49 protein-coding genes (1 of these 49 running past the window's edge) are annotated in these 48,609 nt (G+C 69.7%); 28 read left to right on the plus strand and 21 right to left on the minus strand.

Annotation, left to right across the window (positions count from 1 at the left end; genetic code table 11):
* Nucleotides 1–109: the 5' portion of a DUF4082 domain-containing protein gene (locus KIP79_RS04965; protein WP_214103442.1), read on the minus strand. 1,604 nt of this gene lie to the left of the window's left edge; the window shows 109 of its 1,713 coding nt (coding positions 1–109); it begins with the start codon at nt 107–109; its stop codon lies beyond the left edge, outside the window.
* A 290-nt stretch (nt 110–399) separates the two neighbouring features.
* On the opposite strand from KIP79_RS04965, the gene rfbB reads away from it, so the two are divergent.
* The 3 genes from rfbB to rfbD are packed head-to-tail and all read left to right on the plus strand — an operon-like array spanning nt 400 to nt 3,223.
* A complete protein-coding gene (rfbB, locus tag KIP79_RS04970; protein ID WP_214103443.1) occupies nt 400–1,371 on the plus strand; it encodes a dTDP-glucose 4,6-dehydratase in 972 nt (323 codons plus the stop codon).
* Nucleotides 1,341–2,381: an endonuclease/exonuclease/phosphatase family protein gene (locus tag KIP79_RS04975; RefSeq protein ID WP_214103444.1), complete on the plus strand. Its 1,041-nt coding sequence runs from the start codon at nt 1,341–1,343 to the stop codon at nt 2,379–2,381. Before rfbB ends, KIP79_RS04975 begins: the two co-directional genes overlap by 31 nt.
* Complete coding sequence (rfbD, locus tag KIP79_RS04980) at nt 2,378–3,223, plus strand: dTDP-4-dehydrorhamnose reductase (protein ID WP_214103445.1); 846 nt, start codon at nt 2,378–2,380, stop codon at nt 3,221–3,223. Before KIP79_RS04975 ends, rfbD begins: the two co-directional genes overlap by 4 nt.
* On the opposite strand, the gene rfbC is transcribed toward rfbD, so the two are convergent.
* A complete protein-coding gene (gene rfbC, locus KIP79_RS04985) occupies nt 3,210–3,806 on the minus strand; it encodes a dTDP-4-dehydrorhamnose 3,5-epimerase (RefSeq protein ID WP_214103446.1) in 597 nt (198 codons plus the stop codon). The genes rfbD and rfbC overlap by 14 nt on opposite strands.
* Before the next feature lie 189 nt (nt 3,807–3,995).
* Here rfbC and KIP79_RS04990 point away from each other — a divergent pair, with 189 nt between their 5' ends.
* From KIP79_RS04990 to KIP79_RS05035, 10 genes are all read left to right on the plus strand, one after another.
* Entirely contained in the window at nt 3,996–5,261 is a 1,266-nt protein-coding gene (locus KIP79_RS04990) for a class I SAM-dependent methyltransferase (protein WP_214103447.1), read from the plus strand.
* Nucleotides 5,258–6,043 (plus strand): sugar phosphate nucleotidyltransferase, encoded by a 786-nt coding sequence (locus KIP79_RS04995; RefSeq protein ID WP_214103448.1) that lies wholly within the window; start codon nt 5,258–5,260, stop codon nt 6,041–6,043. Before KIP79_RS04990 ends, KIP79_RS04995 begins: the two co-directional genes overlap by 4 nt.
* Nucleotides 6,040–7,389, plus strand: a complete 1,350-nt coding sequence (locus KIP79_RS05000; RefSeq protein ID WP_308169570.1) for a DUF4910 domain-containing protein — start codon at nt 6,040–6,042, stop codon at nt 7,387–7,389. The genes KIP79_RS04995 and KIP79_RS05000 overlap by 4 nt, the downstream gene beginning before the upstream one ends.
* The gene (locus KIP79_RS05005) at nt 7,386–8,375 is read left to right on the plus strand and encodes a hypothetical protein (RefSeq protein ID WP_214103449.1); all 990 of its coding nucleotides are present in this window, start codon (nt 7,386–7,388) and stop codon (nt 8,373–8,375) included. The genes KIP79_RS05000 and KIP79_RS05005 overlap by 4 nt, the downstream gene beginning before the upstream one ends.
* Before the next feature lie 39 nt (nt 8,376–8,414).
* On the plus strand, nt 8,415–9,311 hold the full coding sequence (locus KIP79_RS05010) for a glycosyltransferase family 2 protein (protein WP_214103450.1): 897 nt from the start codon (nt 8,415–8,417) through the stop codon (nt 9,309–9,311).
* A 94-nt stretch (nt 9,312–9,405) separates the two neighbouring features.
* Nucleotides 9,406–10,641: a class I SAM-dependent methyltransferase gene (locus KIP79_RS05015; protein WP_214103451.1), complete on the plus strand. Its 1,236-nt coding sequence runs from the start codon at nt 9,406–9,408 to the stop codon at nt 10,639–10,641.
* The gene (locus KIP79_RS05020; protein WP_214103452.1) at nt 10,638–11,414 is read left to right on the plus strand and encodes a glycosyltransferase family protein; all 777 of its coding nucleotides are present in this window, start codon (nt 10,638–10,640) and stop codon (nt 11,412–11,414) included. Before KIP79_RS05015 ends, KIP79_RS05020 begins: the two co-directional genes overlap by 4 nt.
* On the plus strand, nt 11,411–12,061 hold the full coding sequence (locus tag KIP79_RS05025; protein ID WP_214103453.1) for a PIG-L deacetylase family protein: 651 nt from the start codon (nt 11,411–11,413) through the stop codon (nt 12,059–12,061). The genes KIP79_RS05020 and KIP79_RS05025 overlap by 4 nt, the downstream gene beginning before the upstream one ends.
* Nucleotides 12,062–13,078 (plus strand): NAD-dependent epimerase/dehydratase family protein, encoded by a 1,017-nt coding sequence (locus tag KIP79_RS05030; protein ID WP_214103454.1) that lies wholly within the window; start codon nt 12,062–12,064, stop codon nt 13,076–13,078.
* A 34-nt stretch (nt 13,079–13,112) separates the two neighbouring features.
* On the plus strand, nt 13,113–14,645 hold the full coding sequence (locus tag KIP79_RS05035) for an oligosaccharide flippase family protein (protein WP_214103455.1): 1,533 nt from the start codon (nt 13,113–13,115) through the stop codon (nt 14,643–14,645).
* Here KIP79_RS05035 and KIP79_RS05040 read toward each other — a convergent pair.
* Complete coding sequence (locus KIP79_RS05040) at nt 14,605–15,804, minus strand: acyltransferase family protein (protein WP_214103456.1); 1,200 nt, start codon at nt 15,802–15,804, stop codon at nt 14,605–14,607. The two genes, KIP79_RS05035 and KIP79_RS05040, sit on opposite strands and share 41 nt — an antisense overlap.
* 396 nt (nt 15,805–16,200) lie before the next feature.
* Between KIP79_RS05040 and KIP79_RS05045 the strand changes: the two genes are divergently transcribed.
* Entirely contained in the window at nt 16,201–17,079 is an 879-nt protein-coding gene (locus KIP79_RS05045; RefSeq protein ID WP_214103457.1) for a hypothetical protein, read from the plus strand.
* Nucleotides 17,080–17,100: 21 nt separating this feature from the next.
* Here KIP79_RS05045 and KIP79_RS05050 read toward each other — a convergent pair whose 3' ends face one another.
* A complete protein-coding gene (locus KIP79_RS05050) occupies nt 17,101–17,967 on the minus strand; it encodes a DUF6492 family protein (protein WP_214103458.1) in 867 nt (288 codons plus the stop codon).
* Nucleotides 17,968–18,157: 190 nt separating this feature from the next.
* Between KIP79_RS05050 and KIP79_RS05055 the strand changes: the two genes are divergently transcribed.
* Both KIP79_RS05055 and KIP79_RS05060 read left to right on the plus strand, forming a co-directional pair.
* The gene (locus tag KIP79_RS05055) at nt 18,158–18,880 is read left to right on the plus strand and encodes a hypothetical protein (RefSeq protein ID WP_214103459.1); all 723 of its coding nucleotides are present in this window, start codon (nt 18,158–18,160) and stop codon (nt 18,878–18,880) included.
* Nucleotides 18,877–20,253, plus strand: a complete 1,377-nt coding sequence (locus KIP79_RS05060; protein ID WP_214103460.1) for an O-antigen ligase family protein — start codon at nt 18,877–18,879, stop codon at nt 20,251–20,253. Before KIP79_RS05055 ends, KIP79_RS05060 begins: the two co-directional genes overlap by 4 nt.
* On the opposite strand, the gene KIP79_RS05065 is transcribed toward KIP79_RS05060, so the two are convergent.
* The 13 genes from KIP79_RS05065 to KIP79_RS05125 form a co-directional block, all read right to left on the minus strand.
* Nucleotides 20,225–21,157: a hypothetical protein gene (locus KIP79_RS05065; protein ID WP_214103461.1), complete on the minus strand. Its 933-nt coding sequence runs from the start codon at nt 21,155–21,157 to the stop codon at nt 20,225–20,227. The genes KIP79_RS05060 and KIP79_RS05065 overlap by 29 nt on opposite strands.
* Nucleotides 21,145–22,038 (minus strand): right-handed parallel beta-helix repeat-containing protein, encoded by an 894-nt coding sequence (locus KIP79_RS05070; RefSeq protein ID WP_214103462.1) that lies wholly within the window; start codon nt 22,036–22,038, stop codon nt 21,145–21,147. The genes KIP79_RS05065 and KIP79_RS05070 overlap by 13 nt, the downstream gene beginning before the upstream one ends.
* 14 nt (nt 22,039–22,052) lie before the next feature.
* Nucleotides 22,053–22,877: a glycosyltransferase family 2 protein gene (locus KIP79_RS05075; protein ID WP_214103463.1), complete on the minus strand. Its 825-nt coding sequence runs from the start codon at nt 22,875–22,877 to the stop codon at nt 22,053–22,055.
* A complete protein-coding gene (locus tag KIP79_RS05080) occupies nt 22,874–24,070 on the minus strand; it encodes a glycosyltransferase family 4 protein (RefSeq protein WP_214103464.1) in 1,197 nt (398 codons plus the stop codon). Before KIP79_RS05080 ends, KIP79_RS05075 begins: the two co-directional genes overlap by 4 nt.
* Complete coding sequence (locus tag KIP79_RS05085) at nt 24,060–25,376, minus strand: nucleotide sugar dehydrogenase (RefSeq protein WP_214103465.1); 1,317 nt, start codon at nt 25,374–25,376, stop codon at nt 24,060–24,062. The genes KIP79_RS05080 and KIP79_RS05085 overlap by 11 nt, the downstream gene beginning before the upstream one ends.
* Nucleotides 25,373–26,296 carry a glycosyltransferase family 2 protein gene (locus tag KIP79_RS05090; RefSeq protein WP_308169571.1) on the minus strand — a complete coding sequence of 308 codons (924 nt, stop codon included), beginning with the start codon at nt 26,294–26,296 and terminating at the stop codon, nt 25,373–25,375. The genes KIP79_RS05085 and KIP79_RS05090 overlap by 4 nt, the downstream gene beginning before the upstream one ends.
* 219 nt (nt 26,297–26,515) lie before the next feature.
* Nucleotides 26,516–27,565 (minus strand): GNAT family N-acetyltransferase, encoded by a 1,050-nt coding sequence (locus tag KIP79_RS05095; RefSeq protein ID WP_250212653.1) that lies wholly within the window; start codon nt 27,563–27,565, stop codon nt 26,516–26,518.
* 5 nt (nt 27,566–27,570) lie between these two features.
* Nucleotides 27,571–28,482 carry a glycosyltransferase family 2 protein gene (locus KIP79_RS05100; RefSeq protein WP_214103466.1) on the minus strand — a complete coding sequence of 304 codons (912 nt, stop codon included), beginning with the start codon at nt 28,480–28,482 and terminating at the stop codon, nt 27,571–27,573.
* 1 nt (nt 28,483) lies between these two features.
* Entirely contained in the window at nt 28,484–29,155 is a 672-nt protein-coding gene (locus KIP79_RS05105) for a polysaccharide deacetylase family protein (RefSeq protein WP_250212654.1), read from the minus strand.
* A 68-nt stretch (nt 29,156–29,223) separates the two neighbouring features.
* Nucleotides 29,224–29,940 (minus strand): methyltransferase domain-containing protein, encoded by a 717-nt coding sequence (locus KIP79_RS05110; protein WP_308169572.1) that lies wholly within the window; start codon nt 29,938–29,940, stop codon nt 29,224–29,226.
* 88 nt (nt 29,941–30,028) lie between these two features.
* Nucleotides 30,029–31,075, minus strand: coding sequence for a 2-oxoacid:ferredoxin oxidoreductase subunit beta (locus tag KIP79_RS05115; RefSeq protein ID WP_214103467.1), 1,047 nt, complete (start codon nt 31,073–31,075; stop codon nt 30,029–30,031).
* The gene (locus tag KIP79_RS05120; protein ID WP_214103468.1) at nt 31,068–32,915 is read right to left on the minus strand and encodes a 2-oxoacid:acceptor oxidoreductase subunit alpha; all 1,848 of its coding nucleotides are present in this window, start codon (nt 32,913–32,915) and stop codon (nt 31,068–31,070) included. The genes KIP79_RS05115 and KIP79_RS05120 overlap by 8 nt, the downstream gene beginning before the upstream one ends.
* 282 nt (nt 32,916–33,197) lie before the next feature.
* Nucleotides 33,198–34,697, minus strand: coding sequence for a polysaccharide deacetylase family protein (locus KIP79_RS05125; protein ID WP_214103469.1), 1,500 nt, complete (start codon nt 34,695–34,697; stop codon nt 33,198–33,200).
* 119 nt (nt 34,698–34,816) lie between these two features.
* Between KIP79_RS05125 and ndhC the strand changes: the two genes are divergently transcribed.
* The 4 genes from ndhC to nuoH are packed head-to-tail and all read left to right on the plus strand — an operon-like array spanning nt 34,817 to nt 37,222.
* Nucleotides 34,817–35,188 (plus strand): NADH-quinone oxidoreductase subunit A, encoded by a 372-nt coding sequence (gene ndhC / locus KIP79_RS05130; RefSeq protein ID WP_214103470.1) that lies wholly within the window; start codon nt 34,817–34,819, stop codon nt 35,186–35,188.
* Nucleotides 35,189–35,236: 48 nt separating this feature from the next.
* The gene (locus KIP79_RS05135; protein ID WP_308169573.1) at nt 35,237–35,770 is read left to right on the plus strand and encodes an NADH-quinone oxidoreductase subunit B; all 534 of its coding nucleotides are present in this window, start codon (nt 35,237–35,239) and stop codon (nt 35,768–35,770) included.
* Nucleotides 35,767–36,279 (plus strand): NADH-quinone oxidoreductase subunit C, encoded by a 513-nt coding sequence (locus tag KIP79_RS05140; protein WP_214103471.1) that lies wholly within the window; start codon nt 35,767–35,769, stop codon nt 36,277–36,279. The genes KIP79_RS05135 and KIP79_RS05140 overlap by 4 nt, the downstream gene beginning before the upstream one ends.
* Nucleotides 36,272–37,222: an NADH-quinone oxidoreductase subunit NuoH gene (nuoH, locus tag KIP79_RS05145; protein WP_214103472.1), complete on the plus strand. Its 951-nt coding sequence runs from the start codon at nt 36,272–36,274 to the stop codon at nt 37,220–37,222. Before KIP79_RS05140 ends, nuoH begins: the two co-directional genes overlap by 8 nt.
* Here the strand turns inward: nuoH and KIP79_RS49200 are convergent.
* The 3 genes from KIP79_RS49200 to KIP79_RS05160 are packed head-to-tail and all read right to left on the minus strand — an operon-like array spanning nt 37,219 to nt 39,984.
* Nucleotides 37,219–38,568 carry a serine/threonine-protein kinase gene (locus KIP79_RS49200; RefSeq protein WP_214103473.1) on the minus strand — a complete coding sequence of 450 codons (1,350 nt, stop codon included), beginning with the start codon at nt 38,566–38,568 and terminating at the stop codon, nt 37,219–37,221. The two genes, nuoH and KIP79_RS49200, sit on opposite strands and share 4 nt — an antisense overlap.
* Nucleotides 38,569–38,595: 27 nt before the next feature.
* Complete coding sequence (locus tag KIP79_RS05155) at nt 38,596–39,273, minus strand: ComEA family DNA-binding protein (protein WP_214103474.1); 678 nt, start codon at nt 39,271–39,273, stop codon at nt 38,596–38,598.
* A gap of 60 nt (nt 39,274–39,333) precedes the next feature.
* Nucleotides 39,334–39,984: a ComEA family DNA-binding protein gene (locus tag KIP79_RS05160; RefSeq protein ID WP_214103475.1), complete on the minus strand. Its 651-nt coding sequence runs from the start codon at nt 39,982–39,984 to the stop codon at nt 39,334–39,336.
* A 154-nt stretch (nt 39,985–40,138) separates the two neighbouring features.
* On the opposite strand from KIP79_RS05160, the gene KIP79_RS05165 reads away from it, so the two are divergent.
* The 8 genes from KIP79_RS05165 (at nt 40,139) to KIP79_RS05200 (ending at nt 47,704) form a co-directional block, all read left to right on the plus strand.
* On the plus strand, nt 40,139–40,702 hold the full coding sequence (locus tag KIP79_RS05165) for a NuoI/complex I 23 kDa subunit family protein (RefSeq protein ID WP_308169574.1): 564 nt from the start codon (nt 40,139–40,141) through the stop codon (nt 40,700–40,702).
* Nucleotides 40,699–41,229 (plus strand): NADH-quinone oxidoreductase subunit J family protein, encoded by a 531-nt coding sequence (locus KIP79_RS05170; protein WP_214103476.1) that lies wholly within the window; start codon nt 40,699–40,701, stop codon nt 41,227–41,229. The genes KIP79_RS05165 and KIP79_RS05170 overlap by 4 nt, the downstream gene beginning before the upstream one ends.
* Nucleotide 41,230: 1 nt before the next feature.
* Nucleotides 41,231–41,566 (plus strand): NADH-quinone oxidoreductase subunit NuoK, encoded by a 336-nt coding sequence (gene nuoK, locus KIP79_RS05175; RefSeq protein ID WP_214103477.1) that lies wholly within the window; start codon nt 41,231–41,233, stop codon nt 41,564–41,566.
* A gap of 23 nt (nt 41,567–41,589) precedes the next feature.
* A complete protein-coding gene (locus tag KIP79_RS05180) occupies nt 41,590–43,422 on the plus strand; it encodes an NADH-quinone oxidoreductase subunit 5 family protein (protein WP_308169575.1) in 1,833 nt (610 codons plus the stop codon).
* Nucleotides 43,419–44,936 (plus strand): complex I subunit 4 family protein, encoded by a 1,518-nt coding sequence (locus KIP79_RS05185; RefSeq protein ID WP_308169576.1) that lies wholly within the window; start codon nt 43,419–43,421, stop codon nt 44,934–44,936. The genes KIP79_RS05180 and KIP79_RS05185 overlap by 4 nt, the downstream gene beginning before the upstream one ends.
* Nucleotides 44,933–46,543 carry an NADH-quinone oxidoreductase subunit N gene (locus tag KIP79_RS05190; RefSeq protein ID WP_214103479.1) on the plus strand — a complete coding sequence of 537 codons (1,611 nt, stop codon included), beginning with the start codon at nt 44,933–44,935 and terminating at the stop codon, nt 46,541–46,543. The genes KIP79_RS05185 and KIP79_RS05190 overlap by 4 nt, the downstream gene beginning before the upstream one ends.
* 74 nt (nt 46,544–46,617) lie before the next feature.
* Nucleotides 46,618–47,463: a M48 family metalloprotease gene (locus KIP79_RS05195; protein ID WP_214103480.1), complete on the plus strand. Its 846-nt coding sequence runs from the start codon at nt 46,618–46,620 to the stop codon at nt 47,461–47,463.
* Nucleotides 47,464–47,536: 73 nt separating this feature from the next.
* Nucleotides 47,537–47,704, plus strand: coding sequence for a hypothetical protein (locus KIP79_RS05200; RefSeq protein ID WP_214103481.1), 168 nt, complete (start codon nt 47,537–47,539; stop codon nt 47,702–47,704).
* A 251-nt stretch (nt 47,705–47,955) separates the two neighbouring features.
* On the opposite strand, the gene KIP79_RS05205 is transcribed toward KIP79_RS05200, so the two are convergent.
* Nucleotides 47,956–48,306, minus strand: coding sequence for a hypothetical protein (locus KIP79_RS05205; RefSeq protein WP_214103482.1), 351 nt, complete (start codon nt 48,304–48,306; stop codon nt 47,956–47,958).
* Between the last annotated feature and the right edge of the window lie 303 nt (nt 48,307–48,609).

A 48,609-nucleotide genomic window follows, 5' to 3' on the forward strand; every position in this document is an offset into this window, starting at 1 on the left:
GCACGGCCACCGCCACCAGCGCGCCGGACAACCCGTACGCGAGATAGGCTTTGGATGATCGAGGGCGACGCCGCCGGGACTCACGGCGGTGGGAATGCGAATGGGTCATCTATCTGACCTCCGCGCCTGGGCGCTCGGCTCGTCCGTACGTACCTTGATGTACCGGTGGCCATTGTGGCGGGTGAGGTAACGGACCCGCATCAATTTTAGCGAAATTTCCTCTCATGTTCCCCCGCTCTTGGACGAGTGACGACAACCGGAACACCCGTTGAGGAGTCGGTATATCCGCCGGGGAGGGCAGAATGGGCACGGTCCAATGAGATGGCTCGACTCCCCGCCGATTCGTACAAACATCAACGAAATCGACGAATCTCCTCAAACAACAAGGTGAATCCCCTCGTGAAGCTGCTCATCACCGGCGGGGCCGGTTTCATCGGCTCCCACTACGTGCGCACGGTCCTGTCCGGCGGCTACCCGGCCTTCGCGGGCGCCACCGTGACCGTCCTGGACCGGCTGACGTACGCCGGCAACCTCGCCAACCTTGCCCCTGTGGCGGGCCGCTACACCTTCGTGCATGGCGACATCTGCGACGCCCGGCTGCTCGCCAAGGTCGTCCCCGGGCACGACGTGGTGCTGCACTTCGCGGCCGAGTCGCACGTGGACCGCTCGATCGACGGGGCCGCCGCCTTCGTCCGCACCAACGTGCTGGGCACCCAGACGCTGATGGAGGCGTGCCTGGCCGCCCGGGTCGGCCGGGTCGTCCAGGTTTCCACCGACGAGGTCTACGGGTCCATCGAGACCGGCAGCTGGACCGAGGACGCGCCGCTGGCCCCGCGTTCGCCGTACTCGGCGGCCAAGGCGGGCGGGGACATGATCGCCATGGCCTATGCGATCACCCACGGCCTGCCGGTGTCGATCACCCGGTGCGGCAACAACTACGGGCCCTACCAGTACCCCGAGAAGGTCATCCCGCTGTTCGTCACCAACCTGATCGAGGGCCGCACGGTCCCGCTGTACGGCGACGGCGGCAACATCAGGGACTGGATCCACGTGGACGACCACTGCCGGGGCATCCAGCTGGTGGCCGAGCGCGGCGAGCCGGGGCAGGTCTACCACATCGCCGGCACGGCCGAGCTCACCAACCTGGAGCTCACCGAGCGGTTGCTGCGCGCCCTGGACGCCGGGTTCGACAGGGTCGAGCGGGTGGCCGACCGGAAGGGCCACGACCGCCGCTACTCCCTCGACGACAGCCGGTTGCGCGCGCTGGGCTACGCTCCCCAGGTGGGTTTCGAGGAGGGTCTGGCCGCCACCGTGCAGTGGTATGTCGACAATCCGTCCTGGTGGAAGCCGTTGCGTTCGGCGTCCCGTTAGCCGTCGTGGGTACCGCGCTGGAGGATCCGCCGATCACCGCCACCGCCGCGCCGCGCAGCCGGCTCGTGCCCGCGCTCTGGGTGCTGCTGGTCCCGTTCGCGGGCTGGGCGGTGCTCCGGCTGACCGGGGCCGAGCCCAAGTTCCGGTGGTCCCAGGCGGTGTCGTTCACCCCGTACGTGGCCGGGGCCGCGCTGCTGCCGCTCCTGCTGGCCACCGCGATGCGGCGGTGGCAGCTGGCGGTGGCCTGGCTGGTGGTGGCCGGCCTGTTCGCGGTGATCGTGCTGCCCCGCGCGCTGCCGGACGGCAATCCCGAGGTCTCCGGACCGCGGATCCGGGTGATGGCCCTGAACGCCTTCAACGGCACGGTGGACGCCGACGCGCTGATGTCCGCGATCCGGTCGATCCGCCCGGACGTGCTCGCGCTGCTGGAGTACGCGCCCTGGCTGGCCGACTCGCTGGAGGAGCGGGGCATCCGGGAGGTGCTGCCGTACCGGGTCGGGGAGCCGATGGAGGACGCCTGGGGGTCGGCGGTCTTCTCCCGGCATCCGCTGCGGCCGGGCGAGCGCCCGATCCCCGGTGACGGACCGGCTCAGATCCCGGCCGTGGTCACCCTGCCCGGCGGCCTGGAGCTCGACGTGGTGGCGGTCCACGCCTGCGCGCCCTCCAGCGGCTGGCGGGTGGAGTGCTGGGCGCCGAGCATCCGGGCGCTGCCCCCAGCCGGAGGGCGGTTGCGGATCCTGGCCGGAGACTTCAACTCCTCGCTCGACCACGCCGTGCTGCGCGAGCTGATCGCCACCGGCTACCGCGACGCCGCCGACGTCGCGGGCAAGGGCCTGACCATGACCTGGCCCTACTACGAGCAGCCGCGGGTGTTCCCGAAGGTCGCCATCGACCACGTCCTGGCCGACGAGCGCATCGCCGTGCTGGGCTTCGAGGCGTTCGCGCTGCCGCACTGTGACCACCGCGCGACGCTCACCGAGCTCGCCCTCCCCGAGATGGGAAGATCATGACCTCCACCTGGCTGGTGACCGGCGCGACCGGCATGCTCGGCGTCGATCTCGTGGCCGCGCTCGGCGCCGCCGGCGAGGACGTCGTCGCCTGCGGCCGCGCCGAGCTGGACCTGACCGATCCCGACGCGGTGGCCGCCGTCGTGCGCAAGGTGGCGCCCCGGGTGGTGGTCAACTGCGCGGCCTGGACCGCGGTGGACGACGCCGAGGCACGCGAGCCGGAGGCGCTGGCCGTCAACGGGCACGCGGTGCGGACGCTGGCCGAGGAGTGCGGCCCCCGGCTGCTGCACGTGTCCACCGACTACGTGTTCGACGGGAACGGGACGGGACCGTACCGGGAGGACGAGGCCACCGATCCGGTCAACGCGTACGGGCGGACCAAGCTGGCTGGGGAGCGTGCCGTGCTGGCCCACGGCGGCACGGTGGTGCGTACCGCCTGGTTGTACGGCGCGCACGGGCCCAACTTCGTCCGCACCATGATCCGGCTGGCCGGTTCCGCGAACCCGGTCTCGGTGGTGGACGACCAGTTCGGGCAGCCGACCTGGACCGGCGATCTGGCGGCGCAGCTGGTCCTGCTGGGGCGGGCGCAGGCGCCGGGGGGGATCTACCACGGCACCAGCGCCGGCCGTACCAGCTGGCACGGGTTCGCCCAGGAGATCTTCACGCTGCTCGGCGAGGACCCCGGCCGGGTGCTCCCGATCCCCGCCGCGCAGTACCCGCGGCCCGCCCGGCGGCCGGCCAACAGCGTGCTCGGCCACGACCGGTGGGCCGCCGCGGGCCTGCCGCCCATGCGGGACTGGCGGGCGGCGCTGCACGCGGCCTGGCCGCTGCTCAGCCCGTCCTGAGCGACTGGTAGTAGTCCAGGCAGACGGCGTAGTCCGGGAGCAGCCCGGCCGCCATCGCCTCCTTGAGGGTGGGCGCCGCGGCGTCCTTGTCGGAGAGCAGGGGGGTCAGGTCGGTGGGCCAGTCGATGGCCAGGTCCGGGTCGAAGGGGTGCACGCCGTGCTCCCGGCCGGGCGCGTACGGCTGGGAGCAGATGTAGCTGACGGTGGCCTGTTCGCTCAGCGCCACGAACGCGTGCCCGAGCCCTTCGGCCAGGTAGATCCCCTTGCGGGTGGCGTCGTCGAGGATGAGGCTCTCCCAGCGCAGGAAGGTGGGCGAGCCCACCCGCAGGTCCACCGCCACGTCCAGCACCGCGCCCGACACGCAGGTGACGTACTTGGCCTGGCCCGGCGGCACCGTCGCGAAGTGCACCCCGCGCAGCACCCCGCGCCGGGAGGTGGAGCTGTTCATCTGGGCGAGCTCCAGCGGGTGCCCGGTGGCGGCCCGCAGGTCTGCGGCGCGGAAGGCCTCGTGGAACGTGCCACGGGGATCGGAGTGCACGGTGGGCGTGTGAACCCAGGCTCCGTCGATGCTGAGGCGGTCCATGCACGAGAGCATCCCACAGTCGTTCGCCTGTGATCACCTGGATGTAACGCTTGCGGGAGAGGGTCCGAATAACGCGCGTGCAGCCGTTGGCGGGGAGGGAAATGTCGTCCTATTGCGTGCCAACCTCTCTCGTCCCAGCCGCGTCTTCGATTGGCTGGAAGAACATCCGTACCTCAAGATCGGAACCTCATGACCGTCCGTGGGAACGTGCCATCCGCTGAGCTCGCTGCGAACTTTGCTGCTGTCACTTGCCGTTTGTGCGGTTCGAGCAGTTTGTCCAGTGTGGTGGATCTCGGCGCGACCCCGCCGTGCGAGCTGTTCCTGACGGCCGGTCAGCTGGATGAGCCCGAGACGACGTATCCGCTGCATCTGCGGGTGTGTACGGAGTGCTGGCTGGCGCAGATTCCGCCGCTGATCACGCCGGAGGAGACGTTCACCGAGTATGCGTATTTTTCGTCGTATTCCACGTCGTGGGTGGAGCACGCGAAAGGGTACGTGGAGGACGTGATCGATCGTCTTCGTCCCGGGTTCGTGGTGGAGGTGGCGTCCAATGACGGCTATCTGCTGCGGCATGTGGTGGATCGGGAGGTGCGCTGTCTGGGGATCGAGCCGTCGGCGAATGTGGGGGCGGCGGCGCGGGAGCGGGGCGTTCCGACGCTGACAGAGTTCCTGTCTCCGGAGGTGGGCCAGCGGGTGCGGGCCGAGCACGGGCCTGCCGATGTGGTGGTGGCCAACAATGTTTATGCCCATATTCCCGACGTCGTGGGGTTCACTCAGGGGTTGCGGGCGCTGGTCGCTGATGACGGGTGGGTGTCCATTGAGCTTCAGCATTTGCTGACGTTGGTGGAGTTGAATCAGTACGACACGATTTATCACGAGCATTTCCAGTATTACTCGGTGGCGTCGGCTCGGCGGGCGCTGGCGAGCGGCGGCCTGGCGCTGGTGGATGTGGAGTTGCTGCCCACGCACGGCGGCTCGATCCGGCTGTGGGCTCGCCCGGTTGAGGTGGGCGCTCCCGAGAGTGCCGCCGTGGGTGAGGTGATCGCGCGGGAGGAAGCCGCGGGGTTGCTGGATATTTCGGGTTATGGGGAGTTCGCGGCGCGGGTGGCGAAGGTCCGGCGGGATCTGCTGGGGTTCCTGGTGCAGGCTGCGGCCGAGGGTCGTTCGGTGGTGGGGTATGGCGCTCCGGGTAAGGGGAACACGCTGCTGAATCACTGCGGTATCCGCCCGGATCTTCTTGCTTACACGGTGGATCGTAATCCGTATAAGCATGGTCGGTTTACGCCGGGTGTGCGGATTCCGATTTTGCCGCCGGAGCGGATCGCGGAGGATCGTCCGGATTTTGTGTTGGTGCTTCCCTGGAATTTGAAGGGGGAGTTGGTGGAGCAGTTGTCTTATGTCCGTGACTGGGGAGGCAGGCTTGTCTTCCCGATTCCGTCTCTGGAGGTCATGTGAAGGTAGTCCTGTTCTGCGGTGACCGAGGGTCGCGGATACGCGACGAGGTCGCGGAGGCGCCGAAGCCGATACACATGGTCGGTCCGCGTCCGCTCATCTGGCATGTGATGCGGTACTACGCGCACTTCGGCCACACCGACTTCGTCCTGTGCCTCGGCTACGGCGGGCACCACATCAAGGACTTCTTCCTCCACTACGAGGAGACGGCCTCCAACGACTTCGTGTTACGCGACGGCCAGGTCGAGACGTTGTCCACCGACATCTCGGACTGGTCGATCACCTTCGTGGACACCGGCGTCGACTCCCCGATCGGAGAGCGGTTACGCCGGGTCCGCGACCACGTCGCGGGCGAGGAGATGTTCCTGGCCAACTACGCCGACGTCCTCACCGACGCCCCGCTGAAGGAGATGGTGGCCCGCTTCGCGGCATCGGACGCGGGGGCGTCGATGACGGTGGTGCCACCTTCTGACACGTTCCACTGCATCGAGATGGGCGATGACGGCAAAGTGAGTGGTATCACTCCCGTGAGTGACATGTCGTTGTGGGCCAACGGGGGATATTTCGTACTTCGACAGGAGATCTTCGAGCACATCCCGGAGAATGGGGACCTGGTCATCGATGGCTGTGCCGAACTGGCCAAGCGCGGCAGGCTGCTGGCCTACCCTCATCGAGGGTTCTGGCGGCCGACCGACACCGTCAAGGAGCGCATCGCGTTGAACGAGGCCTACGCCCGCGGCGACCGACCCTGGGCGCTGTGGGAAAACGGGGGAGTACAGGCGTGAGCGATCCCGGCGAGCAGATGCACGCGCTGGTCAGGCGCCTGCACCCGATCTGCCGCAGCATGACGGGTGACGGCGTCCGCCGCACCCTGGAGATCATCGCGGAGAGCATCCCGCTCCAGGTGCACGAGGTGCCCACCGGCACTCCGGTGCTGGATTGGACCGTGCCGCAGGAGTGGAACATCCGGGAGGCGTACCTCGCCGACCGCACCGGCCGCCGGGTGGTGGACTTCGCCGACACCCCGCTGCACGTGGTCGGCTACAGCGTCCCCGTCGACGCCACCCTCCCCATGGCCGAGCTCCGCGAGCACCTGCACACGCTGCCGGACCAGCCGGACCTGATCCCGTACCGGACCGCCTACTACTCCGGCACCTGGGGATTCTGCCTGAGCGAGAACACGCTGAAGGAGCTCCAGGACGAGGAGTACCAGGTCCGCATCGACTCCACCCTGGCCGACGGCCACCTCACCTACGCCGAGCACGTGGTGCCAGGCGAACGGGCGGAGGAGGTGCTGATCGTCTGCCACACCTGCCACCCGGCGCTGGCCAACGAGACGCTGGCCGGCATCGCCGTGGCCGTCCGGCTGGCGCGCTCGCTCGCCGAGATCCCCGGCGGGCCGCGTTACACCTACCGGTTCCTGTTCGCCCCCGGCACCATCGGCTCGATCACCTGGCTGGCCCGCAACCGGGACCGCGTCGGCCTGATCAGGCACGGCCTGGTGCTGGCCTGCGCCGGCGACCCCGGCCCGCTGCGGTACAAGCGCAGCCGTAAGGGCACGGCCGCCGTCGACCGGGCCGCCGGGTACGCGCTGCGCGACCGGGAGCACCGCGGAAAAGAGCACACGGTGGTGGACTTCACCCCGTACGGATACGACGAGCGGCAGTTCTGCTCACCCGGCTTCAACCTGCCGGTGGGCCTGCTGACCAGGTCACCGAACGAGGGCTACCCCGAGTACCACACCTCGGCCGACGACCCGGACCTGGTCACCCCCGACGCCCTGGCCGACACCCTGGCCGCGGTGCGGGAGATCGTGGAGGTGCTGGAGGGCGACCGTACCTACCTGAACCTCCAGCCGTACGGCGAACCGCAGCTCGGGAAACGGGGACTCTACCGGTCACCCAGCCTGGGCGGCGACACCAAGCAGCACCAAATGGCGATCCTGTGGATACTTAACTACTCCGATGGCGACCACAGCCTTCTGGACATCGCGGAGCGTTCGGCGATCCCCTTCGCCGCGCTCGTGGAGGCGGCCCGGGCGCTGACCGACGCCGGCCTCCTGGCCGAAGCGCCCGAAGCGACAGGCCAGGCGACGGACCAGCCATCGGCACCGGGCGGGGAGCACCCATGAGCACACCTACGAAAGCACCGGAATCCCTCAAGGTGGGCGATCTGGTGGAGGTTCTCAGCGCCGAGGAGATCCTCGCGACGCTGGACGAGAAGGGCGAGCTGGACGGGCTCCCCTTCATGCCGGAGATGCTGGAGTACTGCGGCAAGCGGCTCACCGTCTACAAGTCCGCGCACAAGCTCTGCGACACCATCGAGCGCACCGGCCAGCGGCACATGACCGACGCGGTGCACCTGACCGGGTCCCGGTGCGACGGCGGCGCGCACGGCGGTTGCCAGACCGCCTGCCTCTTCTACTGGAAGACCGCCTGGCTGAAGAAGGCGGAGGGCCCCGCCGAGCCGCCCCGCCCGTTCAGCCCGGTGGACGTGCAGATCCTGCACCGCAACACGCTCAAGGAGCCGTTCCCCGACGGCGCCCCCCGCTACTCCTGCCAGGCGACCGAGATCCTGCGCGCCGCGCCGGGGCGCCTGCCCCTGAAGGACATGCGGCAGTACGTCTGGGACGTGCGCACCGGGAACGCCACCCTGGTCCAGACCGTCATGGCCTTCCTGATCGGCCTGTTCAACCGGTTGCAGAGCCTCAGCCAGCGGGTGCTGCCCAAGTGGCTGTGGATCAAGGGCGGCCTGCCCTGGGGCTTCCTGCGGGGCACCGCGACCAACGGCACCCCGGTGCAGACCCTCGACCTGCGGCCGGGTGAGCTGGTCCGGATCAAGTCCAAGGAGGAGATCGCGGCCACCCTGGACCCGCAACTGCGCAACCGTGGCATGGGCTTCGAGGTGGGCCTGACCCAGTTCTGCGGCCAGACGGCCCGGGTCGCCGGCCGGGTGGAGCGCTGCCTGGACGAGTCGAACGGCCGGATGCTGACCATGAAGACCCCGTGCATCCTGTTGGAGGACGTTGTCTGCCCGCTACGGCCCAACCTCAACTGCCCGCGCGGGCACCTGCCGTTCTGGCGCGAGATCTGGCTGGAACGCGTGGAATCGCGCTGAATCTACCCCCGAGAAGATCCACCCCCGAGGAGAGCACAGATGCTAGTGTCCATCGGCTTGCCGGTCTATAACGGCGCCGACGTCATGGAAGGCGTGGTCCGGTCGGTCCTCGCGCAGGAGCACGGTGACATCGAGCTGGTCATCACCGACAACGCCTCCACCGACTCCACCGAGGAGCTCTGCCGGAGCCTGGCCGCCGAGGACAGCCGCATCTCCTACCACCGGCAGCCCGAGAACCTGGGCATGCTCCGCAACTTCGACTTCGCCATCCAGGTGGCCAAGGGCGAGTACTACCGGTGGATCGGGGACGACGACCGGCTCGACCCGACCTACACCACCAAGTGCCTGGACGCCTTCGCGGCCGACCCCAGGCTGCTGATGGTCACCACCCAGATCTCCTACACCGACACCAGGGACGGCATCACCCGGACCGAGCGGTACGAGGAGGCCAAGGCGGGCACCGGGCTCAACTCCGACGACCCGGCGGAACGGGTGGCCGAACTGTGCCGCCTGCTCAACGAGACCTACCTGATCATCGACCCGCTCTACGGCATGGTCCGCCGCGCCGAGGTCGCCGCGATGACCCCCCGGCGCAACATGCCGCGCGAGGACCAGGTGTTCGCCTCCCGGCTGGCCATGGGCGGGCCGTGGTGGCACATCAACGAGGTGCTCGCCTCGCGGCACTGGGACATCAAGCACCGCGGCAAGCTGGCCCGCCGCCTCGGCGTGCCCACCTGGCAGGGGTACTGCTCCACGTTGCTCCAGTGCAAGGAGACCCTGTACTGGGCCCGCACCCATGTCGAGGGCGGCACGATGACGGCCGAGCAGTACCGCCAGATCCGCGCCGCGGTCCGCGGCCTGTACGTGCGCCGGCACCAGAAGACCGCGGCCCGCCGGGTCCGCAAGGTCACCCGGATGGCTTTCGGCCGTTCGTGACCCGGATGGGGTGGGGGGCCGCGGCCAACCTCCGCCGCCCCCGCCGCGTCATGGATACGTCAGGGAAACCAGAGCAACCAGAGATCGGGGAGACATGCCCAGTACCACCACGTCCACGTTGACCTGCCGACTCTGTGGTTCGAGCAGTCTGTCGAGCGTGGTGGATCTCGGCGCGACCCCGCCGTGCGAGCTGTTCCTGACGGCCGGTCAGCTGGACGAGCCCGAGACGACCTACCCGCTGCATCTGCGGGTGTGTACCGAGTGCTGGCTCGCCCAGATCCCGCCGCTGATCTCCCCAGAGGAGACGTTCACCGAGTACGCCTACTTCTCCTCCTACTCCACCTCATGGGTGGAGCACGCCAAGGGGTTCGTCGAGGACGTGGTGGATCGCCTCCGGCCCGGGTTCGTGGTGGAGGTGGCGTCCAATGACGGCTATCTGCTGCGGCATGTGGTGGATCGGGAGGTGCGCTGTCTGGGGATCGAGCCGTCGGCGAATGTGGGGGCGGCGGCGCGGGAGCGGGGCGTTCCGACGCTGACGGAGTTCCTGTCTCCGGAATTGGGCCGGCGGGTTCGAGCTGAACATGGCCCGGCGGACGTAGTCGTAGCCAACAACGTTTATGCGCATATTCCCGACGTCGTGGGATTCACTCAGGGGCTACGGGCGCTGGTCGCTGATGACGGGTGGGTGTCCATCGAGGTTCAGCATTTGCTGACGTTGATGGAGTTGAATCAGTACGACACGATTTATCACGAGCATTTCCAGTATTACTCGGTGGCGTCGGCTCGGCGGGCGCTGGCGAGCGGCGGCCTGGCGCTGGTGGATGTGGAGTTGCTGCCCACGCACGGCGGCTCGATCCGCCTGTGGGCTCGCCCGGTTGAGGTGGGCGCTCCCGAGAGTGTCGCCGTGGGTGAGGTGATCGCGCGGGAGGAGGCCGCGGGGTTGCTGGATATTTCGGGTTATGGGGAGTTCGCGGCGCGGGTGGCGAAGGTCCGGCGGGATCTGCTGGGGTTCCTGGTGCAGGCCGCGGCCGAGGGTCGTTCGGTGGTGGGGTATGGCGCTCCGGGTAAGGGGAACACGCTGCTGAACCATTGCGGTATCCGCCCGGATCTCCTTTCCTACACGGTGGATCGTAATCCGTATAAGCATGGTCGGTTTACGCCGGGTGTGCGGATTCCGATTTTGCCGCCGGAGCGGATCGCGGAGGATCGTCCGGATTTTGTGTTGGTGCTTCCCTGGAATTTGAAGGGGGAGTTGGTGGAGCAGTTGTCTTATGTCCGTGACTGGGGAGGCAGGCTTGTCTTCCCGATTCCGTCTCTGGAGATAATGTGAAGGTCGTCCTCTTCTGTGGCGGTTACGGCACCCGGATGCGTAGCGGCGCCCCCGGCGATGTCCCGAAACCGATGCAGCCGGTGGGCCCCAGGCCCTTGATCTGGCATGTGATGCGGTACTACGCGCACTTCGGCCACACCGACTTCGTCCTGTGCCTCGGCTACGGCGCACACCACATCAAGGACTTCTTCCTCCACTACGAGGAGACGGCCTCCAACGACTTCGTGTTACGCGGTGGCGAGGTCGAGATGCTCTCCACCGACATCTCGGACTGGTCGATCACCTTCGTGGACACCGGCATCGACTCCCCGATCGGGGAACGCCTGCGCCGGGTCCGCGGTCACGTGGCGGGCGAGGAGATGTTCCTGGCCAACTACGCCGACGTGCTCACCGACGCCCCGCTGGACGAGATCGTGACCCGATTCGCCGCCTCGGACGCCGGAGCGTCGATGACGGTGGTCCCCCCTTCTGACACCTTCCACTGCATCGAGCTCGGCGAGAACAACCGGGTCGGCGGCATCACCCCGATCAGCGAGATGCCCCTGTGGGCCAACGGGGGATATTTCGTACTTCGGCAGGAGATCTTCGACCACATTCCGGAGAATGGGGACTTGGTCGCCGACGGCTGCGCCGAACTGGCCAAGCGTGGCCGACTGCTGGCCTACCCGCACCGCGGGTTCTGGCGGCCGACCGACACCGTCAAGGAGCGCATCGCGTTGAACGAGGCCTACGCCCGCGGCGACCGCCCCTGGGCACTGTGGGAGAACGCGTGATCGGCCTCCGTCCCCCCGCGGTCGCCGCGGTCGCCGCCCTGGCCGCCCACTGTGACGACCTCGCCATCGGCGCGGGCGGCAGCCTGCTCACCCTCTGCGCCGCCCACCCGGGCATCCGGGTGGACGCCCTGGTGATGTCCGGCGGCGGCACGGAACGGGAGGAGGAGGAGCGCGCCGCGCTGGCCGCGTTCTGCCCCGGCGCCGACCTGCGGGTCACCGTGCTCAAGATCCCGGATGGTCGGCTCCCCGCGCACTGGGAGGAGGCCAAGGCCGCCGTCGAGGAACTGCGCGGCCGCACCGCCCACCCCGACCTGATCTTCGCCCCCTGGCGGGGCGACGCCCACCAGGACCACCGCGGGCTGGCCAAGCTGGTGCCCACCGTGTTCCGTGATCACCTGGCCCTCTCCTACGAGATCGTGAAATGGGACGGCGACCTGGCCGCGCCCTCGGTCTACCAACCGCTCACGTCCGAGGTCGCCGAGGCCAAGGTGAGCCTGCTCCAGAGCCACTACCCGTCCCAGCGCGGCAAGCCCTGGTACGACCGAGAGGCCTTCCTCGGCCTGGCCCGCATCCGCGGGATCGAATGCCACGCCCGCTACGCCGAGGCGTTCCATGTCAACAAGCTGACTCTCGATCTGGAGAACTGAATGCGGGTACTGCTGACCGGCCATGAGGGCTACCTGGGCAGCGTGATGGCCCCGGTGCTCACCGCCGCCGGGCACGAGGTGGTCGGTCTCGACTCGGGGCTGTTCGCCGACTGCCTGCTCGGGCCCGCCCCGGCCGAGATCCCGGCCATCGCGGTGGACCTGCGCGACGTGGCCCCCGAACACCTGGCCGGCTTCGACGCGGTCATCCACCTGGCTGCCCTCTCCAACGACCCGCTGGGCGCGCTGGCCCCCCAGCTCACCTACGACATCAACCACCACGCCTCCTCCCGGCTGGGCCGCCTGGCAAAGGAGGCCGGGGTGAGCCGGTTCCTGTACGCCTCCACCTGCTCGGTCTACGGCGCCTCCGGCGGCGACGAGTTGCTGGACGAGAACGCCCCGCTTCGGCCGGTCACGCCGTACGCGGAGTCCAAGGTCAGGGTCGAGGACGACCTGCTGGCGATGGCCGACGACGACTTCACCCCGGTGTTCCTGCGCAACGCCACCGCCTTCGGGTTCTCCCCCCGGCTGCGGGCCGACATCGTGCTGAACAACCTGGTCGGGCACGCGTTCCTGACCGGCGAGGTCCGGGTGCTCTCCGACGGCACGCCGTGGCGGCCGCTGGTGCACGCGCTGGACATCGCCGAGGCGTTCGCGGTCTGTCTGGCCGCCCCGATGGAAGCCGTGCACGGCCAGGCCTTCAACGTGGGCACCGAGCAGAACAACCTGACGGTGGCCGAGATCGCGAACGAGGTGGTCGAGGCGGTGCCCGGCTCCGTCCTGACCATCACCGGCGAGGCCGGCGCGGACCCGCGCTCCTACCGGGTGGACTTCTCCAGGATCCGGGCCGCGCTCGGCTATGAGGCGAGCTGGACGGTCAAGGCCGGCGCGGTCGAACTGCTGGACGCCTACCGCCGGTACGGGCTGACCCAGGATGCTTTCGTCAACCGGTTCACCCGGCTCGCCCGGCTCTCGGCCCGGCGCGCGGAAGGCGCGATAGACGACTCGCTCCGCCCGTGAGCGGGTCGCGGCACCCGCTCACGGAAGGGCGGCGATGAACGCCAGGAACAGCGAACAGGCGACCACCGCGGAGCCTGCCGAGGTCCCCGATACCGGCACCAGCCCCGACCAGCCCCCGTCGGCCTCGCTGAAACGCAAGGCGGGCCGAGGGCTGGGCTGGAGCCTGCTCGGCAACCTGGTGATGAAGGCGGGCTCCTTCATCATGGGCCTGGTACTGGCTCGGCTGCTCGGCCAGGAGGACTTCGGGATCTACGCGGTGGCGCTCGCCGCCACCAACATCGTGATGGTGGTGAAGGACCTCGGCATCATGGCCGCCACCATCCAGTGGCGCGGCTCGATCGACGAGATGGCCCCCACCGCGACGCTGCTGAACCTGATCTCGGCGACCGGGCTGTACGCCATGTTCTGGGTGGGCGCGCCGTACTTCGCGGCCATGGCGGGCAGCGTCGAGGCGACCGGGGTGGTCCGGCTGCTCACCGCCGTCATCCTGGTTGAGGCGATCACCGCCGTCCGGGTGGGGGTGCTGCTACGCCGGTTCCAGCAGGACCGGAGCAGCATGGCCATCCTGGCGGGGTTCGTGGTCAACGCCGCCCTGGCCATCACGCTGGCCGCCGAGGGGGCGGGAGCCTACAGCTTCGCCTGGGGCCAGGTGGCTGCGGCGGTGGTCACCGGGGTGCTGGTCCTCTACTGGGCGAAGATGCCGTTCCGCGTGGGTTACGACCGGGCGATCGCCAGGCGGCTGCTCAGCTTCGGCATCCCGTCGGCGGCCGGGATCGGCCTGGAGACCCTGCTGGTCAACGTCGGCTACATCATCGTCGGCAACATCCTCGGCGAGCGGATGCTCGGCTTCTACCTGCTCGCGTTCAACGTCTCCAGCTGGGTGCCCGGCCTGGTCGGTACCGCCATCAGACAGGTGTCGCTGGCCGGGTTCTCCCGGCTGGCCGAGGGCGAGGAGGACGAACTCTCCCGTGGCGTCCAGGGCTCGGTCGCCCTGCTCTTCACCAGCGTGCTCCCGCTCGCCCTGCTGATGGGCACGCTGGCCCACCAGATCATCTATGTGCTGTATGGCGCGGAGTGGGACCAGTCGGCCGGGGTGCTCCGCTTCCTGGCCCTGTTGATGCTGGTCCGCATGCTCACTTCGTTCGCCCTGGACATCCTGAATGGCCAGGGTGCCACCCGCGCCACGGCCTGGATGAACATCGGGTACGGCGCCGCCATGGTGCCCGCCGTGATCGTCTGCACCCACCTGGACGGCATCCGCGGCGCCGCCGCCGGCCAGGCGGGGGCGGCCCTGCTGGTCGCGCTGCCGCTGGCCGTGCTGGCGGTGAACCGGACCGGGATCCGGCTCCGGCCGGTGCTGCCCGCCCTGGTCCGCCCGGCGCTGGGCGGCTTGGCGCTGCTCGCGGTGACCCTGCCGGTGGCCTACCTGACGCGCGGGAACCTGTTCGTCTCGCTGTTCCTGTCCGGCACGGTGGGCATGGTCACCTACGTGCTGCTGGTGGTGCCGTTCGAGAAGCTCAGGACCTTCACCGGGAGGGCCGTCCGGCTGATGACCTCCGCCCGCTGAGCCGCGCGCGGATCGCCGCGCGCAGCTCCGGCCAGGTCCGGTGGCGCTGGAAGGGCAGCTCGAACACGGCCGCGAAGCCGCGCGCCACCAGCAGCGTCACCGGCACGCACAGGGCCAGGGTGGCCAGGAAGGCGGGCACGCCCGGGGTGAAGTTGGGCGCGATCACCAGCGCGTACAGCACGGTGACCAGCGGCGCGTGGGTGAGGTAGAGGCTGTAGGAGAACGAGCCGAGTGCGCGCAGCGGCCGGGTGTCCAGCAGCCGGGTCAGCCAGCCGGGCCGCCCGGCCGCGAGACAGGCGAGCAGGCACCCGATGGCGGGCCCCAGCGCCAGGTCCACCCAGTAGAAGTTGGCCACCGTCCACTCGGGCCCGCGCAGCGTGATCAGGACCAGCACCGGGACGACCGTGACCAGCGACAGCCAGCCCCACGGCACCCGGAGCCAGCGCCCGCCCGCCACCCCGGCCGCGACCGCGCCGATCGCGAACAGCAGCGCGAACTGCGGGGTGAAGCGCATCAGCAGGTCCACCGCGGGGACCGCGGGCGCGAGCAGCCCGATCGCCGTGACCACCGCGCCGACCGCGCCCAGCATCACCAGCACCCCGGCCCGGCGGACCATCATCAGCAGAAGCGGGAACACCAGGTACAGCTGGGCCTCGATGGCGATCGACCAGAACGCGCCGTTCGGGCTGGGCGAGCCGAACACGTCCTGGATCAGCAGCCCGTAGAAGACCACCGAGGCGGCCGTGGGCGGCCCCGCGCCGGGCTGGGGGACCAGCGTCCAGGCGATCACCAGGCTCATCGCCAGCGCCGGCCAGTACGGCGGCAGGATGCGCCACAGCCGCCGGTGCGCGAACCGCCCCAGGCCGCCCAGCTCCCAGTCCCGCCGGGCCGGAGCGACCGCCAGGGAGAAGCCGGACAGCACGATGAAGACGACCACCGCGAAGTGCCCGTAGAGCAACCAGGAGGCCCAGCCGGGTCCGGTGTCCCGGGGGAACCCCGGAAAGGCCGACAGGCGGCAGTGGTGCAGGACCACGAAGAGCGCCGCCAGCCCCCGGATGCCGTCCAGGCCGACTAAGCGGCGCGTTGCGGGAGCCGCAGGAGGGACGGCCCCCGCCGGCGTGGTGGACCCGTCCGCGAGCCGATCCGCGGCAGACGTCATCTGACCCTCTCCCCCCGATATCGCCGACACCATTGCGGCCTCGAAGGGACTATCGGCGAGTGCGTGGGCGGTGTAACGGTTGTAGACAATGCATAGAGTAGAAGCCAGCAGATGGTCCATGCACGGTCTTCGGATGGTCTACGGAACGTCTGCAATCGATCACTGCTCGGTTACAAACGTAACGATCAATGAGTTGTGGGCGATTCCAACCATGTAGGGTCGGGGCCGCCCGAGGCGCTCCCGTGCGCCATGACATGGGCGGGGAAACAGATGGATTTTTGGAAGATCATCCTCAGCCTAGCTGCACGGAAGTGGGTGGGACCGCCCTTGGTCCTACTGTCGCTTGCGGTGGCCGGGGTGGCTTTTTATTTTGTACCGGTCCATTACACGTCGAACGTGTTGATGGTGCTCACGACCTCGGCAAAGGGCGTGTCCACCGACCCGACCAAGCCATCCGGTCTGACCAACCCGTTACTCCAGTTCACCGACGGGCTCAAGACCACGGCCAGCATCTTGATCCAGTCCATGAACGCGCCCAACGTCAAGAAGTCGCTCGGCGCGCCCGTGGGGGGCACCACGGACCTGGTGATCGATGACGGGCGGACCAACCCCGACCTGCTGGACCTGTCCGGGCCCTACATCTACATCTCGGTGGACGCACGTACGGCGGAGCAGGCCGCGGCCGTGGTGAACAAGGCCCAGGAGATGATCAAGAACGAGCTGGACAGCCGCCAGAAGGTGCTGGGCGCGCCGCGCTCCACCTTCATCACGGTGGCCGAGGTGGTTCCTGAGTCGGTGCCCGAGATGGAGCTGGGCGGCAAGTGGCAGGCCGGCGCCGCGGCGTTCGTGCTCACCCTGGCCGGATCCTTCGGGATCGCCTACGGGATCGCCAGGGCGCGCCTGCCCAAGACGCCGAAGCCCGTGGTGCGGCCGGCCACCTCACGCGAGCCGGTGGTCGTGTCCGGCTGGGGTGATCTGGACGACGTCACCGCGACCGCGCAGTGGCGGGTGGACCAGCTGGTGCACAAGCCGTACCAGCCGCCGATGATCACCAGCGCGTCGACGCGGCCCAAGGAGGAGCCGCGGGTCGAGGAGTACCGCAAGCCCGTCTACGAGGACGACAGCGACGACGACTACACCGTCGTGGTGGTGATGCCCGACGGCGGCTCTGAGAGCGGCTCAGACGGCGCCTCGGAGAGCGACCAGGCCTGGGTGGGGGGCAGGTCCGCGCAGAACGGGACCTCGCCCGACGACCACCACCGTCGCAACTCCTGAGCGTTCGCCCCGCGCTTTCGGTTAGGCCCTGGCGACCTCGACACAGCGGCGTTCCGCGGCCTGGCGGATCTCCAGCGGCGTGCCGGAGTGCGAGGAGATCATCATGCCCACGGCGTCGGGCCCGAGGCGCTCGGCGAAGGCCATGGCCGCCGCGTGGTCCATCGGCGTGCGGTCGTAGCTACTGTGGCAGACGGTCGGGCTGGCCGGGGGGCGCTTGGCGAGCACCGCGTCGGCGTGGACGCCGTACACGATGAACTCCGAGACGTGCAGCTGGGAGTTGAAGGCGTCCACCCAGTGCCGGCCGGTGGTCTCGCTGATCCTGGCCTGCATGGTGCGCACGACGGCCGGATCCCAGAACACCAGCGCGTCCACGTAGTCGTTGAGCGGCGGGGGCGGCGAGGGGGGCAGGCCGAGCAGGTTCCTGGCGACCTGGTGCCAGATCACGTGCCGCTCCATGTCGGCGTGGATCGCGTTCTCCTTGCGGAACAGCGTCAGCTCCCCGTCCACCGAGAAGTTCTTGGCGTGCACGGGACGGACCAGGGTCACGTCCGAGTCGGCGAGCAGCACCGCGTCCGCCTCGATCAGACCCGCGGCGGCGATCTTCGCGGTCTGCTGCATCACCCAGCCGCGGACCGGCGGCCACGGCCGCGCCGCGTTCAGCCAGACCCCGCCCGGCATGCGCCAGTAGCGCCGGGGGATCAGTTCGGGGTGGGTCCAGATCCGGCAGCGCGGGCCCGCGTACCGGGCGAACGCGCTCTTGTGCGCGGCGGGGACGATGACGTGGTGCACGGTGTCATCGGAAGTGAACTCCAGCACGGACCGGTGCAGCTCGGCGAAGAACTCGGCGTCGGGCTTCCAGGTCGGCGTGATGACGGCCAGCTCGGGCATGGGCCGGGATCTCCCGTCTTTCTGACACATGCGGTGACATCGGCGAACATTCGTCGCGACGGACAGCTAGGCTACGCCCCAAGGCGGCCTCTCTTCAGCTATCGACACAACATCTGACACGTTACGCATGTCCGTAACACCACCCGTGTCACGTGGCGATAGGCAGTAGAGGTTCGGGGAAGGGATGCGCATGGACTTCTGGGGGACGGTCCTCGTCCTGTTCAGGCGGTGGTATGTCGCCCTTCCGGTGTTGCTGTTAGGTCTGGGCGGGGCTGGGGTGATCTACGCCAGCATCCCGCCGACGTACCTGTCCAACGGGGTGATCGTGCTGAGCATCCCGACCACCGGAGGAACGGTCCCGCCGAATCCCACCCTGCCCAACCCGATCACCAACCCGCTGCTCAACTTCGACTACGGGCTCAACATGACCGCCTCCATCCTGATCCAGGCGATGGGCTCCCCGGAGGTCGCGGCCGAGCTGGGGGTCAAGCCGGGCGACCCGACCCAGTACAAGGTCACCAACGGCAGCACCAACCCGGAGAGCATGTCCAGCGGCCCGTTCGTGTTCGTGGAGGCGGAGAGCGACAGCGCGGAGGGGGCCAGGGCCATGGTGGCCCGGGTGGTGGCCAGGACCAAGCAGGAGCTGTTCAACCGGCAGACCAAGGTGGGCGCGCCGAAGCAGACCTTCCTCACCGCGATCGACGTGGTGCTCCCCACCACGCCGGAGCCGGAGCGCGGCAGCAGGGCTCGGGCGGCCGCCGCGGCCGCCGGGGTGGGCGGCCTGCTGAGCCTCTGGTCCACCTTCGCGGTGGAGAGCTTCGTGGTGTCCAGGCGGGCCCGTAAGGCCGCCTGGCGGCCGGGACCGGTGTCCGCCTCGCCGCGGGACGTCCAGCCCACCGGTGCGCGCGGATGACCATCTCCGCCCTGGACACCCCGCTGCGCCAGCGTGCCGACGGCGCGAGCCTGCTCTGCGTCTGCGTGCTGGTGCTGCTGCTGACCCCCGCCCGGCTGGTGCTGCGCGGCCTGCCCATGTCGCTGACCCTGTCCGACGTGCTCGGCCTGTTCACCATCACGATGTGGATGTGCGCCCACCTGACCACCACGCTGGGCATCGCCAAGGGCCCCGTGGCGGTCCGCCGCGGCCTGTTCACCTACCTGCTGGCCATCTTCTTCCTGTACGGCTACGCCACCTACGCCTACCTGCCCAGCGACGAGCTCAACTCGGCCGACCACTCCCTGGTGCTGATCCTGGCCAACCTGGGTCTGGCGCTGGGCATGTGCGACATGGTGCGCGGCAGGGACCGGCTGGACTTCGTGCTGAAGGGACTGGTGGTCGCCGGGGCCGGCATGGCGGTGGTGGGAGCGGTCCAATGGGTGTTCGGGTTCGACCTCACCGCGTACATGCAGCTGCCCATCCTCAGCGCCAACGACGTGGCGGTGGACGCGGTGGAGGCCAGGTCGGGCATCACCCGGGTGCCGTCCACCACCGGGCACCCGATCGAGTTCGGCGTGATCATGGCGATGCTGCTGCCGTTCGCGCTCCACTTCGGCCTGCACGCCAAGGACCGCGGCGAGCCGCCGCTGCGGTGGTGGATCGCGTCCGGGATGATCGCCGTCGGCCTGATGTTCGCGGTCTCCCGGTCCGGCATCCTGGCCGTCCTCACCGTCGGCCTGGTGCTCTTCATGGGCTGGTCGAACCGGCGCAGGCTGCAGGCGCTCGGCATCGTCGCGATCTTCCTGGCGGTGGTGAAGGTGATCTTCCCCGGCCTGCTCGGCGCCTTCGTCACCCTGTTCACCAGCATCGGCAGCGGAAGGGACGACAGCATCCGCTACCGGGTGCACGACTACCCGAACGCGGCCGCCGAGTTCCTGCGCAGGCCCCTGTTCGGCCGCGGCATCGGCACCTGGTACGCCCCAAAGCACCAGGTTTTCGACAACCAGTACCTGCTCACCGCCGTCGAGGCCGGCACGCTGGGCCTGATCGCCTTCGTCGGCATCGTCCTGGTCGGCGTGTACGGCGCGACCAAGGCCCGGTATCTGTTCACCGACCCCCGTGACCAGAACCTGGCGCTGACCATGGCCGCGGCCACGATCGTCCCACTGGTCGGCGCGATCACCTTCGACCTGCTCGCCTTCCCGCAGATCGCGGCCCTGATGTTCGTCATGATCGGGAGTTGCGGCGCGCTGCTGCGGATCGCCGAGGAGGACCGCCGCGCGGCACAGGGCGGCCCGGCGGCGCCCCGGCGGACGGCCGCGTTCAGTCGTGCTGCTCAGGCGGCGGAATAGGGCCGCCGGTGTCGGCCCACACGTTGCCCGCGTTCCTGGTCATGATCGAACGGCTGCTGAGCAGGATCGGGCAGTCATAGGCGGAGTGCCGCCCGAACCGGTTGCCGACCACCTCGATCCCGGTCAGCGGGCCGCCCAGCACGGTGTGGTCGAAGTTGAGCATGCAGGCGCCGCCGTCGAGCAGGTTGTCCAGCACCCGGGTGTCGTACGCGGAGGTCTGCAACGCGGCGTTGGCCTCCTTGGTGGTGGACATGTCGATGGTGTTGTGCCGCAGGGTGACGTCGCGCATCCCGGCCCAGGACTGCACGCCGTCGTTGTGGGTGGGACCGCCGTTCTGGTTCGGGTCGTGTTCGAACCAGGTCAGGTCGTGGATGTAGGAGTCCTGGATGAGCGTGTGGCTGTTGGCCTTGACGCCGTCCACGCCGCCGCTGATGTCGGCCCGGTAGATGCGGGTGTTCCTGGTCCACAGGTCGTCCACGGTGGCCGACGGAGCGGCCGGGACGAACTCCGAGGCGATCACCACGGTGTTCCTGCCGCGTTCGGTGTCCAGCAGGGCGGCGTTGCGGTCGGTGGCCCGGCCCCGGAAGACGCAGTTCCGGAAGGTCACGTTGGACCCGGTGACGGTGACGAAGCCGTGGAAGTCCTTGCCGGTGATGACCAGGTTGTCGGCGCTGATGGTCTGGTCGCCGCGGACCACGGTCAGCCGGGTTCCGGGCGGCACGCCGGTGCTGTCCGCGTCCGGGTAGTCGGGCAGCGGCGGCGGAGGCACGGTCGGGGGCGGCACCGCCGACCGTGCCGGGGCGGAGGCGCTGGCCGGGACGGGCCGGTCGGCCAGGGTGCGGCCGTCGTCGGACGCGCAGCCGGTCAGCGCCGCGACCAGCGCCAGGATCGTCAGGTGGGGCACTCCAGTGGGGCCACCACGGAGGTCACGTTGTAGTGCTCGTCGATGGTGACGAGCTTGTTCTCTTCCCATGTGGTGTTCCCGCAGTCGACCGAGGCCGGTCCGAAGTCCCAGCTTTCGTTCACGATCGCGTTGTTCCTGGCGACGGCGCCGGGGGCGGTCCGCACCTGGAGGGTGTAGGTGCCGCCGATGAGCAGGTTGTCGGTCACCGTGACGCCCTCGGTGGGGTCCACGAGGAAGACCGGGGCGGTGCGGGAGGGCGCGTCGCGCTGGTCGACGGTGTTGTGGTGGAAGGTGAGGTTCTTGCTGGCGCCGACGGTCTGGATGCCGTCGGAGTGGTCGCCGGGGTTGGAGCAGAGCTTGACGTAGGAGTCGGTGATGGTGACGTTGTCGCCGGAGACGCTGAAGCCGTCGCCGTGGCCGCGGATGTGCACACGGGTGGCGGTGAACTGGGCGTCCAGGATGCCGGGGGCGGTGTCACACCGGTCGGTGGGGCCGACCGTGGAGTCGGCGACCGTGAAGGAGTACCGCTTCTCGTCGTAGACGCCCATGATCTGGCCGTCGATCTGGCTGTTGGTGATCGTCACGTCGTTGGCGGTGATCAGCAGGTTGCCGGGCACGTGCACCTTGTCCAGCACGGTGCCGCGCTTGGTGATCCGCAGCGTCTCGCCGTCCATGTTCAGCTTCAGCTTGGTCAGCGTGGTGCCCTTGGGCACGCCCGTGCAGGCCGGGCCCGGGTACTGCGCGCAGGGGCCGGTCGGACTGGGAGAGGCGGTGGGGCTCGCGGACTCGGTCGGGCGGGCCGCCGGGGGTGGTGGTGGGTCCGAGCTACAGGCCGCCAGCGTGACGAGCAGGAGGATGGCCGGTCCCAGGCGCCTCCGCATGAATCGTTCTCCCATCATCGGCTACTGGCGTCCGTGGCCCACGATATGCCGCGCCGCCGCCGGGTGAGCACCCGGTCGGCCCCCAGCACCGCCAGATAACAGGCCGCGTCCAGCGGGCTCACCGTGCCACTGCGCACCAGCGCGGCCAGCCGTCCGGCCCCCAACCGGCCCTCGGGGGCGGGCAGGCCCAGCTCGGTGAGCTGCCGGTTGCCCTGCCTGACCCGGACCCTGCGGTTCAGGTGGGCCCGTACCGTCCGGGCAGGGCGGATCACCGACCGGGCCTGGGCGACCACCCTCCGCTCCGCGGGGGTGAAGCTCCGGTGCACCAGCTCGTCGTCGGCGATCACGTCGGGCATCGGGAAGATCCGGGCGTGGCCGGCCTCGCTCAGCGCGTACACGCCGACCCCGGCCAGCGCGCGGCGTGGCCCGATCAGCTGGTCGTGCACCCGGTGCACCCGGCGGGCCAGCCATCCGGTCGCCCCCAGCTCCCAGACCGGCGCCGGCGCGGCGGCCAGCACACCTGGCTCGGCCAGCGCGGCCGCCAGGGCCCGTACCGACGCGGTGCTCAGCTCCACGTCGGCGTCCAGGTAGACGCGCGGGAAGACCTGGCACGCGTCGTCCCCGAGGCGCAGCGCGTGCGCCTTGCCGGGGACCGGGGTCTCGATCACCCGGACCCCCGCCTCGGCGGCCACCTTGGCCGTGGTGTCCCGGCACGCGTTGGCCACCACCACCACGTCCAGCTCGCCGGGGGCCGCCTCGGCGAGCAGCCGGGCCAGGGTGCGGCCGAGCACGGCCTCCTCGTTGTGGGCCGGGACGACCACGCCGGCGATCGGGCTCACCGGACGGCGGCCTGGTAGGCGGCCAGCAGCGCCTTCCTGGAGTTGTCCCAGGAGAGCGGGCCGCGCACCCGGGCCTGGCCGAGCTCGCCCATCCGGCGGCGCTCCTCGGGGTCGTCCAGCAGCAGGGCGATCAGCTTGGCGAACTCGGCCTCGTCGTTGGCGGGGGCGTACACGGCCGCCTCGCCCGCCGAGACCCGGGCCTCGCGCAGCTCGAAGGAGACGATCGGGCGGGCCATCGCCATGTACTCCATGACCTTGTTCATGGTGGACACGTCGTTCAGCGGGTTGAGCGGATCGGGCGACAGGCACACGTCGGAGGTGGACAGGTAGCGCAGCAGGTCCTCGTCGGGGATGCGCCCGGTGAAGTCCACGCAGTCGGCCAGGCCGAGCTCGGCGGCCAGCGCCACCATCGCGTCGAAGGTGTCCCCGGCGCCGACGAAGGCCGCGTGCCAGTCGGTGCGGCCCTGCTCGTGCCGGAGCTTGGCCAGCGCCCGCAGCGCGTAGTCCACCCCGTCCTGCGGGCCCATGACGCCCAGGTAGCAGAGCAGGTGCGGCTTGCCCTTCTTGATCGACTCGTCCGGCGGGACCTCGTGGAAACGTTCCACGACCGGGGCGCTGCGCACCACGAAGACCTGGTCCGGCGATTTCCCGCCCCGGGTAAGGGCTACTTCGCGGTAGCTCTCGTTGGTGGAGATGACCACGTCGGCGGCCCGGAAGGTGGCGCGTTCCACTCGGCAGACGAGCCGGTAGAGCAGGTCCCTGCCGCGGTTGAACCGGGACAGGTACAGCTCGGGCACCAGGTCGTGCTGGTCGAAGACGAACCGGGCGCGCCGGGCCCGCCGTCCCCGCCGCATCTGTAACGCCCGCGCGATCAGGAAGAACAGGTCGGGCGGGTTGCAGGCGTGCAGCACGTCCACCGGGCCGACCCGGCGGGCCAGCCGGTAGGTGTGCCAGAGGGCGGAGCCGTACTCCAGCAGGTAGCCGAGCGGGCCGCCGGTGGCGGCGCGCAGCGGGTAGCGGTGGATCCTGATGCCGTCGATCACCGCCTCCGGCTCGGTGTCCCGCTTGGTCCCGCGCGGGCAGATGACGTGTACCTCCCAGCCCGCGTCGCGCAGCGCGGTGCTCTCCTGCCAGACCCTGCGGTCGAACGGCACGGAGAGGTTCTCGACGAGGATCAGCGCTTTACCAGCCAAGTCCCACATACCCAGGTCGGTGCCGACGCTCTTCCGCGTCAGGCAGGCGGACGAGGTCGATGATGGCCCGGTCGCCGCTGTCGGCGAGCGCCGCCAGCACGGCCGGGTCCTTGCAGCCCACCACGCACACTTCCGCATGGTTCAGCACTTCATCGACGGAATTGCTGAGCAGGTCCCCGAGATGGGGCAGCCTGCCCTCAATGTAGTCGCGGTTTGCGCCGATAAGCCGGGAAAGTGCGACATTCGCGTCGTAGATGCGGAGATCGTACCCCTTGCCCAGCAGGCGTTCGGCCAGCTCGACCAGCGGGCTCTCCCGCAGGTCGTCGGTACCCGGCTTGAACGACAGGCCGAACAGGCCGACCCTGCGCTTGCCGGTGGCCGCCACCAGGTCGAAGGCCCGGCGCAGGTGCTCCTCGTTGGCCGGCAGCACGTGCGAGAGCAGCGGCACCGACACGTCGGCGCGGCGGGCCGCGTACACCAGGCCGCGCAGGTCCTTGGGCAGGCAGGAGCCGCCGAAGGCGAAGCCGGGGCGCAGGTAGGCGGGGCTGATGTTGAGCTTGGTGTCGGCCAGGAAGACGTCCATCACCCGGTGCGAGTCCAGGCCGAGCGCGGCGCAGATGGCGCCCAGCTCGTTGGCGAAGGCGATCTTCAGGCCGTGGAAGGAGTTGTCGGCGTACTTGGTCATCTCGGCCACCGCGATCGGCACCCGGAAGACCTGGCCGGGCAGGCCCTCGTACAACTCGGCCACCATGTCGCCGCTGCCGGGGTCGAGTTCGCCGATCACGGTCTTCGGCGGGTCGAAGAAGTCCGACACGCTGGTGCCCTCGCGGAGGAACTCCGGGTTCACCGCGACCCCGAAGTCCACGCCCGCGGTCAGGCCCGAGCTCTTCTCCAGGATCGGCACCAGCAGGCTCTCGCAGGTGCCGGGGAGCATGGTGCTGCGGAAGACCACCGTGTGCCGCCCGGGGTGGTCGCGGAGCGCGGCGCCGATCTCCTCGGCCACCCGCTCCAGGTACGCGGTCGAGAGGCTCCCGTTGGGGGCCGACGGCGTGCCCACGCAGACCAGCGAGATGTCGCTCTCCCTGACCGCGGCGGCGGTGTCGGAGGTGGCCCGCAGCGCGCCGGAGGCCACCACCTCGGCGGTCAGCTCGCCGATCCGCTCCTCCACCACCGGGGCCTTCCCCGCGGAGATCAGCTCGACCTTGACGGGGTTGACGTCGACTCCGATGACCTGGTGGCCGCGGGCCGCGAGGCAGGCCGCGGACACACAGCCGACATAGCCCAGTCCGAAGACGCTTATCTTCACTGTGGTAGCTCCTGGATCCGGCGAGAGGGGAACAGCAGGGCCGCCAGCGCGGCTCTGGCCGTACGGCTGCCCAGGGCCGCGCGCACCGACTGGCCCAGGACGATGGACAGGTAGTAGGCCGCGGAGGCGATCCGCCCCCGGCGGCGGCGGAACAGGCGGACCTTGTTCACGATGAGCAGGGCCGCCAGCATCGGATTGGTGCCCGACTCGCCGCCGATGTGCTCCACGATGGCGCCGGGTTCGTACCAGAGCATCCAGCCCTGGTCGGCGGCGCGCAGCGCGTACTCGGTCTCCTCGCTGTAGAGCAGGAAGGACTCGTCCCAGGGGCCGAGCTGGCGGATGGCGTCGGTGCCGAGCATCCAGGCGGCGCCGGTGGCCCAGTCGGCGGGCCCCGGTTGCTCGTAGTGGCGGGGATCGGTGATCACCTCGCCGACCCCGCTGATCCGGCCGGACAGGGTGCCGCCGATCACCGCCTCGGCGAGCGCGCCGTGCACCGTGGCCTCGCGGCGGAGCGAGGGCTGTAGCGTGCCGTCCGGCTTGGTCAGCCGGGGGACCGCGATGCCGCGGCCGGGCACCATCAGGGCACCGGCCAGGACGGCCAGCGCGCCCGGGTGCACCTTGCAGTCGGGGTTGAGCACCATCACGGCGTCGAGCTCGCTCAGGTCGAGCGAGGCCACCCCCGCGTTGATGGCGGCGGCGTACCCGGCGTTACGGCCGGTCTGCACGACCCGCGCGCCCGCCTCTTCGGCGATCTGCTGCGACGCGTCCCTGGAGGCGTTGTCAGCCACCACCACCTGGGTGAGGTTGACCCCCTTGGAGCCCTCGGGCAGTGAGCCCAGGCACTCGGCCAGGACCGCGGCGCTGTTGTAGGTGACGATGACGATCGCGATGCGAGCCAGCCCCAGAATGCTGATCTTCACCGATCCAAGCCCTCCGTCGCGCCCTCGGGCAGCGGGCGGCCTCAGGTGTACCCCCCGTCCCACCACCTACCTTGTCGGGTGAGGCGTGTGGAACGTTACCAAGGCCGCTTATCTGATTTTTCGCTTGAGCACAGTATCCGTTGATCACCAGGTCAGTAGCCGTTTTTCCGGACATTCCACGATCGTTCACACGGTGGGTGATCGTGGGGTTGGGACCCGTTAGCGCCCGCGCAGCCTTCTGGCCAGCCGCTGGAGCGCCGGCCCGGCCGCCGAGGACTTCGCGGCGGCCACCGCCGACTCCTGCGCACGGCGCAGCAGCAACCGGGCCCGGTTCCTGGTCACCAGGCCCTGTGCCACCAGACTCTCCCCGGTCTTGGCCCGGCGCTTGTACTCGTCGTCGCCCCGGCCCAGATCGATCCGGGTCACGCCGAGCGCGGGCGCGGCGCACACCAGTTCGCGCAGCAGCATCCAGCCGGGGGCCAGGTGGCCGTAGGCCGGGTCGTAGACCGGGAACCACCAGTGCAGCACCCCGCCCGAGCGCATGCCGAAGTGCGCGGCCAGCAGCGTCGAGCCCGCGTGCACGGTGGACAGCACCCCGGCGAAGTCGGGGTCCCTGGTGTGCAGGAGCCGGGTCAGCAGCTCCACCCGGCCGGGCTCGGCGAAGTAGTCGGCCGCGCCGGTCGCCCGGTACTGGGCCCGCTTCAGCTCCACCACCCGGGCCAGCGCCGCCTCGTCCACCACGTCGGCCGCGAACCGCACCTCGCCCAGCTCACGAGCCGCCTTCGCGGCCCGGCGGCGGGCCTGGGACATGTTCTCCCGGCCCGACTTGGAGGCGCGGCCCAGATAGCCGTCCAGGCCGCCGGTCACGTCCAGGTACGGCGAAGGCCGCCGGGACACCGTCCAGGGCTCGGCCTCGGCCAGACCGTCGAGCAGGTGGTCGAAGGCGAAGGCGCGGATGCCGCCGGTGAGCACCAGCCGGGGGTCGAACATGGTGCCCGGGGCCAGCACCGGGCCCTGGAAGTCGGCGCCGGGCCAGCCCACCGGGCGCAGCAGCGCGCCCTCGCGGTGCCCGGCCAGCAGCGCGGCCACCTCGCCGCGGGCGTCCCGGTGCACCACCACCGTCACCGGCGGCCCGGTCGCGTGCACGGCCGCGGCGAACCCTGGATGGAAGTACGGGCTGTCCAGCAGCGGGTTCTTGGCCCGCAGCGCGTGCCAGGCATCGAGTTCCGCGGCGCCGAGCCGGTCGAACGCCATGATCGTGGTAGTCATCCCGGTCACCCTGGCAGGGCCGTCCAGCGCCTGGACGGGCGGAGCAGCCAGTGCACCGACCGTTGCGACACCCGGCGGCCCGCCAGCGCCCGGACCGACTCCCCGGCCAGCACGGTCAGGTAGTAGACGGCCCCGGCGAGCCGGCCGCGCCGGCGGCGGAACAGCTTCACCTTGTTGACCAGCAGCAGCGCGGCCAGCGTCGGGTTGATCCCGGAGTCGCCCCCGATGTGCTCCACCAAAGCCGCGGGCTCGTACCAGAGCGCCCAGCCCTGGTCGGCGGCGCGCAGCGCGTACTCGGTCTCCTCGCTGTAGAGCAGGAAGGACTCGTCCCAGGGGCCGAGTTCGCGGATCGCCTGGACCGAGATCAGCAGCGCCGCGCCGGTGGCCCAGGCCACCGGGCCCGCCCGCTCGTACTCGCGCGGATCGGTGATCAGCTCGCCCAGGCGGCCGATGCGCCCGGCCCGGTTGCCGCCGATCACGGCCTCGGCCACGGCGCGGCCGATGGTCGGCATGCGGCGCAGCGAGGGCTGTAACGAGCCGTCGGGATTGACCATGCGCGGCGCCACGAGGCCGACGCCGGGCTGCTCCAGCGCCCTGGCCAGGGTCAGGATCGAGCCCGGCGGCACCCGGCAGTCCGGGTTGAGCACGTAGACCGCGTCCATGGCGTCCAGGTCGAGCGCGGCCACTCCGGCGTTGATGGCGGCGGCGTACCCGGCGTTGCGGCCGGTATGCACGACCCGCGCGCCCGCCTCTTCGGCGATCCGCGGCGATCCGTCCTTGGAGGCGTTGTCGGCGACCACCACCTCGGCCAGATCCACCCCTTCGGAGCCGGCGACGAGCGAGGAGAGGCAGCCGGGCAGCACGTCGGCGCTGTTGTAGGTGACAATGACCACCGCGACGCGGGGGATGTCGGACATGTCAGCCGCGCACCCGCTTGACCGCCCGCCCGGCGAGCTTGCGCGCCATCAGCATCGCGGACGGCGGACGCAGCACGCCGCGGGTCCAGGACTCGTCCAGGTGGCGGACCAGGCTGGTGCGCGGTTGCAGCCAGGTGCCCCGGCGGGCCCGGCCGCCGTCGCTGGTGAAGGCCCGGGTCACCCCGGCTCGGCGCAGCCGGCGCAGCACGTGGCGGTCGTAGGAGCCGAACGGGATGGCCACCCGGGAGACCTGCCGCCCGGTCAGCTCGGTGAGCGTGCGGTGCGCGTCGGTGAGCTCCTCCACCGCCTGCTCGTTGTCGATCCGCCGCCAGTCGCGGTGCGCCCAGCCGTGCGAGCCGACCCGCATCCCGGACTTGATCAGGGTGCGCACGCCGTCGGCGGTCAGCCGCCCCGGACGGCCGAGCAGCCCGGCCAGCACGAAGAACTCGGCTTTCAGCCCGCGTTCGAGCAGCCGGGGCAGGGCGATCTCCAGATCAGAGGAGTTGCTGTCGTCGAAGGTGACGCGCACGTCCTCCCGGCCGACCACGGCGTCGAGCACCTGCTCGAACTGCGCCACACTCACCCAGGTGTCGCCTTCGCCGGGGTCCAGTTCGCGCTCGGGCCGGCCGATTCCGTGCACAGTCAGGTTGATGACGGTCCCCACGCTGCCCATGACCTCTCTATCCCCGTCCGCAAGTGACCCGTTACACGGCAACGGGTTCTCGGGGGTGCTCTGCCCAGTCATGGCATGGTAATTCGATAAATGCGAGTTGTACCGAAAATATCGTCGGCCGCGGCCCGGCCCCTGGTCACCGTGCGCAGGTGCCGGATCCGGCCGGTGCTCAACAGGAACGGCTCCTCCACCGGGTTGAAGTAGACGAGCGTGACCGGGCGGGGGTTGCGGTCCACCGAGGCGATCAGGTTCCGCATCGCGGTGGCGAACACCTCGCCGCGGAACGGGTTGTTCAGGAACACCACGGTGACGTCGTCGGGAATGCGGTAGTCCAGCACGTCCGACTGGACCAGTTCCACCTCGCCCGCCCGGATGCGCAGCCGGGTGGACCGGAGGTTCTGCCGGGCCACCTCGGTCAGCTCGGACGAGAGCTCGACCCCGATCGCCCGGCGGAAGGGGTAGCGGCTGGCCGCCTCCAGCACCATGCGCGCCTTGCCGGAACCGAGGTCGAGGAACACGTCCTGCGGGGTCACCTCGTGCGCCGGCAGCGTACGGCGGAGGGTGCCCCAGTTGGCGGGGGAGTAGTAGACCCGTTCCGCGTGGGCGAGACCGAACTGTTCGAGGTCGGCGAACTCCGCCGTCTCCACCCCGTACCGGCGATCGAAGATCAGACGGCTCACGGTCTGGCGGGTGCGCCGTATGTTGGTGGCCAGCAAGCCGCCGCCGACGCCCACCCCCTCACCGACGAACTCGATGACCGGGACGGTCTCGATCAGAACGGTCACTACCCCTCCAGGGATCGGCTGGAACGATGCAACCCAAGAACCTACCGTTGCCGCCCCAAGGGCGACAGCGGTAAGTCCGGAAATGTCGTTAGTTGATGCGCCAGGTGTCCCCGCCGCGCAACAGATCGTTAAGGTCGCCCCGGCTCTTCTGGGCGGTGGCCGCCGCCAGCTGCTCGCTCATCAGCTGGTCGTAGGAGGGCCGGTCCACCGAGCGGAAGATCCCGATCGGGACGTGCTGGAAGGCCGGCTCGTCCAGGCGGCTGAGCGCGAAGGCCAGCGACGGGTCCGGGTTGTGCACGTCGTGCACCAGGATCTCCTCCTCCTTGACCGCGTCCCTGGGCACCACCTCCACGCCGCCGGTGGGCGCGAGCCGTACCGCCTGGTCGCCGAAGACGATGGGCTGCCCGTGCTCCAGCTTGACCGTGATGAGGTCCCGGGTGGCCGGGTCCTTCATCGGGTCGAAGGCGCCGTCGTTGAAGATGTTGCAGTTCTGGTAGATCTCCACCAGCGAGGTGCCCCGGTGCGCGGCGGCCTCCCTGAGCACCGACTGCAGGTGCTTGCGGTCGCTGTCCAGGGTGCGCGCGACGAATCCGGCCTCGGCGCCGATGGCCAGCGAGATCGGGTTGAACGGCCGGTCCAGCGAGCCCATCGGGGTGGACTTGGTGATCTTGCCGACCTCGGAGGTGGGCGAGTACTGCCCCTTGGTCAGCCCGTAGATGCGGTTGTTGAACAGCAGGATGTTCAGGTTGACGTTGCGGCGCAGCGCGTGGATCAGGTGGTTGCCGCCGATGGACAGCGCGTCGCCGTCCCCGGTGATCACCCACACCGACAGGTCGGGCCTGGACGCGGCCAGACCGGTGGCGATCGCGGGGGCCCGCCCGTGGATGGAGTGGAACCCGTAGGTGTTCATGTAGTACGGGAACCGCGAGGAGCACCCGATCCCCGACACGAAGACGGTGTTCTCGCGCTTGATCCCGAGCTCCGGCATGAAGGACTGCACGGCCGCGAGGATCGCGTAGTCACCGCACCCCGGGCACCAGCGCACTTCCTGGTCGCTCTTGAAGTCCTTGAGCGTCTGCTTGCCCTCGGCCTTGGGGATCAAGGCCAGGCCCTTGCCGTTCAGGCTCTCACTCACTGTCGATCACGTCCTGGATCACGCCTGCCAGCTCCTCGGCCTTGAACGGAAGTCCGCGCACGCGGTTGTAGCTGATGATGTCAACGAGGAACCTGGCGCGCAGCAGCAGGGCCAGCTGTCCCAGGTTGATCTCCGGCAGCAGCACCTTGTCGTACGACTTCAGCACCTCGCCGATGTTCTTGGGGAACGGGTTGAGATGCCGCAGATGCGCCTGCGCCACCTGCCCCCCGGACCGGCGCACCCGGCGGATGGCCGCCGCGATGGGCCCGTACGTGGAGCCCCACCCCAGCACCAGGACCTTGGCGTTCCCGGAGGGGTCGTCCACCTCCAGGTCGGGCACCTCGATGCCGTCGATCTTGGCCTGCCGGAGCCGGACCATCAGGTCGTGGTTGTTCGGGTCGTAGGAGATGTTGCCGGTGCCGTCGGCCTTCTCGATGCCGCCGATCCGGTGCTCCAGACCCGCCGTGCCGGGGACGGCCCACGGCCGGGCCAGCGTCTCGGTGTCCCGCTTGAAGGGCAGGAAGGTGGTTCCGTCCTCGCCGTTCGGGGTGGTGGCGAAGTCCACGGAGATGTCGGGCAGCTCCGCCGCCTCCGGCAGCTTCCACGGCTCCGACCCGTTGGCCAGGTACCCGTCCGAGAGCAGCATGACCGGCGTGCGGTACTTCAGCGCGATCCGGGCCGCCTCCAGGGCGATGTCGAAGCAGTCCGACGGGGTCGCCGGGGCCACCACCGGGATGGGGGACTCGCCGTTGCGGCCGTACAGGGCCATCAGCAGGTCGGTCTGCTCGGTCTTGGTGGGCATGCCGGTGGACGGACCCGCCCGCTGCACGTCCACCACGATCAGCGGCAGCTCGGTGGTGACCGCCAGGCCTACGGTCTCCGCCTTCAGCGCCACGCCGGGCCCGGAGGTGGTGGTCACCCCGAGCGCCCCGCCGAAGGCGGCGCCCAGCGCGGCCCCGACCCCGGCGATCTCGTCCTCGGCCTGGAAGGTCCGGATGCCGAACCGCTTGTGCTTGGACAGCTCGTGCAGGATGTCGCTGGCGGGGGTGATCGGGTACGACCCCAGGAACAGCGGCAGCCCCGACTGCACCGAGGCCGCGATCAGCCCGTACGCCAGGGCCTGGTTGCCGGAGATGTTCCGGTACAGACCGGGCGCCAGCTTGGCCGGCTTGATCTCATAGGAGACCGAGAAGGCCTCGGTGGTCTCGCCGTAGTTCCAGCCCGCGTTGAAGGCGGCCACGTTGGACTTGGCGATGTCCGGCTTCTTGGCGAACTTGGCCTGGATGAACTTGATGGTGGCCTCCACCGGGCGGTGGTAGAGCCAGGACAGCAGGCCGAGGGCGAACATGTTCTTCGCCCGCTCCGCGTCCTTCTTGGAGATGTCGAACTCTTCGAGCGCCTTGACGGTCAGCGAGGTGAGCGGCACCGAGTGTACCCGCCACTCGCTCAGCGACTCGTCCTCCAGGGGATTCACCTCGTACCCGACCTTGGCCAGGTTGCGCTTGGTGAACTCGTCGGAGTTGGCGATGATGTCGGCCCCGCGCGGCAGGTCGGCGAGGTTGGCCTTGAGCGCGGCCGGGTTCATCGCGACCAGCACGTTGGGGGCGTCACCCGGGGTCAGGATGTCGTGGTCGGCGAAGTGGAGCTGGAAGCTCGACACGCCGGGCAGCGTGCCCGCGGGGGCACGGATCTCGGCCGGGAAGTTGGGGAGAGTCGAAAGGTCGTTACCGAACTCGGCGGTCTCCGCGGTGAACCGGTCGCCGGTCAGCTGCATGCCGTCGCCCGAGTCACCCGCGAACCGGATGATCACGCGGTCGAGTTGCTGAACCTGTTTGGTCACAGCTGCTCAATCCTCCTTGACGCGACCGAGCACAGCTACTCGTCGCGTTCTTTGGTTCCATGCTAGGTCCCAGCGGCCACGATGATTTGTCGTGGTTTGCTCTTCGCCGAGGGTCTAACCGATGTCGCGAGGAAAGCAGTAGTTCCTGGGGGCCGTCAGGAAACACCACTGCTCTAGGTCGCCAGGCGACACAGCCCCGACGCGAGCCGCCCGAAGTCCACGTGGCGGCGAGCGAAGAGGATGTTTCGGGTCACGGGGCCTAACTATATGTCCCCGCCGCTGTCACGGTAGCGGCTGCCCATTGAGCGAGACGCGCGCCACGCCCCCGCTGTCGTAGGTCTGCCCGGCGACCATCTTCCCCTGGGGATACAACTCGGGCACGGTGACCAGCGTGTAGCCCTGGTAGGTGAGCTCACGGATGATCTTCGGGACCGCCTCGACGGTGGTCGGGCGCAGGTCGTGCAGGAGCACGATCGAGCCGCGCTTCACACTGCGCACCACCTGGTCGGCGATGGTCGCCGCGTCCTTGTCCTGCCACTCGTCCGGGTCCACGTCCTCGCGTATCAGGCTCAGCCCGAGTTCCTTGGCCACCGCGACCACATCGGGGTCGATCGCGCCGTACGGGGCCCGGACCAGCCGCGAGTCGGCGCCGGTGATCTCCTTGATGATGCTCTGGGTACGGCTCAGCTGCTCGTACACCCGGTTCTCCGGCAGCGTGGTGAGGTCCCGGTGGGACCAGGTGTGGTTGGCCACCAGGTGGCCCCGGTCGTGGATGCGCCGGACCAGGTCGGGCTGGGCCGCGGCGGCGGAGCCGATGATGAAGAAGGTGGCCCGGGTGGTGCCGAGCGCGTTCAGCAGGCGGTTGGTGCCGTGGCCGGGGCCGTCGTTGAAGGTCAGCGCCACGCACTTGGCCACCGCGCAGTTCACCTTCGTCCGCGGCTGGACCTGCGGGCCGCCGGCGGTGCCCCCACCGGTGCCCCCCGGGTTGCCGGCCAGGGGCGGGTCGGCTATCTCCGGGGCGGCGCCGTGTTCCATGGTCTCCACCGCCTCGCGCGCCCGGAGCCCGAACGGGGTGAGCAGCGCCTCGGCCTCCGACTTGGGGATGGCGGCGGCGACCCGGCCCATCGAGCCGGGGGCCACCTGGTAGTCGTCGAACTCCACGACCAGGTCGCCCCGGGAGTTGAAGGCGATGGAGTCGAAGAGCTGGGGGTTGGGGAGCACGGCGTCGGGGTCCACCGAGGGGTCCCGGCGGACGTGCTGCTTGACCAGCGCGGCCAGCAGGTCCAGGTCGTTGATGAGCTGGCCGGAGCTGTAGACCCGGTTGGCGGAGCGGTCGTACCAGAGGGTCTTGGTGGAGTTGGCCCAGCGCACGCCGCCGTACTCGCCGGTGCGCAGCCGTACCCCGACGACGTCCGGGGAGATGGCGGTGAGCTGCCAGTCGACGTTGTACTCGGGGGCCGGGAACTTGTCCTTGCTCACGGTCCGGGCCGCGTACGCCTTGGCGGCGGCGTTCAGGTCGGAGCGGAGGCGCTGGTTGAGCGCCGGGGCGTCGGCCAGCACCGGGTAGCTGACGTACATGTGCGGGCTGCGGGAGAAGCCGGAGATCATCTCGGTGCGCAGGCCGTGGACTCCGGCGGGGTTCACGTACGGGATCATGGTCGGCTCGGACTGGATGCGGACAGCCGTCTTCCCGGCCTCGCCCGGATCGGTTGAGTTCGCCGCGCATCCGGCGAGAGCCGTCACCAGCAGGGCAACACCCCCTACTACCCGCCTTGAAGACATATGTGTCACATTATTGGGCTTTGGATCATAAACATCCCAATTTGTCATGGTTTGAGCGTTCTTTGAGGTGACCTTGCCTGGGTACGATCGTCCTGCCCCCGCTGGCAAAGGAGACGCCCTTGTCCGGATATTTCGGCTCATATGTGGTAGTGGGGATCCTGCTGCTGGCGGGTGTGGCGATCTTCGCCGGGGGCCTGTTCGCCAACCGGCTGCTCCGGCCGCACCGTCCCACCGCCGATAAACTGACCACGTACGAGTGTGGCGTCGACCCGGTCGGCGACGGCTGGGCCCAGTCCCAGGTCCGGTACTACGTGTACACGTACCTGTATGTGGTGTTCGCGGTGGACGCGGTCTTCCTCTTCCCATGGGCCACCGTCTTCGCCGCCCCGGGCTTCGGCCTCACCACACTGGTGGAGATGTTCGTGTTCCTGGCCTTCATCGCACTGGGCATCCTGTACGCCTGGCGGAAACGGGTCCTCGCCTGGACCTGAGACCCCTGAGACCTGACGGACGTTCCCGGAGGGAGGACAATGCCGTCCATGGCCGATCTTCCGATGCCGACTGTGGGGCCGGTCTCCCGGCTGGCGCCCAAACCCATGAAGTTCGTGCTCAACTGGGGCAGGAAGTACTCGCTCTGGGTCTTCAACTTCGGGCTGGCCTGCTGTGCGATCGAGTTCATCGCCACCTCGATGAGCCGCCACGACTTCATCAGGTTCGGCGTGATCCCGTTCGCCAACGGCCCCCGGCAGGCCGACCTCATGATCGTCTCCGGCACGGTCACCGACAAGATGGCCCCGGCGGTGCTCCGCCTCTACGAGCAGATGCCTGACCCCAAGTACGTCATCTCGTTCGGCGCCTGCTCCAACTCAGGCGGGCCGTACTGGGACTCTTACTGCGTGACCAAGGGCGTGGACCAGATCATCCCGGTGGATGTGTACGTGCCCGGCTGCCCGCCCCGCCCCGAGGCGCTGCTGCACGGCATCATGAAACTCCAGGAGCGCATCGGCGGCGAGGACCTCAGCGACCGCTACGTCTGGGCCAAGGGCCAGCCGGGGAACCCGGTGGCCACATGATCCCCGGGGCGCGGCTGTCGGAGTCGTTCGGCCAGCCGACGGCCGACGTCGAGCCCGGCGCCTGGGCCGACGCGCTGGCCGCCGCCAGGGACGAGGGCTACACATTCTTCGACTGGCTGACCGGCGTGGACGAGCCGCCGGACGCCTTCGCCGTGGTCGCCCACGTCTTCGACCCGGAGGCCATGCGCCACCTGCTGATCCGCACCCGGGTGCCGCGGGAGGACCCCCGGCTGCCCTCGGTGACCGGGATCTTCCGGGGGGCCGACTGGCACGAGCGGGAGACGTACGAGATGTTCGGGGTGATCTTCGAAGGGCACCCCGACCTGCGGCCGCTGCTGCTGCCGGACGGCTTCGAGGGCCACCCGCTCCGCAAGGACTTCGTGCTCGCCGCCCGCGTCGCCAAGGTCTGGCCGGGCGCCAAGGAGCCCGGCGAGTCCGGGCACGGCGCGCCCAGCCGCCGCAGGCTCCTGCCGCCGGGGGTGCCGGCCGACTGGGGCCAGGATGCTTGAGGCCGTTTTAGACACCGCGCTGCGGCTGGTCCTGATCATCGGCGCCTTCCTGCTGCTGCCGCTTCTGGTCGGCCAGCTGGAGCACAAGGCGATGGCCCACATGCAGTCCCGGCTCGGTCCCATGTACGCCGGAGGCTTCCACGGCTGGGCCCAGCTGATCGCGGACGGGGTGAAGTTCGTCCAGAAGGAGGACGTGATCCCCGCCGCCGCCGACCGCGCCGTCTTCAAACTCGCCCCCGCGGTGGCGCTGGTGCCGTACCTGGTGGTGATGGTGGTCATCCCGGTCGGCCCCGGCCTGTACGGGGTGGATCTGGACGCCGGGATCTTCTTCGTGCTGGCCGTGATGGGCGTCGGCGTGCTCGGCTCGATCATGGCCGGGTGGTCCTCGGCCAACAAGTACTCGGTGCTCGGCGGCATGCGCTCGGCCGCCCAGCTGATGTCCTACGAGCTGCCCCTGGTGCTGGCCGCCTCCAGCGTGGCGATGGCGGCCGGCACGCTCTCCCTGCACGGCATCGTGGAAGCCTGGCAGTGGTGGTGGCTGCCCTGGCAGGCGATCGGCGCGGTGGTCTTCTTCGTGGCCGGTCTGGCCGAACTGCGCCGCCCGCCGTTCGACATGCCGATCGCCGAATCCGAGATCATCATGGGCCCGATGACCGAGTACTCGGGCCTGCGGTTCGCCCTGTTCATGCTCAGCGAGTACGTCGGGATCGTGGTGCTCTCGGCGCTCACCACCGTGCTGTTCCTGGGCGGCTGGCAGGGCCCGCTGCTGCCGGGCCCGGTCTGGACGCTGATCAAGATCTTCGCCCTGGCCTTCGTGGTGATCTGGGTCCGGGTCAGCTACCCCCGGCTCCGGGAGGACCAGCTCCAGCGGCTGGCCTGGGTGGGCCTGGTGCCGCTGGCGCTGCTCCAGCTCGCCATCACCGGTGTGGTGAAAGTGCTCTAGTGGACGATCGCGAGCATCACTTCTGACATGGCGGGCCGGTTCTCGGCCCGCTTGTCCAGGCAGGATCTGGCCAGCTCGCGCATCGAGGCGGGCAGCGCGGACAGGTCGGGCTGGTGGTTGATCACCCGGTTCAGGATGGCCGGGATGGTGTCCTCGCCGAACGCCGCCCGCCCGGTGGCCGCGAAGATCATGGTGGCCGCCCAGCTGAACACGTCCGTCCGGGGGCCCACCGCCTCACCCGAGAGCTGCTCCGGCGACATGTAGGCGGGCGTGCCCATGATCTGGCTGGCGGTCGCGCTGGTCTGGTCCAGCGCCTTGGCGATGCCGAAGTCGATCACGCGCGGCCCGTCAGAACCGATCAGCACGTTGCTCGGCTTGAAGTCGCGGTGCACGATGCCGGCCTTGTGGATGGCGGCCAGCGCGCCCGAGGTGGCCAGCGCCAGCCGGATCAGGCCGTCCTCCGGGCGCGGGCCCTTCTCCTTGACCAGCTGTTCCAGCGACTGCCCGTCCACGTACTCGCTGACCACGTAGGTGAGGTCCCCGGTGACGTTCACGTCCAGCACCCGCGCGGTGGAGAACGGCGCCACCCGCCGGGCGGCCTCGGCCTCGCGCAGGAACCGGGCCTGGGCGTCCTTGTCGCCCGCGATGTGCGCGTGCAGCACCTTGATCGCGACCTTCTGCCCGGTCGGGCTCACCCCCAGGTAGACCGCGCCCTGCCCACCCTTCCCCAGGTTCCCGATCACCCGGTACGGCCCCAGCCGCTCGGGCCGGTTGCCGGGCTCGGCAGGCCCGTGGACGCCGGGCCGGGTGGCCGCTTCCTGCCACGGGGGGCGCGGGCCGGTGTGGTGTCCCGCCATTGGCGGCCGGGGCCCGGTGTTCACCCCGGGGCGCGGGGGCGGGGGCGGGAAGACCGAGACCGGGCCGGGAGGCGGGGGCACCGGCCGCTGCACAGGGCCGGGCGGGTAGTGCGGCTGCGGCATGACCGGCTGCGGTGGCACCGGCCCGGCGGGGACGTCGTGGCCGAAGACCTTGGCCCGGACGAACAGCGCCTGGCCCAGGCCGCCGAGCCAGTTGACGAACAGCCCGACGGTCATGATCCCGTCCAGCCAGCTCGGGATGTCGTCCACGTTCTCGTAGGAGGCGATCCCGATGATGAAGATCACCACGTTCAGCGCGTACACGCCGGTGGAGACGATCAGCAGCGGGCTGCGGCGCTTGACCGCGGCGTGCCCGATCACGAACGGCGACCCGAACCCGCAGGTGAACAGCGGGACCAGGGCCCATAAGACGGTCAGTCCCGTGGGCGTTCTGGAGGGTTGTTGCTGGGTCTGCCAATACGGATGCACAGCGTGAGGATACGGACTTCTCCGCACTCAGGGGAGATACACGCTGTACTCCGCAAGTTCGTCGCTCAGGTCCACCGGCAGATCCAGGGTCACCGACAGCTCGTCGGCCGAGATGAACCGGGCCCCGGCCGCGCGGGCCTCGACGATCCGGCGGACCAGGTCGGGGGTGAGGCCCGGGATGGCGGCCAGGGCCTCCGGGCCGGCGTGGTTGACGTCCACCAGGCCGCCGTCGTCGTACTGGCGGGGCAGATCGGGGCGGCCGATGCGGAGTTCGGCGGCCAGCCCGGGGTCGCGGACGGCCAGGGCGCGGGCCTGCCTGCGCAGCTCGCGGCGCTGGTTGGCCAGTTCCACCGCACGCTCGTTGGCGCTCGGCAGCGGCCGCGCGGCGAAGACGCTCGCCCGGATGGCCAGGGACTGGGCGGTGCCGCCGAGCCAGTTGAGCAGCAGGCCGATCGAGGTGGCGGCGTCCAGCCAGCCGGGCGCGGCCGTGATGGGGTCGTACAGCGCGATCTGGACGAGGAAGAGGGCCAGGCTCACCGCGTATCCGGCGGCGGAGGCGAACAACCAGGGGCTGCGGCGGCGGACCGCGGCATAGCCGATCGAGAACGGGGTGCCGGCGCCGAGCGTGACGAGCGGGACCAGCGCCCAGCCCACGCTGGCGGCGACACGGCCGCCGGTCTTCACCTGTTCCTGGGAGGGCCGCACAGGACGAGGATACGGAAGCCTGCGGGGTCAGGGCATCCTCACGGGATCCACAGGGGATTCTCAGGGGAGGTAAACGCTGTACTCGGTCAGCTCGTCGTTGAGGTCGACGGGCAGGTCGAGGGTGATGGAGAGCTCCTCGGCCGAGGTGAACAGGGCCGTGGTGCGGGCGTCCAGGATGCGGGCGACCAGTTCGGGAGTGAGACCGGGAACGGTCCCGAGCACCCGGCCCGGCACGTGGTTGATGTCGATGAGGCCGCCGTCGTCGTACTGGCGGGGCAGGTCGGGGCGGCCGACGCGGAGCTCCTTGGCCAGCGCGGGGTCGCGCCGGGCCAGCTCACGGGCCTCCTGGCGGAGCTGGCGGCGGTACTTGGCCTGTTCGAGCACCTGCTCGTTGGGGGTGGGCCGGACGGCGCAGGGGAAGACCAGGGTGCGGATCAGCAGGGCGTGGATCGTTCCCCCTATCCAGCTGCCGAACAGGCCGATCACCATGATCGAGGCGAGGAATCCCGGCACTGGGTGGTCGTAGGTGTTGGCGATGGCCAGCCAGGCGGTCATGCCCGCCGCGTACCCCACCGCCGCCGTGCCCAGCCACCAGCTGCGCCGTTTGGCCGCGGCGTACCCGATAGTGAATGGAGTGGCGAACCCGCAGGTGACCAAAGGCGCGAAGGCCCAGAGGAAGCTGCCCGCGGCCGACCGCGGCGGGTGGTTCATATGCGAAGAATACGGACTACTCCCGCGTCCCGTCCTCGTTCCAGGAAGCCCTGTGGACAACCTGTGGACAGACCTGTGGGAACGCCTGTGGAAACTGTGGAAAACGCGACCATCACATTCACGGGGAGGCCATCGTGCGTCATGATGTTGGATTGTGGCCCGTATACCAGGAACAGGGCTGGCGAAAGGGCTGGCCGTCACCATGCGGCACATGCTGCGCAGATCGGTGACGCGGCAATATCCGGAGGTGCGGCCCGAGCTTCCGCCCCGCAGCCGCGGGGTCATCGCCCTGGTCGAGGAGAACTGCACCTCCTGCATGCTGTGCGCCCGGGAATGCCCGGACTGGTGCATCTACATCGATTCGCACAAGGAGACCGTGCCGGCGCCCGAAGGGGGCAGGCCGCGGCAGCGGAACGTGCTCGACCGCTTCGCGATCGACTTCTCGCTCTGCATGTACTGCGGCATCTGCATCGAGGTGTGCCCGTTCGACGCCCTCTTCTGGGCCCCGGAGTTCGAGTACGCCGAGCACGACATCCGTGACCTGCTGCACGAGAAGGACCGGCTGGCCACCTGGGTGGCGCACGTGCCGCCGCCGCCCGCGCACGAGGCAGGGGCGGAGCCGCCCAAGGAGATCGCGGCCGTGAACCGCCCGGTCCGGGGCGCGGCGCGGGGTATCCGGCCGCCCGGGGCGCTGCCGTCCCGCGGAGAACCAGGGTGAGCCCCGGATTATGGCCGCCCTCGGCGCAGGAGGTGGTGTTCCTGCTGCTGGGGGTGGTCGCCGTGGGGGCGGCGCTGCTGGTGGTGACCACCCGGCAGCTGGTGCACGCCGCGCTCTGGCTGGTCGCCTGCTTCGGGGCGCTGGCCGGGTGCTACCTGGTGCTGACCGCCGAGTTCGTGGCCTGGGTGCAGGTGCTGATCTACGTGGGCGCGGTGGTGGTGCTGCTGCTGTTCGGGATCATGCTGACCCGGGCGCCCATCGGGCGGAGCGCCGATCTGGACTCGGGGAACCGGGTGGTGGCGCTGGTGGTCGCGGTGGCCACGGCCGGGGTGCTGGTCTCCGTGGTGGTGGCCGGGTTCCGGGAGGCGTACGCGCCGCTGCGGCCCGGGGACGGGGCGGCGCAGACCATGGGCGGGGCGATCTTCCGGAACTGGGTGCTGCCGTTCGAGGCGCTCTCCGTGCTCCTGCTGGCCGCGTTGATCGGGGCTATCGTGCTCTCCCGTACCGACATCAAGGCGGTGGAGTGACGTGCATGTCGTGTATCCCGTCGTGGTGGCCGCGCTGCTGTTCTCGATCGGGGTGTACGGGGTGCTGGCGCGGCGCAACACGATCCTGGTGCTGATGTCGGTCGAGCTCATGCTGAACGCGGTCAACCTCAACCTGGTCGCCTTCGACGTGTGGCTGCGGGACGTGCTGCACGGGGGGCAGGTGCTCACGCTGTTCGTGATCGTCATCGCGGCGGCGGAGGTGGGGATCGGGCTGGCCATCGTGCTCGCGGTGTACCGGAACCGGCGGACCATCGACCTGGACCGGCTGCGGGAGCTGGGCGAACCCGTGGAGCCCCCGGTGGGTGACCGAGGATGACCACGGCGGCCACGGTTGTTTTATTGCCATTTATCGGGGCGGTAGCCGGGTTGCTGGGGTCCCGGTGGCCGCGGGGCCGGAGCCGTACCGAGGAGAACAACGCGCGGGCCGCCCGGCGTGCGGCGTGGCTGGCGATCGTGCCGTTGCCGGTCGCGCTGGTGCTGCTCGGCTATCTGGTCTGGCGGACGCGGGTGGGGCCGGGGTTGGACTGGCCGCCGGGGACGTTCTACGCGGATCTGCTGCCCGGGTTCCGGTCGGGGGCGTGGGGCGTGATCGAGACCGGCGGGGTGCCGATCACGGTGGGGCTCCAGATCGACGGATTGTCGGTGCTGACCGCCATCCTGGTGTGCGTGGTCGCGCTGGGGGTTCAGGTGTACTCGGTGGGTTACCTTCGGGGTGACCCGCGCTATCCGTCGTACGCGGCGTTCATCAGCCTGTTCACCAGCGCGATGCTGCTCGTCGTGTTCGCCGCCGACCTCCTGGTGCTGTACGTCGGGTGGGAGCTCATGGGGTTGTGCTCCTACCTGCTGATCGGGCACTGGTGGGAGGACCGGGGCAACTCGCGGGCGGCGGTCAAGGCGTTCCTGGTGACCCGGCTCGGTGACGTGGCCTTCCTGTTCGGGATCTTCACGCTGGGGTTCGCGGCCGGGAGCTTCCGGATCGCCGACGTGCTGGCCGCCGACCTTCCGGAAGGCACGCTGGTGGCCGCCACCCTGCTGCTGCTCGGTGGAGTGGCAGGCAAGAGCGCGCAGGTGCCCTTGCACACCTGGCTGCCGGACGCGATGGCCGGTCCGACCCCGATCAGCGCGCTGATCCACGCCGCCACCATGGTGGCCGCCGGGATCTTCATCGTGGCCCGGCTGTTCCCGATCTTCCCGCAGCCGACGCTGGACGTGCTCGGCGTGCTGGCCGCCGTCGGCATGCTCGGCGCGGCCCTGGCAGCCCTGGCGCAGGACGATCTGAAACGGGTGCTCGCCTACTCGACCATCAGCCAGCTGGCCTACATGGCGGCGGCGCTGGCCGCAGGGTCGCCCGGTGCGGCGATCTTCCACCTGATGAGCCACGGCGCGTTCAAGGCGCTGCTGTTCCTTTGCGCGGGCGCGGTCATCCACCACGTGGGCTCCAACCTGCTGAGCCACATGGGCGGGCTGCGCCGCGTCCTGCCGATCCCCTTCTGGACGATGACCATCGGCTTCGCCGCTTTGGTCGGGCTCCCGCCCACCAGCGGCTTCTTCAGCAAGGACGGCGTGCTCCTCGCCCTGGAACACAGCGCCAGCCCGATCCGGCTGCTGCTGTACGGCTCGGCGCTGATCACCGTGGGCGTCACGGGGGCGTACGCCACGCGCGCCTGGCTGCGCGGGTTCTTCGGCGAGCAGGCGCCCCTCGAACCGGCGCACGGCCATGCGGCCCCGCCCACGATGCTCTGGCCCCTCGTCGTGCTCACCGTGCCCACGCTGCTGTTCGGCTTCCTCGGCGCCGGCGACCTGGCCCTGGGCTCGGCGGCGGTCACCCTGGTGGTCGGCCTGCTGGGCGTGGCCATCGTGCTCGCCGCCTGGCGCGCGGCCCCCGCCGCCGATCCCGCCCGGCTGCTCGGGCCCTTCCGCGCGCCCTGCGAGGAGGCCTTCTACCTCGACCGCGTCTACGACCGCCTGGTCACCCGGCCGACCATGGCCCTGGCCCTGCTCGTCGTCCGTACCGACACCTCGGTGGTGGACGGCGCGGTGCGGGGCTCCGGGCAGCTGACCCTGCGGCTGTCCCGCCTGGTCAAGCTCGCCCAGCAGGGCAACGCCCAGCTGTACGTGACGGGCCTGCTGGCCGGGGTGCTCCTCATCGTGGTGGGGGCGGTGGTGCTGTGAACTCCGGATGGGTTCTGGTCGCGCTGCTCGCGGTCCCGCTGGCCGGGGCGGCGGGGCTGCTGGCACCGGCGTTCGCGGGGCGGGTGCCGCGCCTCTACGGGCTGGTGGTGTCCGGGCTGGCGCTCGGCCTGGCCGCGGTGGCGCTCGCGCTCTTCGACTTCTCCGCGCCGCAGCGGGTGCAGTTCGAAACCGACCTGGCCTGGATCCCCGGCCTGGATCTGCGGTTCCACCTCGGGCTCGACGGCATCTCGCTGCCGCTGGTGGTGCTGACTACGCTGCTGGTCTTCCTCTGCTTCGTTTACCTAGCGGGGCGCTCGGCCGCGCCGGACGGGCCGGGGGTGCGGCTGGCGGGGCTGCGACCCCGGGCGTTGGTGTTCACCCTGCTGGTGCTCGAACTGGGCATGGTCGGCACGTTCGTCGCGCTGGACCTGCTGCTCTTCTTCGTGTTCTTCGAAGTCGTGCTGATCCCGATGTACTTCCTGATCGCGATCTGGGGGGGCGCGGAGCGGCGGGCGGCGGCGGTCAAGTTCATCCTGTACACGCTGCTCGGGTCGGCCGTGCTGCTGCTCGGCCTGCTGCTCATCTGGTCGCAGGCCGGGACCCTGGACATGGTGGCGCTGGCCGCCGCCCACCCCATGACACGGTCGGCGCAGGTGCTCGCCTTCCTCGCCGTCGGGATCGGGCTGGCGGTCAAGACGCCCATGTGGCCGCTGCACACCTGGCTGCCCGACGCGCACACCGAGGCGCCCACGGTCGGTTCCGTGCTGCTGGCCGGGGTGCTGCTGAAAATGGGCACCTACGGGTTCGCGCGGATCGCGATCCCGATCCTGCCGGAGGGCGCGGCGGTCGTCGCGCCCTGGCTCGGGGCGTTCGCGGTGGTGGGGATCGTGTACGGCGCGCTGGCCTGCCTGGCGCAGCGGGACCTGAAGCGGATGATCGCGTACTCGTCGGTGGGGCACATGGGGTTCGTCCTGCTGGGCTTCGCGACGTTGACCCCAGTCGGCCTGAACGCCGCCCTTTTCGGAAATGTCGCCCACGGTCTGATCACCGGCCTGCTCTTCTTCCTGGCCGGCGCGATCAAGGAGCGGTACGGCACCGCCGACCTGACCGAGCTCGGGGGCGGCCTGCTCACCCGCCTGCCGTACGTGGGGTCGCTGCTCACCTTCGCCTGTGTGGCCTCGCTGGGGTTGCCAGGTCTGGCGGGATTCTGGGGGGAGATGCTCGCCCTGCAGGGGGCCTTCGCGCCCGGCGGGGAGCTGTCCCGGCCGCTGTATCTCACCTTCATGACCGTCGCCGGTCTGGGCGCCGTGCTCACCGCCGCCTACTTCCTGGTCATGCTCTCCCGGGTCACCCACGGCGTGGCCGCGGAGCCCGTCCGTTTCGCGGACGTGCGGCGGGCCGAGCTGGTGGCCTGGGTGCCGCTGGTCGGGCTGACCGTGCTGTTCGGGCTCTGGCCCGGAGGGTTGCTCGGGCTCACCGATCCCGTCGTCCAGGTCGTGCTGGGGGTCCCGTGATCCAGGACATCGACTACTGGGCGATCGCGGCGCCGCTGATCCTGGCGCTGGTGGCCGGGCTGGTGCTGCTGCTCGACGCCTTCCTGCCGAGACGGGCCCAGGTGCGGACCCTGCTGGGGATGGTCACCTTGGCCGGGGTGCTGGCGGCGCTCGGGGTGGTGGTGGCGCAGGCGGTACGGGGAGATCAGATCGGGACGTTCTGCGTACCGGGCGGGGCCTGCTCGTTCGTGGTCGACACCTACACGCTGCTCTTGGCGGGTCTGGCGCTGGCCGCGGGGGCGGTCGTGGTGCTGCTCTCGATGGGGGAGCTGGCGGGCGGGCGCATTCCTGTGGGGGAGTGGCACTTCCTGCTGCTGGCCGCGCTGACCGGAGCCGTGTTGCTGCCCGCCTCGCGTGACCTGATCATGCTGGTGGTGGCGCTGGAGTTGGTCTCCCTGCCGGTGTTCGCGCTGACCGCGCTGCGCCGGTACGACGGCCGCGCCTCGGAGGCGGCCCTGAAGCTCTTCGTGGTCTCTGTCGTGTCCACCGCGATCATGCTGTTCGGCGTCTCCCTGCTGTACGGCATCACCGGCACGGTTCACTTGGAGCACATCGCGACGGCCCTGATCACGGGGACCGGGCTGACCATCGCCGACGGCGCCGCCGTGCTGACCGTGGCCGTGGTCCTCGTGGTGGCCGGTTTCGCCTTCAAGGTGGCCGCCGTGCCCTTCCACTTCTGGGCGGGGGACGTCTACGAGGGTGCCCCTGTCCCGGTGGCCGCGCTCCTGTCGGTGGTCTCCAAGGCGGCGGGCTTCGCGGGTCTGATCCTCATGTTGACCCATGGCCTGGCGAGCGAGACGGCCACCTGGGCCCCCCTGGTCGCGGTCATCGCGGCCCTCACCATGACGGCCGGCAACGTGCTGGCCCTGCGCCAGCACCATCCGGTCCGGCTGCTCGCCTGGTCGTCGGTCGCCCAGTCCGGCTACATCCTGGCCCCGCTCGCCGCCCACCTGGACCTGGCCTCGGCGCTGAAAGCGGCCACGCCGACGGACACCGAGACGATGGTCGCCAGCCTGCCCAGCCCGTCCCCCGGCACCACCGACTCCACCGGCAACGCCCTGGTCATCGTCAAGGACCAGGCCATGGATCTGGGCCAGGTCGCGGGCAGCCCCCTCGCGGTCCAGGCGTCCCTGGCCTACCTGGTGTTCTACGCGGCGATGAACATCCTCGCGTTCTCCGTCGTCATGCTCGTCTCCCGGGACCGTGGCGATCTGGACGACTACCGGGGCCTGATCCGGCGCAGTCCCGTGCTCGGGCTGGCCCTCGCCTTCGCGCTGATCTGCCTGGCGGGCCTGCCGCCCGGGCTGGCCGGACTGTTCGCGAAGGTCGCGGTGTTCCGGGAGGTCGTGTTCGGCGGGCTGGGCTGGCTGGCGGTCGTGATGGCCGTGAACACGGTGATCGGGCTCTTCTACTACCTGTCCTGGGCGGCCAGGCTGTTCGCGCCCGGCGAGAGCCGTGCCGCCGAGCGGCCGGGACGCACGCCGGTGCTGGTGGCGGTCGGAGCGGCGCTGCTGGTCACGGTGGCCTTCTCGGCGGTGCCGCAATTGGTGTTTTTCACCATAAGTTGAATCTCGGGCGGGAACGCAGCCACGGGGTGCGCACGTTGGACGGTCGGCGGAAGGCGCGACCGTGAGGAGGAGGCGTGCGTCACAACCGTGTACGTACGGCGGTGCTTCTCGGGGCGCTGTCCGGGATGTTGCTGCTGGCCGGGGAGTGGCTGGGCGGCGGCTCGGGTGTGAGGATCGCGCTGGTGGTTACCCTGGTCGCGCTCGGCGTGGCCTACTTCCTGGCCGACCGCATCGTGCTGACCGCGCTGCGCGCCCGCCCGGTCAGCGAGGTCGAGCAGCCCGTGCTGTACGCGATCGTCCGTGAGCTCTCCTACGACGCCCGCCGCCCGATGCCGCGCCTCTACCTCGCCCCCACCAGCCAGCCGAACGCCTTGGCCACCGGCCGCAACCCCCGCGACGCCGCCATCTGCGTCACCCGCGGCCTGCTGGCCATCCTGGACGAGCGGGAACTCCGCGGCGTGATCGGCCACGAGCTCTCGCACATCTACAACCGCGACACCCTCCTCTGCTCGACCACCGCCGCACTTGCCACCATGATCACCTATTTCGGATATGTCGGGCTGCTCTTCGGTCCCTCCGACGACCCCGACGAGGTGCCCGGCTTCCTGGCCGCCCTGATCCTGCTCGTCTTCGGCCCCGTCGCCGCCACCATGGTCCAACTGGCCGTCGCCCGCTCCCGCGAGTACGCCGCCGACGAGGCCGGCGCCCGGCTCACCGGCGACCCCCTGGCCCTGGCCACCGCCCTCCGCAAAATCGACGAGGGCACCCAACGACTACCCCTCCCCCGAACCGGCCGAATCGCTTCAGCCGGCCACCTGATGATCGCCAGCCCCTTCCACCGCTCCCGCTGGTTCGCCACCCACCCCCCAACCGCCCAACGCACAGCCCGCCTCGAACGCATGGCAGGTCGCCAGGGCTGATTGGCGAGTGGCAGTCCCACGGCAACTCACGCACCCCGGGCGGAAGCCGGGCCGGGACCCGGAGGAGTACTCAGTGCGGCTGGCGGGTGTGGTCTATGACCTTAAAGGCGTCCGGATCACTCTAGAAAATCAACTGGGCGCTATGACTGACATCTCGGCAGCCATGAGAAGGCGACAGAAGTTCATCGCTGCCAGAGACGAAACACTCGCCCAAGACATCCTCAACCTAATCACCGACTGAGATCAGAATTTAGAACCCTTTGCCAACCGGAGGCTCCGGTATATGGACCGGTCCTCCTGGACGAGATCCTGCCGATCAGCGGATGTAGTCATGAGATAAGGTTCACCGGAGGCACGGTGAAAATCTGCTGCGGAGATCTGATCGCCCACTGGGAGTGGTTATTGAAGCGCGGCACGCTTCCGGGTTGTCAGCGACCCGTCCCTGTCGGCACCCCTAATGTTCGCCGGCCCCCCGTAAAGCCGCCGGTCGCGTCAGCCAGGCAAAAGAGAGGCAACCGAGAAGGCCCGGTAACCGGCCAACAGGATCAAAATCGAGTAACAGATCAGGGCAGCCATGTGCTTCCGGAGGAGGAGCAGGGCGCCGATGGCCGAGAACAAGCCGATCATCGACAAAAAGGTGACGAAGGCGACGGCGTCCGGATCGACCTGGTCGGGAACCTCCGGATCCCACTCGTAGTCGTACACCCCGAACAGGTAGCCGAGCCCCGTCGCGAACACTGCGGAAATCGACAGGAGTGCCGACGCCACAGCCGTAACGGCCGGACTGCATCCAGCCCCGACCTCGCGGGGGCCGCCGGAAGTGTGGTACTGCCCATCGCTCATGAAAGAAGCTTCTCCACAAACTTTCTGTTCTTCATAACCCGATTCAAATATCTCTCGGCAGCGCTACCGCTCCCATTGTATTGCCTAACCATAGTCCGGGCATCGCTCGGACTCCAGGGCCCCTCCTTTCCGCCACGCAAATCACGGAGATGCTTCGCGGCTATGAAGCTGTTCCCCCCAATGGTTATCTCCGTGGGTGGGATTACCTTGGCAACCGACTTCCTATGTGTGGAGCCGGCACCCGGGGATTCTGATTGCCGCGGTTCTCCCACCCACCCGCCCCCTCCATTACCGTTAGGCCCC

Source organism: Acrocarpospora catenulata (assembly GCF_018476525.1).
Taxonomy (GTDB): domain Bacteria; phylum Actinomycetota; class Actinomycetes; order Streptosporangiales; family Streptosporangiaceae; genus Acrocarpospora; species Acrocarpospora catenulata.

What these genes read in the sequence shown, in the direction of transcription:
- rfbD (WP_214103445.1), top strand. Translation starts at nt 2,378, where the DNA reads ATGACCTCCACCTGGCTGGTGACCGGCGCGACCGGCATGCTCGGCGTC.
- rfbC (WP_214103446.1), bottom strand. Translation starts at nt 3,806, where the DNA reads ATGGACCGCCTCAGCATCGACGGAGCCTGGGTTCACACGCCCACCGTG.
- KIP79_RS04990 (WP_214103447.1), top strand. Translation starts at nt 3,996, where the DNA reads ATGACCGTCCGTGGGAACGTGCCATCCGCTGAGCTCGCTGCGAACTTT.
- KIP79_RS05005 (WP_214103449.1), top strand. Translation starts at nt 7,386, where the DNA reads ATGAGCACACCTACGAAAGCACCGGAATCCCTCAAGGTGGGCGATCTG.
- KIP79_RS05010 (WP_214103450.1), top strand. Translation starts at nt 8,415, where the DNA reads ATGCTAGTGTCCATCGGCTTGCCGGTCTATAACGGCGCCGACGTCATG.
- KIP79_RS05015 (WP_214103451.1), top strand. Translation starts at nt 9,406, where the DNA reads ATGCCCAGTACCACCACGTCCACGTTGACCTGCCGACTCTGTGGTTCG.
- KIP79_RS05030 (WP_214103454.1), top strand. Translation starts at nt 12,062, where the DNA reads ATGCGGGTACTGCTGACCGGCCATGAGGGCTACCTGGGCAGCGTGATG.
- KIP79_RS05035 (WP_214103455.1), top strand. Translation starts at nt 13,113, where the DNA reads ATGAACGCCAGGAACAGCGAACAGGCGACCACCGCGGAGCCTGCCGAG.
- KIP79_RS05040 (WP_214103456.1), bottom strand. Translation starts at nt 15,804, where the DNA reads ATGACGTCTGCCGCGGATCGGCTCGCGGACGGGTCCACCACGCCGGCG.
- KIP79_RS05050 (WP_214103458.1), bottom strand. Translation starts at nt 17,967, where the DNA reads ATGCCCGAGCTGGCCGTCATCACGCCGACCTGGAAGCCCGACGCCGAG.
- KIP79_RS05055 (WP_214103459.1), top strand. Translation starts at nt 18,158, where the DNA reads ATGGACTTCTGGGGGACGGTCCTCGTCCTGTTCAGGCGGTGGTATGTC.
- KIP79_RS05060 (WP_214103460.1), top strand. Translation starts at nt 18,877, where the DNA reads ATGACCATCTCCGCCCTGGACACCCCGCTGCGCCAGCGTGCCGACGGC.
- KIP79_RS05070 (WP_214103462.1), bottom strand. Translation starts at nt 22,038, where the DNA reads ATGCGGAGGCGCCTGGGACCGGCCATCCTCCTGCTCGTCACGCTGGCG.
- KIP79_RS05095 (WP_250212653.1), bottom strand. Translation starts at nt 27,565, where the DNA reads ATGACTACCACGATCATGGCGTTCGACCGGCTCGGCGCCGCGGAACTC.
- KIP79_RS05100 (WP_214103466.1), bottom strand. Translation starts at nt 28,482, where the DNA reads ATGTCCGACATCCCCCGCGTCGCGGTGGTCATTGTCACCTACAACAGC.
- KIP79_RS05105 (WP_250212654.1), bottom strand. Translation starts at nt 29,155, where the DNA reads ATGGGCAGCGTGGGGACCGTCATCAACCTGACTGTGCACGGAATCGGC.
- KIP79_RS05125 (WP_214103469.1), bottom strand. Translation starts at nt 34,697, where the DNA reads ATGTCTTCAAGGCGGGTAGTAGGGGGTGTTGCCCTGCTGGTGACGGCT.
- KIP79_RS05135 (WP_308169573.1), top strand. Translation starts at nt 35,237, where the DNA reads ATGGCCGATCTTCCGATGCCGACTGTGGGGCCGGTCTCCCGGCTGGCG.
- KIP79_RS05140 (WP_214103471.1), top strand. Translation starts at nt 35,767, where the DNA reads ATGATCCCCGGGGCGCGGCTGTCGGAGTCGTTCGGCCAGCCGACGGCC.
- nuoH (WP_214103472.1), top strand. Translation starts at nt 36,272, where the DNA reads ATGCTTGAGGCCGTTTTAGACACCGCGCTGCGGCTGGTCCTGATCATC.
- KIP79_RS05160 (WP_214103475.1), bottom strand. Translation starts at nt 39,984, where the DNA reads ATGAACCACCCGCCGCGGTCGGCCGCGGGCAGCTTCCTCTGGGCCTTC.
- KIP79_RS05205 (WP_214103482.1), bottom strand. Translation starts at nt 48,306, where the DNA reads ATGAGCGATGGGCAGTACCACACTTCCGGCGGCCCCCGCGAGGTCGGG.